This is a genomic window from Achromobacter sp. AONIH1, assembly GCF_002902905.1.
Lineage (GTDB): Bacteria > Pseudomonadota > Gammaproteobacteria > Burkholderiales > Burkholderiaceae_B > Achromobacter.
This window is the reverse complement of sequence record NZ_CP026124.1, coordinates 1352110-1409302: the sequence shown is the minus strand read 5'-3', so window position 1 is coordinate 1409302 and position 57193 is coordinate 1352110. Positions and strand designations below refer to the sequence as shown.

48 protein-coding genes (2 of these 48 running past the window's edge) are annotated in these 57193 nt (G+C 67.7%); 17 read left to right on the top strand and 31 right to left on the bottom strand.

Going from position 1 to position 57193, the window contains the following annotated elements:
- The 8 genes from C2U31_RS06490 to C2U31_RS06455 form a co-directional block, all read right to left on the bottom strand.
- Positions 1-699: the 5' portion of a spore coat U domain-containing protein gene (locus tag C2U31_RS06490; RefSeq protein WP_103272093.1), read on the bottom strand. The gene continues 276 nt to the left of window position 1, outside the view; the window shows 699 of its 975 coding nt (coding positions 1-699); its start codon is at positions 697-699; its stop codon lies off the left edge, out of view.
- Positions 696-3041, bottom strand: a complete 2346-nt coding sequence (locus C2U31_RS06485) for a fimbria/pilus outer membrane usher protein (protein ID WP_233772679.1) — start codon at positions 3039-3041, stop codon at positions 696-698. Before C2U31_RS06485 ends, C2U31_RS06490 begins: the two co-directional genes overlap by 4 nt.
- A 52-nt stretch (positions 3042-3093) precedes the next feature.
- A complete protein-coding gene (locus tag C2U31_RS06480) occupies positions 3094-3813 on the bottom strand; it encodes a molecular chaperone (protein WP_233772678.1) in 720 nt (239 codons plus the stop codon).
- A gap of 12 nt (positions 3814-3825) precedes the next feature.
- Positions 3826-4326 carry a spore coat protein U domain-containing protein gene (locus tag C2U31_RS06475; protein WP_103272091.1) on the bottom strand — a complete coding sequence of 167 codons (501 nt, stop codon included), beginning with the start codon at positions 4324-4326 and terminating at the stop codon, positions 3826-3828.
- Positions 4327-4749: 423 nt separating this feature from the next.
- Positions 4750-5724: a spore coat U domain-containing protein gene (locus tag C2U31_RS06470; protein WP_103272090.1), complete on the bottom strand. Its 975-nt coding sequence runs from the start codon at positions 5722-5724 to the stop codon at positions 4750-4752.
- Positions 5721-8120 carry a fimbria/pilus outer membrane usher protein gene (locus C2U31_RS06465; protein WP_233772676.1) on the bottom strand — a complete coding sequence of 800 codons (2400 nt, stop codon included), beginning with the start codon at positions 8118-8120 and terminating at the stop codon, positions 5721-5723. The genes C2U31_RS06470 and C2U31_RS06465 overlap by 4 nt, the downstream gene beginning before the upstream one ends.
- Positions 8083-8793: a molecular chaperone gene (locus tag C2U31_RS06460; protein ID WP_233772674.1), complete on the bottom strand. Its 711-nt coding sequence runs from the start codon at positions 8791-8793 to the stop codon at positions 8083-8085. Before C2U31_RS06460 ends, C2U31_RS06465 begins: the two co-directional genes overlap by 38 nt.
- 11 nt (positions 8794-8804) lie before the next feature.
- The gene (locus tag C2U31_RS06455; RefSeq protein ID WP_103272087.1) at positions 8805-9305 is read right to left on the bottom strand and encodes a spore coat U domain-containing protein; all 501 of its coding nucleotides are present in this window, start codon (positions 9303-9305) and stop codon (positions 8805-8807) included.
- 514 nt (positions 9306-9819) lie between these two features.
- Here C2U31_RS06455 and C2U31_RS06450 point away from each other — a divergent pair.
- Positions 9820-11415, top strand: a complete 1596-nt coding sequence (locus tag C2U31_RS06450; protein ID WP_103272086.1) for a methyl-accepting chemotaxis protein — start codon at positions 9820-9822, stop codon at positions 11413-11415.
- Positions 11416-11442: 27 nt separating this feature from the next.
- On the opposite strand, the gene hutI is transcribed toward C2U31_RS06450, so the two are convergent.
- The 7 genes from hutI to hutC all read right to left on the bottom strand — a co-directional run bounded on the left by hutI (position 11443) and on the right by hutC (position 20563).
- The gene (hutI, locus tag C2U31_RS06445) at positions 11443-12669 is read right to left on the bottom strand and encodes an imidazolonepropionase (RefSeq protein ID WP_103272085.1); all 1227 of its coding nucleotides are present in this window, start codon (positions 12667-12669) and stop codon (positions 11443-11445) included.
- Between the two features lie 29 nt (positions 12670-12698).
- Positions 12699-14141: an amino acid permease gene (locus tag C2U31_RS06440; RefSeq protein ID WP_103272084.1), complete on the bottom strand. Its 1443-nt coding sequence runs from the start codon at positions 14139-14141 to the stop codon at positions 12699-12701.
- Between the two features lie 122 nt (positions 14142-14263).
- On the bottom strand, positions 14264-15793 hold the full coding sequence (gene hutH, locus C2U31_RS06435) for a histidine ammonia-lyase (RefSeq protein WP_103272083.1): 1530 nt from the start codon (positions 15791-15793) through the stop codon (positions 14264-14266).
- A 32-nt stretch (positions 15794-15825) separates the two neighbouring features.
- Complete coding sequence (locus C2U31_RS06430) at positions 15826-17247, bottom strand: cytosine permease (RefSeq protein ID WP_103272082.1); 1422 nt, start codon at positions 17245-17247, stop codon at positions 15826-15828.
- Between the two features lie 84 nt (positions 17248-17331).
- Positions 17332-19008 (bottom strand): urocanate hydratase, encoded by a 1677-nt coding sequence (hutU, locus tag C2U31_RS06425; protein ID WP_103272081.1) that lies wholly within the window; start codon positions 19006-19008, stop codon positions 17332-17334.
- Between the two features lie 206 nt (positions 19009-19214).
- Complete coding sequence (locus C2U31_RS06420; RefSeq protein WP_103272080.1) at positions 19215-19823, bottom strand: HutD family protein; 609 nt, start codon at positions 19821-19823, stop codon at positions 19215-19217.
- The gene (gene hutC / locus C2U31_RS06415) at positions 19820-20563 is read right to left on the bottom strand and encodes a histidine utilization repressor (RefSeq protein ID WP_349291632.1); all 744 of its coding nucleotides are present in this window, start codon (positions 20561-20563) and stop codon (positions 19820-19822) included. The genes C2U31_RS06420 and hutC overlap by 4 nt, the downstream gene beginning before the upstream one ends.
- A 198-nt stretch (positions 20564-20761) precedes the next feature.
- Here hutC and C2U31_RS06410 point away from each other — a divergent pair, with 198 nt between their 5' ends.
- From C2U31_RS06410 to C2U31_RS06400, 3 genes are all read left to right on the top strand, one after another.
- Positions 20762-21046: a metal-sensing transcriptional repressor gene (locus tag C2U31_RS06410; RefSeq protein ID WP_103272078.1), complete on the top strand. Its 285-nt coding sequence runs from the start codon at positions 20762-20764 to the stop codon at positions 21044-21046.
- Between the two features lie 141 nt (positions 21047-21187).
- Positions 21188-22297, top strand: coding sequence for an S-(hydroxymethyl)glutathione dehydrogenase/class III alcohol dehydrogenase (locus C2U31_RS06405; protein WP_103272077.1), 1110 nt, complete (start codon positions 21188-21190; stop codon positions 22295-22297).
- A gap of 133 nt (positions 22298-22430) precedes the next feature.
- Positions 22431-24371 (top strand): bifunctional UDP-sugar hydrolase/5'-nucleotidase, encoded by a 1941-nt coding sequence (locus C2U31_RS06400; protein ID WP_233772672.1) that lies wholly within the window; start codon positions 22431-22433, stop codon positions 24369-24371.
- Positions 24372-24402: 31 nt separating this feature from the next.
- Here the strand turns inward: C2U31_RS06400 and C2U31_RS06395 are convergent, their stop codons facing one another.
- The 4 genes from C2U31_RS06395 to C2U31_RS06380 all read right to left on the bottom strand — a co-directional run bounded on the left by C2U31_RS06395 (position 24403) and on the right by C2U31_RS06380 (position 27488).
- Positions 24403-24750 (bottom strand): DUF4148 domain-containing protein, encoded by a 348-nt coding sequence (locus C2U31_RS06395; protein WP_103272076.1) that lies wholly within the window; start codon positions 24748-24750, stop codon positions 24403-24405.
- Positions 24751-24887: 137 nt separating this feature from the next.
- Positions 24888-26234 (bottom strand): heavy metal sensor histidine kinase, encoded by a 1347-nt coding sequence (locus tag C2U31_RS06390; RefSeq protein WP_103272075.1) that lies wholly within the window; start codon positions 26232-26234, stop codon positions 24888-24890.
- Complete coding sequence (locus C2U31_RS06385) at positions 26231-26920, bottom strand: heavy metal response regulator transcription factor (RefSeq protein ID WP_103272074.1); 690 nt, start codon at positions 26918-26920, stop codon at positions 26231-26233. The genes C2U31_RS06390 and C2U31_RS06385 overlap by 4 nt, the downstream gene beginning before the upstream one ends.
- A 229-nt stretch (positions 26921-27149) precedes the next feature.
- A complete protein-coding gene (locus tag C2U31_RS06380; protein WP_103272073.1) occupies positions 27150-27488 on the bottom strand; it encodes a DUF4148 domain-containing protein in 339 nt (112 codons plus the stop codon).
- 322 nt (positions 27489-27810) lie between these two features.
- Between C2U31_RS06380 and C2U31_RS06375 the strand changes: the two genes are divergently transcribed.
- From C2U31_RS06375 to C2U31_RS06355, 5 genes are all read left to right on the top strand, one after another.
- Positions 27811-29085: a TolC family protein gene (locus C2U31_RS06375; RefSeq protein ID WP_103272072.1), complete on the top strand. Its 1275-nt coding sequence runs from the start codon at positions 27811-27813 to the stop codon at positions 29083-29085.
- Between the two features lie 13 nt (positions 29086-29098).
- The gene (locus C2U31_RS06370; protein ID WP_233772670.1) at positions 29099-30595 is read left to right on the top strand and encodes an efflux RND transporter periplasmic adaptor subunit; all 1497 of its coding nucleotides are present in this window, start codon (positions 29099-29101) and stop codon (positions 30593-30595) included.
- Positions 30596-30611: 16 nt separating this feature from the next.
- A complete protein-coding gene (locus tag C2U31_RS06365) occupies positions 30612-33788 on the top strand; it encodes a CusA/CzcA family heavy metal efflux RND transporter (RefSeq protein WP_103272071.1) in 3177 nt (1058 codons plus the stop codon).
- 120 nt (positions 33789-33908) lie between these two features.
- Positions 33909-35030 carry a glycosyltransferase family 2 protein gene (locus C2U31_RS06360; RefSeq protein ID WP_103272070.1) on the top strand — a complete coding sequence of 374 codons (1122 nt, stop codon included), beginning with the start codon at positions 33909-33911 and terminating at the stop codon, positions 35028-35030.
- Entirely contained in the window at positions 35014-36552 is a 1539-nt protein-coding gene (locus C2U31_RS06355) for a glycosyltransferase family 39 protein (RefSeq protein WP_103272069.1), read from the top strand. Before C2U31_RS06360 ends, C2U31_RS06355 begins: the two co-directional genes overlap by 17 nt.
- Before the next feature lie 7 nt (positions 36553-36559).
- Here the strand turns inward: C2U31_RS06355 and speB are convergent, their stop codons facing one another.
- A complete protein-coding gene (gene speB, locus C2U31_RS06350; RefSeq protein WP_103272068.1) occupies positions 36560-37606 on the bottom strand; it encodes an agmatinase in 1047 nt (348 codons plus the stop codon).
- Between the two features lie 24 nt (positions 37607-37630).
- Positions 37631-39037, bottom strand: a complete 1407-nt coding sequence (locus C2U31_RS06345) for a sodium:solute symporter (protein ID WP_103272067.1) — start codon at positions 39035-39037, stop codon at positions 37631-37633.
- A gap of 275 nt (positions 39038-39312) precedes the next feature.
- On the opposite strand from C2U31_RS06345, the gene C2U31_RS06340 reads away from it, so the two are divergent.
- Both C2U31_RS06340 and panB read left to right on the top strand, forming a co-directional pair.
- Positions 39313-40221 (top strand): LysR family transcriptional regulator, encoded by a 909-nt coding sequence (locus C2U31_RS06340; protein WP_103272066.1) that lies wholly within the window; start codon positions 39313-39315, stop codon positions 40219-40221.
- 71 nt (positions 40222-40292) lie between these two features.
- The gene (gene panB / locus C2U31_RS06335; protein ID WP_103272065.1) at positions 40293-41135 is read left to right on the top strand and encodes a 3-methyl-2-oxobutanoate hydroxymethyltransferase; all 843 of its coding nucleotides are present in this window, start codon (positions 40293-40295) and stop codon (positions 41133-41135) included.
- A gap of 40 nt (positions 41136-41175) precedes the next feature.
- On the opposite strand, the gene C2U31_RS06330 is transcribed toward panB, so the two are convergent.
- Both C2U31_RS06330 and C2U31_RS06325 read right to left on the bottom strand, forming a co-directional pair.
- Positions 41176-41997: a phytanoyl-CoA dioxygenase family protein gene (locus C2U31_RS06330; protein ID WP_103272064.1), complete on the bottom strand. Its 822-nt coding sequence runs from the start codon at positions 41995-41997 to the stop codon at positions 41176-41178.
- A gap of 2 nt (positions 41998-41999) precedes the next feature.
- Complete coding sequence (locus tag C2U31_RS06325; protein ID WP_103272063.1) at positions 42000-43409, bottom strand: amino acid permease; 1410 nt, start codon at positions 43407-43409, stop codon at positions 42000-42002.
- A gap of 172 nt (positions 43410-43581) precedes the next feature.
- On the opposite strand from C2U31_RS06325, the gene C2U31_RS06320 reads away from it, so the two are divergent.
- From C2U31_RS06320 to C2U31_RS06310, 3 genes are all read left to right on the top strand, one after another.
- The gene (locus C2U31_RS06320) at positions 43582-44700 is read left to right on the top strand and encodes a GTPase family protein (protein WP_103272062.1); all 1119 of its coding nucleotides are present in this window, start codon (positions 43582-43584) and stop codon (positions 44698-44700) included.
- Positions 44701-44883: 183 nt separating this feature from the next.
- Positions 44884-46974 (top strand): EAL domain-containing protein, encoded by a 2091-nt coding sequence (locus C2U31_RS06315; RefSeq protein ID WP_103272061.1) that lies wholly within the window; start codon positions 44884-44886, stop codon positions 46972-46974.
- Between the two features lie 244 nt (positions 46975-47218).
- On the top strand, positions 47219-49096 hold the full coding sequence (locus tag C2U31_RS06310) for a methyl-accepting chemotaxis protein (RefSeq protein WP_103276280.1): 1878 nt from the start codon (positions 47219-47221) through the stop codon (positions 49094-49096).
- Positions 49097-49153: 57 nt separating this feature from the next.
- Here the strand turns inward: C2U31_RS06310 and C2U31_RS06305 are convergent, their stop codons facing one another.
- The 3 genes from C2U31_RS06305 to C2U31_RS06295 all read right to left on the bottom strand — a co-directional run bounded on the left by C2U31_RS06305 (position 49154) and on the right by C2U31_RS06295 (position 50819).
- Complete coding sequence (locus C2U31_RS06305) at positions 49154-49564, bottom strand: type II toxin-antitoxin system VapC family toxin (RefSeq protein WP_103272060.1); 411 nt, start codon at positions 49562-49564, stop codon at positions 49154-49156.
- A complete protein-coding gene (gene vapB, locus C2U31_RS06300; protein WP_103272059.1) occupies positions 49564-49797 on the bottom strand; it encodes a type II toxin-antitoxin system VapB family antitoxin in 234 nt (77 codons plus the stop codon). The genes C2U31_RS06305 and vapB overlap by 1 nt, the downstream gene beginning before the upstream one ends.
- A gap of 107 nt (positions 49798-49904) precedes the next feature.
- On the bottom strand, positions 49905-50819 hold the full coding sequence (locus C2U31_RS06295) for a LysR family transcriptional regulator (protein WP_103272058.1): 915 nt from the start codon (positions 50817-50819) through the stop codon (positions 49905-49907).
- Positions 50820-50940: 121 nt separating this feature from the next.
- Here C2U31_RS06295 and C2U31_RS06290 point away from each other — a divergent pair, with 121 nt between their 5' ends.
- A complete protein-coding gene (locus C2U31_RS06290) occupies positions 50941-51426 on the top strand; it encodes a GNAT family N-acetyltransferase (RefSeq protein WP_103272057.1) in 486 nt (161 codons plus the stop codon).
- Positions 51427-51560: 134 nt separating this feature from the next.
- On the opposite strand, the gene C2U31_RS06285 is transcribed toward C2U31_RS06290, so the two are convergent.
- A complete protein-coding gene (locus C2U31_RS06285; protein WP_103272056.1) occupies positions 51561-52109 on the bottom strand; it encodes an XRE family transcriptional regulator in 549 nt (182 codons plus the stop codon).
- Between the two features lie 72 nt (positions 52110-52181).
- Between C2U31_RS06285 and C2U31_RS06280 the strand changes: the two genes are divergently transcribed.
- Entirely contained in the window at positions 52182-53108 is a 927-nt protein-coding gene (locus C2U31_RS06280; protein ID WP_103272055.1) for a DMT family transporter, read from the top strand.
- A 143-nt stretch (positions 53109-53251) separates the two neighbouring features.
- Here the strand turns inward: C2U31_RS06280 and C2U31_RS06275 are convergent, their stop codons facing one another.
- The 4 genes from C2U31_RS06275 to C2U31_RS06260 all read right to left on the bottom strand — a co-directional run bounded on the left by C2U31_RS06275 (position 53252) and on the right by C2U31_RS06260 (position 56200).
- On the bottom strand, positions 53252-53902 hold the full coding sequence (locus tag C2U31_RS06275) for a DUF799 domain-containing protein (protein WP_103272054.1): 651 nt from the start codon (positions 53900-53902) through the stop codon (positions 53252-53254).
- 2 nt (positions 53903-53904) lie between these two features.
- Positions 53905-54420 carry a DUF4810 domain-containing protein gene (locus C2U31_RS06270; RefSeq protein WP_233772668.1) on the bottom strand — a complete coding sequence of 172 codons (516 nt, stop codon included), beginning with the start codon at positions 54418-54420 and terminating at the stop codon, positions 53905-53907.
- A 14-nt stretch (positions 54421-54434) separates the two neighbouring features.
- Positions 54435-55112: a CsgG/HfaB family protein gene (locus C2U31_RS06265; RefSeq protein ID WP_103272053.1), complete on the bottom strand. Its 678-nt coding sequence runs from the start codon at positions 55110-55112 to the stop codon at positions 54435-54437.
- Positions 55113-55426: 314 nt separating this feature from the next.
- Positions 55427-56200, bottom strand: a complete 774-nt coding sequence (locus C2U31_RS06260) for a spermidine synthase (protein WP_103272052.1) — start codon at positions 56198-56200, stop codon at positions 55427-55429.
- 177 nt (positions 56201-56377) lie between these two features.
- Here C2U31_RS06260 and C2U31_RS06255 point away from each other — a divergent pair, with 177 nt between their 5' ends.
- Positions 56378-57193: the 5' portion of an FAD-binding oxidoreductase gene (locus tag C2U31_RS06255; RefSeq protein WP_103272051.1), read on the top strand. It continues 321 nt past the right edge of the window; only the first 816 of its 1137 coding nucleotides appear in the window; it begins with the start codon at positions 56378-56380; its stop codon lies beyond the right edge, outside the window.

Genomic DNA, 57193 nt, shown 5'->3' with positions numbered 1-57193 from the left:
GTTGTTGGTGCATTGCACGCTGATCTGGCTGCTGCCAGGCACCGGGGCCGTCAACAGCCCCTGCGCCGGAAACACCAGGTTGGTGGCGGAAATGGTGCAGTTCTTCTGCACCAGCGCCTTGACCGTCAACGGGATCTGCAAGGTCAGGGAGGGCGAACTCAGCGGGCAGTTCAGGAGCAGCCCGATGAGCGGAAAGGTCTGCACGTCCACCTTGGCCTGCGTGGTCGTGGCGTAGCTTTCCATGTATTGCGTATCGGCATTGTTCACGATGGTCACGGTGTTCTGGCCGCCCGGCAGCTTGGCATAGACGGTCGCCGACACCGACCCCGCGCCGATGCCGGTCAGCAGCTGCGACGTAGGCGCCGAGGTGGTCGCGTTGCCCCAGATATTGGAATAGCCCGGATCCGTATACAGGTTGTAGTTCATGCGGTAGGAACCGTTGCCCATCGCGCGCGCCGCGATCGACGGGCTGGTATTTCCCGTTCCGAGGCTGATGCATACCCGCGTGAACAACGACAGGCCGGAGCAGTTCAGCTTGATCAGCCCGCCGCTGTTGAGCGTATCCGCCGGCAGCAGGGGATTGATCGTGCCAAAGTCGATGGTGGTCGAACTGCCGGTCAGGTCGCAACTCTGCGCCTGCGCCGCGCCGGACCAGGCCCAGCACCACGCAAGCACGATCAACACGATGGCGCGTCTCATTGCGCAGGTTCCTCCAAAGGATGGCAAACATAGGGGCCCAGCGTGGGCATCAGGCGTCCGGGCTCGGCGCCGTATTCGAATTGCGCGCGGCAGGACACGCCCTTGCCCCGCACCGTCAGGTGATTCAGCGCCTGCAGGTCCTCGACGAAGGTCATACCGTCGTAGCCCACCACCCCGCGCTTGCCGCTCTCGGCATGCAGCACCCCGGCCCCAGGCGGCAGGAACTGGCCGTCCGGCGTCTTCAGGATCACCGTGGCCGCCACATAGCGCTCCAGCTGGAAGTTCGCCACCACGCCCGAGCGCGACTGCGGCACCACCACCGCCTTGGTCGATTCCAGCCGCGTGTCCACCGGCAGGTTCTCGGCGTCGATCGACAGGCGATTGGCCTGATAGGGAACCAGGTCCGGCACCAGCAGGTGGCCCGAGCTGTCGGTCTTGCCCAGCTTGCGGTTCTCGTGCAGCACATCCACGTCCGGCGCGCCCGTCGACACCAGCGCGAAGCTGTCGTTGATCCGGCGCGAGGGCGTGACCACGCCGTCCATCAGCACCAGCGCTCCCGAGGCCTGGACCGCCGCCTGCGTGCGTCCGCCCAGGTCCTGCGCCAGACCGGTCAGCTGGCCGTAGCGGCCCAGGTACTGCGCCTGGCCCTGCGTGTAGGCCTGCCCGCCGCTGCGTCCGCGCTGCACCGACCAGCCCGCGCCGCCTTCATAGTCCACCGAACGCTGCGCGCCCACGCTGTAGCTGTCCTGGCGCTGCTGGCGGCTGACCGACGCGAAGGCCTGGGTCCGATCGCCCATCATCAGCGTCAGGCTCAAGTACACGCCGTTCGAGTCGGACTGGTTGAAGTCGTGGAACGCACTCAGGTTCATGGCCACGCGGCTGTGCAGGTTGACGGTATAGGTCGCCGAGCCCAGCTTGGCGGCCGGCGCGTCCGGCTGGCGATAGCCGATGTAGCTCAAGGCCATGCTCTGCGACCGGGTGATGGGAAACGACACGGTCGCGCGATCAGTCTGGCGGACCACCGGTGCGTCCTCGCGCGAGCCCAGGTCGCCGTAATCGCCGAGCGCCCGGGTGGACAACAGGTCCAGGCTGAACTCAGGCCGCACGTACTGGTAGCCCAGGCTGGTCTGGCCGCCCGCGTAACGGCCCGCGCTGCCGGCCAGCGAAGCGCTGACCACGCCCGCCTCGCCCAGCCTGACCAACGCGCCGCCCCCCAGGTTGTAGACGCCGGGCGCGCTCTCGGCATGCCCTTCCAGCGTCAGCGCGTCATCCAGCCCATAGCGGCCCGATGCGCTGACGGCCGGCGCGTGGTCGTAGTCGAACGAACGCACGCTGAACCGCCGCCGCACGAAGCCCGCCTCCACCGAATAGCTGGACAGGCCCCGCGCCAGCAGGCGCGTGTCCACGTACAACGGCACCGTCGTCGCGATGCTGCGCCCCAACGCGTCGCGCGTGACGATGGTGGCCTGGCCCGCGCCGGTGATGCCGGGGATCTGGTTGACCACGAAGGGGCCGGCCGGCACGTTGCTGGAGTACTGCTGCACCCCGTTGATGTACAGCGCGATCGACGACGGCACCACCGAGGACGCGCTGATCGCCGCCACCGGAAAAGTCACCAGGTCTGGCCGCAGCGAGAAGTTGCGGCCCCACTGCACGCCGGCGATGCGGATCGACCGCGACCAATCCAGCGACGACGTGATCGTGTCGCCCAGCCGCAGCGTGCGCATCGTGTCCTGGTCCGAGCGCGTCCAGTAGGTGTCATAGCGGATATAGCGGTCCGCCCGCCCGCCGGCATAGGTGATGCCGGTGTTGCTGAATACGCCGGACGGACTGAAATAGCGCTGCTCGGTATACAGCGACAACCGGGACAGGCCGCTGGTCTGCGCGTAGGCGTCGTAATTCAGCACCAGCCCGCGCCCGCTGGTGGCCGGAGGCGCCCTGGGGACGCCGCGCATGTCGAGTTGATAAGGCGTGCGCAAGGCGTCCGGCACCACCAGGTTCACCGACTGCGTCGCGGCGTTGTAGCTGTAGCGCAAGCCCGGAATCGCATCCAGCCGCAACGCCGGACTGCCAGCGGCGCCCTCCGCCTCCGGCACGTCGATGCCGACCGAGCGCAGCGCATCCGCGCTGGCCGACAAGCGGCCCTGCGCATCGCGGAACCGCAGCAGTTGCGAGGTATTGGCGCCGTTGATGCTCACTTCCAGGAATACGTCGCGCTCGGCGATATCGCCGAACGACACCAGTTGATCGGGCAGGTCCGCCGCCCGCGCCACCGCGCAAGACAGGGCCAGCGCGATGCTCCAGGCGCGTCGCCCGCGTGTACGGGAAGCGCATACCGCCATAGGCTGCATACCTCTGGCGCGCCGCCCTCCGCCCAGGCCGGCGCGCGGCCAGTCAGTCCATCCGGGGCGCCACCGAGATCGTGCCGCCATTGATCAGGGCCTTGATACGCACGGGGCCCGGCGCCTGCGGCCGGCCCGGGATACGCCACTGCCGTTGGCGCTGGGCCAGCGCATAACCCACCAGCCCGTCGACCTCGGCCACGGGCTTGCCGCCGCTGTCCAACACCTGCAGGCTGGCCACCTGCGCATAGCGGGTGCCGGTGTTGTTCAGGCTCAGCACCCATTCCTTGCCCTCGCGCGCCGCCCTCCAGCTCAGTTCCGGACGCGGCTCGGGCGTGGCCCCGGCCACGAACACCGGCACCGAATAGCGCAGCCGCAGCACCACGCCATTGACCGCCGGCGTGGACGGATCCGGAATCTCGTCGATGACCAGCCGATAGCTCTTCTCGATCGCCGCCGGTTCCCGCGACGCGCGCACCAGCCGCACCAGCTGTTCGCTGCGGGGCGGCACCTGGATGATGGGCGGGCTGACCTGGATCTCGTCGGTGGGCAACAGCACGTCGTCGCCGTCGCGCTGTTCCCAGGCGTAGACCCGCACCTGACCATAGACCGGCATCGCGTCCGGGTTGCGCAGCGTGATGCCGCTGGCGCCCTGTTGCGGCGCCATGTCGACCATGACCGGGGAAATCTGCAGCGTGGCCGCGCCCGCCGGACCCGTCGGGCCCAGCAGGACCGCCACCGCCGCCAGCACTGCAAGCATGGCTGTACGCACGGTGGCGGCTCCTCAGAAATAGACGGTGGCGGTGACGGTGGAGCTGTAGGTATCGGGCGCCGGCGTGGCCTGGGCCGGCACCGAGCCGTTGACGGTCAGCGTCTGCGCGGCCCCGGTACCCGTGCCGCTCACGCGCGCCGCCACGGTGGCGTCGCCCCAGACGGTGCTCAGGTCGGCCTTGTACAGTTGGTAGGCCACGGACGCCGTCGTGTTGACCGTGCCGAACATATGCCGGCTGGCCTCGGTATTGCCCGTGCCAGTGCCCGCGTTCAAGCCGACGGTATACGGCGTGGTGTTGGTGCACGTGACAGTCAGCGTCGAGGTGGATGTCACCGCCGTGCTCAGCACGCCCTGGGGGCCGAATGCCAGGTTGTTGGCGGCGATGGTGCAGTTGGCCTGGATGACGATGGTGACGTTGAAGTTCGCCGTGCTCTGTCCCGCGGCCAGGTTCGACGCGCACACCAGGGAGCTGAGCAAAGAAAATGTGGCCGAGCGATAGATCAGGCGTTTCATGAGCGCTACTCCACGAAATACTGCTGAATCAACCTACCCGCAATTGATGCATGTCATGTCAATTTTGAAATTTGACGAAACATACAGCTATTTTCCATTCTCTCTGGCTTTCTTCAAGACATTTTCGATATTTTCCCGCTATTTTTCTGTCTTCCCCTTCGAAGTAGCACCAATGTTCGGCAATAAAACTTGTTGTAATTCAGGGAATTGGCTGCCTTTTCGAAAAAGGGGACAAAATTCATACACAAAATGCCGCCTTGATTCGGCATTTTTCAGCGACTTTATGTACGAATTTTTTCGATTATTGGCAGCATTAATTAGGGCGAGGACCGAACGTGACCGAAGGGTCTCAAAAATCCTCTCACTCGCCGCATTGCGCGGCTAGCCGGTGTGCGACCGCTGTCGCCCCCGCCGTGTGCGGGTTCAGAATGTGATGGTGGCCGTGACGGTATCGCTATAGCTGCCCGGCCTGGGCGTGGTCTGCGCCGGCACCCGGCCATATACCGTATGGTTCTGCACCGTGCCCGACCCCAGACCGGTCTTGGGCGAGCCGCCGCTCGCATCGCCCCAGACGATGGCGTAGTTCGACCCCTGGTACAGCTGGTAGCTGACCGTGTCGGCGGCGGTCGAGTGCTTCATTTTGCGCGCCAGCACGTTGCCGCCCACCGTCCCGCCATTGAGCGCCAGCGAATACGCGTTGTTGTTGGTGCACTGCACGCTGATCTGGCTGCTACCCGGCACCGGGACCGTCAACACCCCCTGGGCCGGAAACACCAGATTGGTGGCGGAAATGGTGCAGTTCTTCTGCACCAGCGCCTTGACCGTCAGCGGCATAGTCATGACCCAGGTCGGAGAGGACAGCGGACAATTGACCGAATCAGGAAAAAACAAGGCCGTCTGCACCTCCACGTGGACGCTCGCGCCGGAGTAAATCTCCTGGTATTGCGTATCGGCATTGCCCACGGTCGACACCGAAGTCTGTCCTCCTGGCAACTTTGCGTAAATGGGCACCGACAGGGATGCATCGATAACGTCAGTGAGCACCTGGGATGTAGGCGGCGAGGTCGTCGCGGCGCCCCAGACACTGGAATAGCCCGGATCCGTATACAGGTTGTAATTCATGCGATAGGAACCGTTGCCCATCGCGCGCGCCGCGATCGACGGACTGGTGTTGCCCGTTCCCAGGCTGATGCACACGCGGGTTCCCAGAAATAAGAAAAGGCAGTTCACCTTGATCAGCCCCCCGCTGTTGAGCGTATCCCCGGGAAGCAAGGGATTGACGGCGCCGAAGTCAATGGTGGTCGAACTGCCCGACAAATTGCAGTTCGATTGGGCCTGCGCCGCGCCCGCCCAGGCCCAGGCAAACACGATGGCGACCAACAGGATGGCTCGTCTCATTGCTTGTGCTCCTCCAAAGGCTGGCAGACGAACGGGCCCAGCGTGGGCAATTGCCGGCCGGACTCGGCGCCATATTCGAATTGCGCGCGGCAGGACACGCCCTTGCCCTGCACCGTCAGGTGATTCAGCGCCTGCAGGTCCTCGACGAAGGTCATGCCGTCATAGCCCACCACCCCGCGCTTGCCGCTCTCGGCATGCAGCACCCCGGCCCCAGGCGGCAGGAACTGGCCGTCCGGCGTCTTCAGGATCACCGTGGCCGCCACATAGCGCTCCAGCTGGAAGTTCGCCACCACGCCCGAGCGCGACTGCGGCACCACCACCGCCTTGGTCGATTCCAGCCGCGTGTCCACCGGCAGGTTCTCCGCGTCGATCGACAGGCGATTGGCCTGATAGGGAACCAGGTCCGGCACCAGCAGGTGGCCCGAGCTGTCGGTCTTGCCCAGCTTGCGGTTCTCGTGCAGCACGTCCACGTCCGGCGCGCCCGTCGACACCAGCGCGAAGCTGTCGTTGATCCGGCGCGAGGGCGTGACCACGCCGTCCATCAGCACCAGCGCTCCCGAGGCCTGGACCGCCGCCTGCGTGCGTCCGCCCAGGTCCTGCGCCAGACCGGTCAGCTGGCCGTAGCGGCCCAGGTACTGCGCCTGGCCCTGCGTGTAGGCCTGCCCGCCGCTGCGTCCGCGCTGCACCGACCAGCCCGCGCCGCCTTCATAGTCCACCGAACGCTGCGCGCCCACGCTGTAGCTGTCCTGGCGCTGCTGGCGGCTGACCGACGCGAAGGCCTGCGTGCGCTCGCCCAGCATCAGCGTCAGGCTCACGTACATGCCATTCGAGCCGGACTGATTGAAGTCGTGAAATGCACTCAAGCTCATGACCGCGCGGCTGTGCAGGTTGACGGTATAAGTCGCCGAGCCCAGTCTGGCGGCCAGCGCGGCCGGCTGGCGATAGCCGATATAGCTCAAGGCCGCGCTCTGCGACTGGGCGACGGGAAACGACAGGGTGACGCGGTCGATCTGCCGCGCCACGGGCGCCTGCTCGCGGGATCCGAGATCACCATACCCCCCCAACGCGCGCGTGGCCTGCATGTCCAGGCTGAACCCCGGCCGCACGTACTGGTAGCCCAGGCTGGTCTGGCCGCCCGCGTAACGGCCCGCGCTGCCGGCCAGCGAAGCGCTGACCACGCCCGCCTCGCCCAGCCTGACCAGCGCGCCCGCTCCCAGGTTGTAGACGCCGGGCGCGCTCTCGGCATGCCCTTCCAGCGTCAACGCGTCATCCAGGCCATAGCGGCCCGATGCGCTGACGGCCAGCGCGTGGTCGTAGTCGAACGAACGCACGCTGAACCGCCGCCGCACGAAGCCCGCCTCCACCGAATAGCTGGACAGGCCCCGCGCCAGCAGGCGCGTGTCCACGTACAACGGCACCGTCGTCGCGATGCTGCGCCCCAACGCGTCGCGCGTGACGATGGTGGCCTGGCCCGCGCCGGTGATGCCGGGGATCTGGTTGACCACGAAGGGGCCGGCCGGCACGTTGCTGGAGTATTGCTGCACCCCGTTGATGTACAGCGCGATTGAGGACGGCACCACCGAGGACGCGCTGATCGCCGCCACCGGAAAAGTCACCAGGTCCGGCCGCAGCGAGAAGTTGCGACCCCACTGCACGCCGGCGATGCGGATCGAGCGCGACCAGTCCAGCGACGACGTGATCGTGTCGCCCAACCGCAGCGTGCGCATCGTGTCCTGGTCGGAATGCGTCCAGTACGTGTCGTAGCGGATGTAGCGCCCAGTGCCATCGGCAAGATTGGCGCGCCCGCCAAGATAGCTGATGCCGGTGTTGCTGAACACGCCGGACGGACTGAAATAGCGCTGTTCGGTGTACAGCGACAACCGGGACAGGCCGCTGGTCTGCGCGTAGGCGTCGTAGTTCAGCACCAGCCCGCGTCCGCTGGTGGCCGACGGCGCCCGGGACACGCCACGCATATCGAGCGCGTAAGGCGTGCGCAACGCATCCGGCACCACCAGGTTCACCGACTGCGTCGCGGCGTTGTAGCTGTAGCGCAGGCCAGGAATCGCGTCCAGCCGCAGCTCCGGGCTGCCCGCCGCGCCGTCCGGCCCCGGCACGCCGATGCCGACCGAGCGCAGCGCATCCGCGCTGGCCGACAAGCGGCCCTGCGCATCGCGGAACCGCAGCAGTTGCGAGGTATTGGCGCCGTTGATGCTCACTTCCAGGAACACGTCGCGCTCGGCGATATCGCCGAACGACACCAGCTGATCGGGCACGTCCGCCGCCTGCGCCGCCATGCACGACAAGGCCAGCGCGATGCCCCAGCCGCGCCATTCTCCGGCACGGATGGCGCGCGGCCCGTCAGTCCATCCTGGGAGTAGCCGAGATCGTGCCGCCATTGATCAAGGCCTTGATATGTACTGGCCCGGAGGCCTGCAACCGCGCCGGGATGCGCCACTGCCGCTGGCGCTGGGCCAGCGCATAGCCCAACAGCCCGTCGACCTCGGCCACGGGCTTGCCGCCGCTGTCCAACACCTGCAGGCTGGCCACCTGCGCATAGCGGGTGCCGGTGTTGCTCAGGCTCAGCACCCATTCCTTGCCCTCGCGCGCCGCCTTCCAGCTCAGTTCCGGACGCGGCTCGGGCGTGGCCCCGGCCACGAACACCGGCACCGAATAGCGCAGCCGCAGCACCACGCCATTGACCGCCGGCGTGGACGGATCCGGAATCTCGTCGATGACCAGCCGGTAGCTCTTCTCGATCGCCGCCGGTTCCCGCGATGCGCGCACCAGCCGCACCAGCTGTTCGCCGCCGGGCGGTACCTGGATGATGGGCGGGCTGACCTGGATCTCCTCGGTGGGCAATAGCACATCGTCGCCGTCGCGTTGTTCCCAGGCATAGACTCGCACCTGACCATAGACCGGCATCGCGTCCGGGTTGCGCAGCATGATGCCGCTGGCGCCCTGCTGCGGCGCCATCTCGACCATGACCGGGGAAATCTGCAGCGTCGCGGCGCCGGCCGGACAAATCCAGCCAAGCAGAACCACCAGCATGGCGGATATGCGCGCACACACGGCCACGCTCCTCAGAAATAGACGGTGGCGGTGACGGTCGAGCTATAGGTGTCGGGCGCCGGCGTGGCCTGGGCCGGCACCGTACCGTTGACAGTCAGCGTCTGCGCGGCGCCATTGCCCGTGCCGCCCTGGCGCGTGTTCGGCGACGCGATATCCCCCCACACCGATTGGTCGCTCTTGTATAGCTGGTAGGCGACGAAAGCGCTGGTGTTCACGGCCCCGAACATGCGCCGGTTGGTCTCGGTGTTGCCCGTGCCGGAGCCCGCGCTAAGACCAACGAAATATGGCGTGGTGTTGGTGCACGTGACGGTTAACGCCGAGGTAGCCGTCACCGCCGAGCTCAGCACTCCCTGGGGAGGGAACGTCAGGTTATTGGCGGCGATGGTGCAGTTGGCCTGGATGACGATGGTGACGTTGAAGTTCGCGGAATTCTGTCCCGCCGCCAGGCTCGATGCGGATGCCAGGGAAGTGAATAAAAGAAATGCGGTTTTGCGATAGATCAGGCGTTCCATGCGCGCCACTCCACAAAATACTGCTGATTCAACCTACCCCAACATGGGTGTGTCTTATCAGATCAGATACAAGATCTGGAGCAACACGAGCGTATTTTCCATACCCCGCTGGCTTATTCAAGTTATTTTCTTAACATCGGTGCTGGATTTTACTTTTCTTTTTACTACTCCCGAGTAATTTAGTTTTATTTTAAAAATAGTCTTAAGCCAATTGAAATATCACGAACATCGCTGATATTCGAAGAAATATAACCCCACATATTTAATCCAATACCTGCAGGACAGCGTCAAATTAATGACCCCACCACGCTTCATGCAGTTATGACACTCCAGACCAGACCGTGAGGAAAACATTCTCACCTGACATGAAAAACGCAACACTATTGCTTGAAATGTCGATTTGTTCCATGCCCAGCTGGCACATTTCGTCATGTTGTAACGCCAGCTAAATTCGCCTGTCTCCAAGCCGTTGTTGCCGATGTAGCACCCCCTAAGCACTCAAGAGCGTCGCGTCATGAAACAGCTACTGAAAGACATCACCATCCGCCGCATGATCCTGGGCACCCTGCTCACCATCAGCGTCCTGCTTGCCGGCATGTCGGCAATCACCATCAACGGTTTGCGCGGCTCGGCGGATGCGCTGACCGACAGCACCGAACTGCTGCACGAAGTCTCGGCGCTTTCGCGCGTCAACGACCAGATCATGCGTGCGCGCCTGCGCCTGTCGCGCCAGATGGAATATGCCGCCGCCGGCGACGCCACGCAGGCGGCCGAGGAAGGCCGCAGCATCGATGCCGCCCTGGCCGAAGCCCGCAAGCAGCAGGCCATATTCCTGGAACTGGCCGGCAACGATGCCCCGGCCGCCATCCTGGATCCCATGAAATCGGGCTTCGAGGCCCTGACCGTGGCGGGCATCGCGGTCCAGCGCGACCTGCTGACAGCCGGCGATGTGGCGCGCGCCCGCGTCCATGGCGCCGGCCCGGTCGTGAGCGCCAGCCGCGCCTTCGGCAAGAGCATCGAGCAATACGAGGCCTACGCCAAGGAACGCGAGACCCAACTCTGGGAGAACGCCGCCGCCAAGCGCCGCCACGCCTATATCGGCACGGGCGCGGTGCTGGCCGTCTGCCTGCTGCTGCTGGTGCTGGGCGACCTGTACGTGGTGCATTTCGTCAAGCGTCCGCTGGACGACTTGCGCGGCCATTTCCAGCGCATCGCCGCCGGCGACCTGACCGCGCCGATCGCGGCCTTCGGCCGCAACTGCGTGGGGCAGGTGATCCCCTATCTGCAGGACATGCAGGCCAGCCTGGTCCGCACCGTGCACGCGGTGCGCGCGGGCGTACATGAAATCCATACCGGATCCAGCGAAATCGCCGCGGGCAACCAGGACCTGTCCAGCCGCACCGAACAGCAGGCCGCCTCGCTGGAGGAAACCGCTGCCAGCATGGAGCAGCTGCTCTCCACCGTCAGCAGCAACGCGGAGAACGCGCGCCAGGCCAACCAGATGGCCTCGACCGCGTCCGAAGTGGCGCAACGCGGCGGACAGGCCGTGCGCGATGCCGTGAACACCATGCGCGAAATCGCCCAGGACTCCAGCCGCATCGAGGACATCGTCGGCGTGATCGACGGCATCGCGTTCCAGACCAACATCCTGGCGCTGAACGCGGCCGTGGAAGCGGCCCGCGCCGGCGAACAGGGCAAGGGCTTCGCGGTGGTGGCGGGCGAGGTGCGCTCACTGGCGCAGCGCAGCGCCACGGCGGCCAAGGAAATCAAGCAGCTGCTCAACACCTCCGGCGCCACGGTGCAGGCGGGGTCCACCCAGGTGGAGACGGCCGGGCGCACGATGGAGGAAATCGTGCGGACCATCGAACACCTGACCTCGCTGGTGGCCGATATCGCCGCCGCCTCGCAGGAACAGGTCACGGGCATCGACCAGGTCAACACGGCGGTCACGCAGATGGATCACGTGACCCAGCAGAACGCCGCGCTCGTCGAAGAGGCCGCCGCCGCCGCGTCGTCGCTGGAAACGCAGGCGCAGCGGCTGCAGGGCGCGGTCAGCGCCTTCCGCCTGCCGTCCCAGGCGGGCCTGCCAGCGCTGGCGATGGCGGCGTAGGCCGCATGCATCGCGGCCCGGCGGCTGTCAGGCCGCCGCGTCCGGCGCCGTCGCGTACACCTGCTGCCCATGCCGGACGACGCGCCTGGGCAATTCGCCGCCAATCCAGTAGGCCAGCTCCGACGGATGATCGATGCTCCAGGCCACGAAGTCCGCCGCCTTGCCCGCTTCCAGCGTGCCATGCGTGGTCTCCAATCCCAGCGCGCGGGCCCCATGGAGGGTGGCGCCGGCCAGCGCTTCCTCCGGCGTCAGGCGGAACAGCGTGCAGGCCATGCTCAGCATCAGGCGCAGCGACAGCGCCGGCGAGGTACCCGGATTGAGGTCGGTGGAAATGGCTATCGGCACGCCGTGGCGGCGCAGCAGATCCACCGGCGGCAGCCGGGTTTCGCGCAGCGCGTAAAACGCGCCCGGCAGCAGCACCGCCACGGTGCCTGCCTGCGCCATGGCCAGCACATCGCTCTCGGTCAGGTATTCAAGGTGATCGGCCGACAGCGCGCCGTGGCGCGCCGCCAGCGTGGCGCCGTGCAGTGAAGACAGCTGCTCGGCATGCAGCTTGACCGGCAGGCCCAGGTGCGCCGCGCTCTGGAACACCCGCTCGACCTGCGCCGGCGAGAACGCCAGGTGCTCACAGAAGGCGTCCACGGCGTCCACCAACCCTTCCGCCGCCAGCACGGGCAGCATGCGGCGGGCGACCTCGTCGATGTAGTCGTCCGGCCGGCCCGTGAACTCGGGCGGCAGCGCGTGCGCCGCCAGGCAGGTGGCGCGCACCGTCAGCGGCAGCGAGCGGCCCAGGCGGCGCGCCACGCGCAGCATCTTGCGCTCGTTGGGCAGGTCCAGGCCGTAGCCGGACTTGACCTCCAGCGTGGTCACGCCGTCGCGCAGCAGGTGCAGCGCGCGCCGGCTCGCATCCAGATACAGCTCGTCCTCGGTGGCGGCGCGCGTGGCGCGCACCGTGCTGGCGATGCCGCCGCCGCGCGCGGCGATCTCGGCATAGTCCACGCCCTGCAGGCGCTGCTCGAACTCCAGGCTGCGGTTGCCGCCGAACACCAGGTGGGTGTGGCAATCGACCAGGCCCGGCGTGACCCAGGCGCCGCCCAGGTCCTGCACGGCCGCCGAGCCATCCAGCGGCATCTCGGCCTCGGGGCCGATCCAGGCAATGCGCCCGTCCTCGGTGACGATGGCCGCGCGCTCGATGATCGAGTACGCGCCGCCTTGCATCGTGGCGGCATGGCAGTTGCGCCAGACCTGTTTCATTGCCGGTTCTCCTTGTTGCTTGCGTTGTTTCAGTCCGAGCCCTGCGTCAGCGGCCGAGACGGGTTTTGCGGCGCGCCCTGCTCCGGGACGCGCGCCTGCGCCGCCTTGCGCTGCGGCAGCACCCACAGGCGATAGGCGATGCACAGCAGCGCGATCCACACGGCTCCCACGATAAGCGCGGCCTGCGTGTTGGGGAAGTAGCCCAGCACCAGGATCACGAAGACCATGAAGGCGATCGCCAGGATCGGGCCGGCCGGCCACAGCGGCACCGGGAACTTGAGCTGCGCGGCCTCCCTAGGGTCCATCTTTCGGCGCATGTTGAATTGCGACAGCAGGATCATCAGCCAGACCCAGACCGTGGCGAAGGTGGCGATGGAAGCGATCAACAGGAACACATCCTTCGGGATCAGATAGTTCAGCACCACGCCGATCAGCAGCGCGGCCGACATCACCACCACCGTCATCCACGGCACGCCACGGCGCGACACGGCGGCGAAGCCGCGCGGCGCCTGGCCCTGCTGCGCCATGCCGTAGAGCATGCGTCCGGCGCCGAAGATGTCGCTGTTGATGGCCGACACGGCGGCCGATATCACCACGATGTTCAGGATGGTGGCGGCGGACGGGATGCCCAGCTGGTCGAAGATCTGCACGAAGGGGCTGCCCTGGCTGCCGATCTGCGACCAGGGGAAGATGGCCATCAGCACGAACAGCGTCAGCACGTAGAACAGCAGGATGCGCAGGGGCACAGCGTTGATGGCGCGCGGGATGGTGCGGCCCGGGTCCTTGGCCTCGCCGGCCGTGATGCCGATGATCTCGATGCCGCCAAAAGCGAACACCACCACCGCCAGCGATGCGATCAAGCCGCCGATGCCGTTGGGCATGAAGCCGCCGTTCTGCCAGAGATTGTGCACGCCGGTGGCCGGCGCGTCCGCGCTCAGGCCGATGCCGAACAGCATGATGCCCAGTCCGCCGGCGATCATGGCGACGATGGCGGCCACTTTCAGCAGCGACAGCCAGAATTCCAGTTCGCCGAACAGCTTGACGGTGCACAGGTTGAGCCCGCCGATCAGCAGCACGATGGCCAGCACCCAGATCCACTGCGGCACGTCCGGATACCAGAATCCCATGTACAGCCCGAACGCCGTGACGTCGGCCAGGCAGACGATGATCATCTCGAAAGTGTAGGTCCAGCCGGTGATGAAGCCGGCCAGCGGTCCCAGAGACTGGCTGGCGTACTGGCCGAAGGAGCCGGCCACCGGGTTGTGCACCGCCATTTCCCCGAGCGCGCGCATCACCATGTACACGGCGGCGCCGGCGATCAGGTAGGCGATCAGGACCGAGGGGCCCGCGGCCTGGATGGCCTTGGCCGAGCCGTAGAACAGGCCGGTGCCGATGGCCGACCCCAGCGCGATGAAGCGGATGTGCCGGGCGCTCAGCCCTCTCTTCAACTCACTGCTCTGCACTTCTTGCATGCTTGTCTCCATGTGGTGGGAATGCCGCGGGCAGGGCCGAGCGCCGCCCGCGCGCCCTCTGCGGGGCGCTGCAAGCGGCTGCGGCGGGAGGGCCCACGCCGCGCGCGCGGGCCGGTGTTGCGTTACAGACTGGGCAACAGGCCCGCCGGCATGAGCGCGTTCAGGCTGCGTCCGGCGATCAGCGCGCTGGCCTGTTCGATGTCGGGCGCGAAGAAGCGGTCCTTCTCGTAGTGCGCCACCTTCTGGCGCAGCAGCTGGCGCGCGCGCTCCAGCTTGGGCGAGGTCTTCAGGCCCTCGCGGAAATCCAGGCCCTGGCAGGCGCCCAGCCATTCGATGGCCAGGATGTCGCGCACGTTCTCGGCCATCGGCCACAGGCGCTTGCCCGCGTTCGGCGCCATCGACACGTGATCTTCCTGGTTGGCTGAGGTGGGCAGGCTGTCGACGCTGGCCGGATGCGCCAGCGCCTTGTTGTCGCTGGCCAGCGCGGCGGCCGTCACCTGGGCGATCATGAATCCGGAGTTCACACCGCCGTTGTTCACCAGGAAGGGCGGCAGCTGCGACATGTGCTTGTCCATCATCAGCGAGATGCGGCGTTCGGACAGCGCGCCTATCTCGGCCAGCGCCAGCGCCAGATTGTCGGCGGCCATGGCCACCGGCTCGGCATGGAAGTTGCCGCCCGAGATCACGTCGCCCTCGGCGGCGAACACCAGCGGGTTGTCCGACACGGCATTGGCCTCGACTGCCAGCACCTCGGCGGCCTGGCGGATCTGCGTCAGGCAGGCGCCCATGACCTGCGGCTGGCAGCGCAACGAATAGGGATCCTGCACCTTGCCGCAGTCGGCGTGCGAATGGCCAACCTCGCTGTCGTCGGTCAGCAAGTCGCGGTAGACGGCGGCCACGTCGATCTGGCCGCGCTGGCCGCGCGCCGCGTGGATGCGCGGATCGAAGGGCGCGCGCGAGCCCAGCATGGCTTCCACGCTCAGGCCGCCGCAGACCAGCGCCGCGGACATGAGGTCCTCGGCCTCGAACAGGCCGCGCAGCGCATAGGCGGTCGACACCTGGGTGCCGTTCAACAGCGCCAGGCCTTCCTTGGCCGCCAGCGTGAACGGCTGCAGGCCGGCGATTTCCAGCGCCTGGCGGGCCGGCAGCCACTCGCCGCGATGGCGCGCGCGGTTCTCGCCCAGCAGCAGCAGGGACATGTGCGCCAGCGGCGCCAGGTCGCCCGACGCGCCCACCGAGCCCTTGAGCGGAATGTGCGGATAGACCTCGGCGTTGACCAGCGCGATCAGCGCGTCGATGACCTTGCGGCGGATGCCGGAGTAGCCGCGCGCCAGGCTGTTGATCTTCAGCACCATGATCAGACGCACCATGGCGTCGTCCAACGGCTCGCCCACGCCGGCCGCGTGCGACAGCACCAGCGAGCTTTGCAGCGCTTCCAGGTCCTCGCGCGCGATGCGGGTGGACGCCAGCAGGCCGAAGCCGGTGTTGATGCCGTAGGCGGTGCGGTCCTCGGCGATGATGCGCTCCACGCAGGCCACGCTGGCGTCGATCGGGCCGGCCGCCGACGGATCCAGGGTCAGGCGCTGCGGCTGGTGGTAGACCTGGCGCAGGTCGGACAGCGTGAGTTGGCCGGGTTTCAAGTGCAAATCCATTGTCGATCTCCTATGCCGCCGTCAGGCGGTATTCATGCAATGTCGTGGCCGCCGCTCGTGGCGTGGCGGCGCGCAGCCGACGCGCCGTTGCGGGCCAGCAGGTAGTACAGGATGCCCGGCACGATCAGGCCGATGATCCAGGAAATATCCACGCCGCCCAGGTGCTGGACCAGGGGGCCGGTGTAGAGCTTGGTCGAGATGAAGGGCATCTGCACCAGCACGCCGACGGCGTAGGCGGTGAGGCCCGTCATGTTCCAGCGGCCGTAGCGTCCGTCGGGGTCGGCCAGCGCCGGCACGTCATAGCGCTCGCGGTTCACGAAGTAATAGTCCACCAGGTTGACCGCGCTCCAGGGCGTGAAGAAGGCCAGCAGGAACAGGATGAAGGACTTGAACGCGCCCAGGAAGCTGTGCTGCCCGATCAGCGCGACGGCCGTGGCCGCGCCCACGATCAGCAGCACGGCAACCACGCGCTGCCGGTGCGTGACTTCGATGCTTCCACGAAAGCCGCTGATGATGGTGGCGATGCACATGAAGCTGCCGTAGGAGTTCAGCGTCGAAATAGTGATCTTGCCGAAGGCGATGCTGAAATACAGCAGCGCGGCGATCTTGCCGGTGCCGCCCAGGCCCACGATATAGGCCACTTCACGGCCGGCGAACTGACCCGGCGCCATGGCCGCGGCCAGCACGCCCAGCACCATCGCGATCTGCGCGCCCGCCACCGAACCCAGGCCCACCGCCAGGAAAGTCCTGGCCGAAGACGTGCGGCTGGGCAGGTAGCGCGAGTAATCGGCCACATACGGCCCGAAAGCGATCTGCCAGGAGGCCGCCAGTGACACCGACAGCAGGAACGAGCCCCAGGTGAAATGGCGGTTGGCCAGCAGCTCGCCCACATCGGCCAGCGCCATAACGCGGCTGAACAGGTAGACGAAGGCGACGATGCCCAGCAGCGTCGCCACCCGGCCGATGATGTGGATGACGCGGTAGCCGAACACGGTGGCCAGCACGATGGCGGCGGCGAACATCAGGATGCCGGCGCTGTCGCTCACGCCCAGCAGCTGGCCGATGGCCTGGCCGGACAGCACGGTGCCGGTGGCGGTGAAGCCCAGGTACATGACGCAGACCAGCGCGATGGGAATCGCCGCGCCGTAGACGCCGAACTGCACCCGGCTGGAGATCATCTGCGGCAGGCCCAGTCGCGGCCCCTGCGCGGCGTGCAGCGCCATGATGGCGCCGCCGAACAGCTGGCCCACCAGCAGGCCCACCAGCGACCAGAACACGTCGCCGCCCAGCACCACCGCCAGGGCGCCGGTGACGATGGCCGTGATCTGCAGGTTGGCGCCCATCCACAGCGTGAACTGGCTGTAGAGCTTGCCGTGCCGCTCCGATTCCGGAATGTAGTCGATCGAACGCCGCTCGATGAGCGGCGCCCGTTCCGATCCGACTGGTGTCGCCATGCTTTCGTCTCCTGGCGCCTGTGCACAGGCCGGCGCCTTTTCCCCCATGTGCGGGAGCCGCGCCAGCGCGGCTCCCCGGACCGCTCAGCGGCCCGTGATCATCGGCAGGTTCAGACCCTGCTCGCGGGCGCAGTCGATCGCGATCTCGTAGCCCGCGTCGGCATGGCGCATGACGCCGGTGCCCGGGTCATTGGTCAGCACGCGGGCGATGCGCTCGGCGGCGGCGTCGGTGCCGTCGCAGACGATGACCATGCCCGAATGCTGCGAAAAGCCCATGCCCACGCCGCCGCCGTGATGCAGCGACACCCAGGTGGCGCCGCTGGCGGTGTTCAACAGCGCGTTGAGCAGCGGCCAGTCGGACACGGCGTCGGAACCGTCGCGCATGGCCTCGGTTTCACGGTTGGGGCTGGCCACCGAACCGGAGTCCAGATGATCGCGGCCGATCACGATGGGCGCGGACAGCTCGCCGCTGCGCACCATCTCGTTGAAGGCCAGGCCAAGCCTGGCGCGCTGGCCCAGGCCGACCCAGCAGATGCGCGCCGGCAGGCCCTGGAAGCTGATGCGTTCGCGCGCCATGTCCAGCCAGCGGTGCAGGTGCGCATCGTCGGGAATCAGTTCCTTGACCTTGGCGTCGGTCTTGTAGATGTCCTGCGGATCGCCGGACAGCGCGGCCCAGCGGAACGGGCCGACGCCACGGCAGAACAGCGGGCGGATATATGCGGGCACGAAGCCGGGGAAGTCGAAGGCATTGTCCACGCCTTCTTCCTTGGCCATCTGGCGGATGTTGTTGCCGTAGTCGAAGGTGGGCACGCCCTGCTTCTGGAATTCGAGCATGGCGCGCACGTGCCGGGCCATGGACTGCTTGGCCGCCTTGACCACGGCGGCCGGCTCGCTTTTCGCGCGTTCGCGGTATTCGGCCCAGGTCCAGCCGACGGGCAGATAGCCGTTGAGCGGATCATGGGCGCTGGTCTGGTCGGTGACCATGTCCGGACGCACGCCGCGCCGCACCAGTTCCGGCAGGATCTCGGCGGCATTGCCGCACAGCGCGATCGAGATCGCGCGACCTTCCTTGGTGTAGCGGGCGATGCGTGCCAGCGCGTCGTCCAGATCGGCGGCCTGCTCGTCGACATAGCGGGTACGCAGGCGGAAGTCGATGCTGCTCTGCTGGCATTCGATGTTCAGCGAGCAGGCGCCGGCCAGCGTGGCGGCCAGCGGCTGCGCGCCGCCCATGCCGCCCAGGCCGGCGGTCAGCACCCAGCGGCCCGCGAGCTTGCCGTCGTAATGCTGGCGACCGGCTTCGACGAAGGTCTCGTAAGTGCCCTGCACGATGCCCTGGCTGCCGATATAGATCCAGCTGCCGGCGGTCATCTGGCCGTACATGGCCAGGCCGCGCGCGTCCAGCTCGTTGAAGTGTTCCCAGGTGGCCCAATGCGGCACCAGGTTGGAGTTGGCGATCAGCACGCGCGGCGCGTTCGCGTGGGTCTTGAACACGCCCACCGGCTTGCCGGACTGCACCAGCAGGGTTTCGTCCTCGTTCAGGTTCTTCAGCGACTCGACGATGCGGTCGTAGCAGTCCCAGTCGCGCGCGGCGCGGCCGATGCCGCCATAGACCACCAGCTCCCTGGGGTTCTCGGCCACGTCCGGATCGAGGTTGTTCATCAGCATGCGCAACGGCGCCTCGGTCAGCCAGCTCTTGGCCGTCAGCTGCTTGCCGCGCGGGGCGCGGATCTCGACGTCGCGGTAGCGTTTCGATTTTTCCATCGTGGTCTCCATAGCCAGGTGCGCCGCGCCTTGGATCCGCGGCCATTGGCCGAATCATAGGATGCCTATGCTTGTATATACAAGATGGGACGAGCTATTTTTTTGTCAGGGATTACCCGCAGCAAAGACGAGCCACGGGCGCGCGACCGCGCCCCGCCCGCGGGGCGGACGGGGCGGAAAAACCGGGGTCGGAAACGCCGCCGCGCTCAGGCAGCGACGGGCAGCAGCTCGATCAGGCAGGCGTCCAGCGCGGCGGACGCCGTCGCCGGCTCGATGCGATATTCGGCCAGGCCACCGGCCGTTTCGATGTGCAGGCAGTCATGCCGCGACGGCAGCTCGTGGCGCGCGCCGTCAACGGCCAGCGCCAGCGGCGCGTCGGACGCGTTCAGCAGCAGCACGGCGCGGGCCGAGCTGTGGAACACGCAGGATGCGTTCAACCATTGCAGGCGGGCCTGCCAGCGCGCCGGCGCGTAAAACAGGTTGAAGTCGCGGATGGGGCCGTCCAGCAGGCGGCAGTCCACCTTGGCGTCGCCACGGAAGGCATAGGCGCGGCGCGGTCCCAGCGGCGGCTCGCGACGACCGTCGACAGTCAGCTCGATGCCCGCGCCTTCCAGCACGGTGATGATGCGCTGGAAGCCGTCGAAGGCCGAAAAGCCGCCATCCTGCCCCACGTCCGCGATGGACAGGCGCCATTCAAAGCCGGCCGTGCTGCCGCCGGGATTGCAGGCCACTTCCTGGGTGGTGCCGCCGCCGTTGCGCCACGGCATGCGCGGATAGTCCCGCGCCCGGTACAGGCGCGCGTCGAACTGGGTCATGTGGTGAATTTTCCTTCAAGACGATGGCGCGATCCGGGATGGATCAGGCGAGCCAGCGTGACCGCGCGCTCGCCCGACCAGGTGCGCCGGCGGATCAACAGACAGGGTTCGTCGCGCTCGATCTGCAGCAGCTGGCACTCGCGCGGCTTGGCGCGGATCGCCTCGACCACGTGCTCGCCCTCGGTCAGAGGGGCCACGCGCGTCAGATATTCATAGGGCGTGCCCTGCGTGAAATCCTGCTTGAGGTAGTCGGGCGCCAGCTTGACGTTGACGTAGCGGTCCTCGAGCTGGATGGGCAGGTCGTCCTCGTAGTGCACGATGACCGAATGGAACACCGGCTGGCCTTCGCGGATCTCCAGCATCAGGGCCTGCTCGTTGCCGGCGGGCTCCTCGGCCAGCCGGATCACGCGGCTGTGATGGCGATGATTGCGCGCCGCGATCTCGTCGGCGATATTGTTCACCGCGAACAGCGCCGAGCGGGCCTTGGGCTGCGCCACGAACGTGCCCACGCCCTGCATGCGCACCAGCAGCCCTTCGGCGGTCAGCTCGCGCAAGGCGCGGTTGATGGTCATGCGGCTGAAGCCCAGTTCCTCGACCAGCTCGCTTTCGGACGGCACGCGGTAGTGCGCGGGCCAGGCGCCGCTGCGGATCTGCTGGGCAATCATCTGCTTGACCCGCGCATACAGCGGGGCGGGCAGGGCGTCTGGCTGGACGGGCAATCGGGTAGGGTTGGAAGCCACGAAACAGTCCTGTGCTGGGCCGGCGGGCAGGATGCGAGCGCCTGGCCAGTTCTCATGTTTCGGGAATTATATAGAGGATGACTAGACACGTATAGACATCATTGCAGACGGCGCCGGCACGCCGAGATCCTGGACCGTCCTGGACGCCGGGCGGTGAATTTTTTATACTCCCCCCCTGTATCCAACGGAGTCCCGGCCGTGCCCCACAGCCCGCAAGAGAAAAAGCGCGTCACGACGCGCCTGCGCCGCATCCAGGGCCAGGCCCTGGCGCTGGAGCGCGCCGTCAACGACGGCACGGAATGCGGCGCGCTGCTGCAACAGCTGGCGGCCCTGCGCGGCGCGGCCACCGGGCTGATGGCCGAAGTGCTGGAAAGCCATCTGCGCGAAACCTTCGCGCAATCGGCCCAGGCGCCCGCCCCGACCGCCGACGCCGACGCCGAGATCGACCAGATCATGCGCATCGTCCGCACTTATCTCAAATGAACAAGGCCCACCGCCGAAGCGCTATCGCGCTCCCCCCTCAAAGGGACGCGGCAGCGGAGCGGCCAGGGCAACATCCGCGCACATGGCCCCGCGTCGTGTACGGCAGAAGCAACACCATCGTCAACGCTCTGGAGCATCATCATGAAATCACGCGCAGCAGTCGCATTCGGACCCGGCAAGCCGCTGGAAATCGTTGAAATCGACGTGGCGCCGCCGCGGCGCGGGGAAGTGCTGGTGCGCATCACGCACACCGGCGTCTGCCATACCGACGCCTTCACCCTGAGCGGCGACGATCCCGAGGGCCTGTTCCCCGCCGTGCTGGGCCACGAAGGCGCGGGCGTGGTGGTCGAAGTGGGCGAGGGCGTGACCTCGCTGCAACCCGGCGATCATGTCATCCCGCTCTACACGGCCGAATGCCGCGAATGCAAGTTCTGCCTGTCCGGCAAGACCAACCTGTGCCAGAAGGTCCGCGCCACGCAGGGCAAGGGCGTCATGCCCGACGGCAGCTCGCGCTTCAGCTATGAAGGCAAGCCGCTCTACCACTACATGGGCTGCTCGACCTTCAGCGAATACACCGTGGTCAACGAGATCTCGCTGGCCAAGATCAACCCGGCCGCGCCGCACGAAAAGGTCTGCCTGCTGGGCTGCGGCGTGACCACCGGCCTGGGCGCGGTCCACAACACCGCCAAGGTCAAGGAAGGCGACACCGTCGCCGTGTTCGGCCTGGGCGGCATCGGCCTGGCCGTGATCCAGGGCGCGGTGCAGGCCAAGGCCGGCCGCATCATCGCCATCGACACCAATCCCAACAAGTTCATCCTGGCCAGGGCCATGGGCGCGACCGACTGCGTCAACCCCAAGGACCACGACCGTCCCATCCAGGACGTGATCGTCGAGCTGACCGACGGCGGCGTGGACTTCTCGTTCGAATGCATCGGCAACGTCAACGTGATGCGCGCGGCGCTGGAATGCTGCCACAAGGGCTGGGGCGAGAGCATCATCATCGGCGTCGCCGGCGCCGGCCAAGAAATCAGCACGCGTCCGTTCCAGCTGGTCACGGGCCGCGTCTGGCGCGGCTCCGCCTTTGGCGGCGTCAAGGGCCGCACCCAGCTGCCCGGCATGGTCGAGGACGCCATGAGCGGCAAGATCGACCTGGATCCCTTCGTCACCCACACACTGCCGCTGGACCGCATCAACGAGGCCTTCGACCTGATGCACGAGGGCAAATCGATCCGCACCGTGATCCACTACTGATCCATCGCGTCACACCGGCATTCACGGGCGGTCCACGGGCCGCCCGTTGTTTTTTCTTCACGCCCGGTTCATCTGCACGTCATCTGCCGCCACGATCATTCGCCGTTCCAAGACCAACCACGCGGGAAGGAGAATGGACTGGAAGCAAGACTGGAAGCGGCATTGCGCGCGCGCGACGATGCTGGGAATGATGGCGCTGGTGGCCGCCTGCGGCGGCAGCGACGATGACGACGACAGCCCGGCGCCGACCCCGCCCACCACGCCGCCCGTGGCCGCCCGGCCGATGGAGCTGACGATCCTGCACATCAACGATCATCACTCCAATCTGGACAGCAAGAAGAAGGACTTCAAGCTCAAGAACGCCGCCGGCGCGACCGTGACGGTCAACGCCGACGCCGGTGGCTTCGCCCGCGTGACGGGCGCCATCAAGGCGCTCTCGGCCGCCTCGCCCAATGTGCTCAAGCTGCACGCCGGTGACGCCACCACCGGCACCCTGTACTTCAACCGCGCCGGCGATCCGGGCGAAGCCGACGCGGCCATGATGAACACGGTCTGCTTCGACGCCATGACGTTGGGCAACCACGAGTTCGACAAGGGCGACAGCGGCCTGAAGCGCTTCATCGACCTGCTGCACAAGGGCGCCTGCCAGACGCCGGTGCTCAGCGCCAACGTGACCTTCGGCGCCAATTCCGCGCTGAACCCCTCGCGCGCGCCCGGCCTGGTCAAGCCCTCCATCGTGCTGCAACGCGACGGCCAGTCCATCGGCCTGGTCGGCCTGACCATCGCCAACAAGACGCAGCAGTCGTCCAGCCCCGATCCCGGCACCGTGTTCGGCGACGAGACCGCCGCCGCGCAGCAGCAGATCGACGCGTTGCGCGCGCAAGGCGTGAACAAGATCATCGTGATGAGCCACATCGGCTACGACTACGACAAGCAGATCATCCCCAACCTGAGCGGCGTGGACGTGGTGGTGGGCGGCGATTCGCACACCCTGCTCGGGCCGGCTGGCATGGCGGGCTACGGCGTCGGCTCGCCGGCCGGCGCCTACCCCACCGAAGTCAAGAACAAGGATGGCAAGCGCGTCTGCCTGGTGCAGGCCTGGGAATACTCGCAGGTGGTGGGCGAGCTGAAGGTCAGCTTCGACGCCAATGGCGACGTGACGGCCTGCGCCGGCACGCCGCACGTGCTGATGGGCAGCGCCTACAAGATCGGCGGCGCGGCGGTCTCCCCGGCGGACCAGGCCGCCATCGCGGCCGACATCAAGGCCAGCGGCTTCCTGTATCCGCAGGAGCCGGACGCCGGCGCGCTGGCCGTACTGCAGCCCTTCAAGGCCAAGGTCGACACGTTCAGCGCCAGCCAGGTGGCGAAGGTGCCGCAGGAACTGTGCTCGCGCCGCGTGCCGGGCGGGCCCGGCTCGCGCGACTACAGCCGGTCCGGCGTGGATTGCAACACGCTGGGCAGCGTCAGCCTGCGCGGCGGCGACATCCAGCAGCTGGTAGCCCAGGCCTACCTGGAAGTGGGCAACGCCAGCTACGGCGGCGCCGACATCTCGCTGCAAAGCGGCGGCGGCGTGCGCGTGCCGCTCAAGGGCACCGTCACGGCGGCCAATGTGATCGAGGTGGTGCCCTTCGGCAACATGCTGTGGCGCCTGAACGTGACCGGCGCCGAGGTCAAGAGCATGCTGGAAGACGGCATGCAGGCGGTCTACGGCCCGGGCGGATCGACCGGTCCATACCCGTACACGGGCGGCCTGCGCTTCGACGTCAACGCCGCGCAGCCGCAAGGCAGCCGGGTATCCAACATCGAGGTCTACGACGCCGCCACGTCCTCATGGGGTCCGCTGGACGCCAGCCGCACGTACAAGCTCTTCGTGCTGAGCTTCAACGCCACCGGCGGCGACGGCTACAAGACCCTGGCCAATGTGCCGGCCGCGCGCCGGCAGGACATCGGCGTGCTGGATGCCGACGTGCTGCAGGCCTACATTGACAAGCAGGCCAAGGATCCGGCCACCGGCCTGCCGGTGCTGAATCTGCTGCCGATCAGCCAGTACAGCACCAAGTCCTATACCGAGTAGGACGGGCGGCCCGCCGCGCGCGGGAGCGGGCTCAGTTGCCCCGCTCCTGCTCGCGGCGCAGCGCGGCCTGGTACTCGGGGCCGTTGCGCAGGCGCAGGTACTCCGCATAGCGCTTGCGGTACTTGGCGCTGTAGACGTCGGGTTCCTGGTTGCCGCGATACAGATCGGACATGCCGGACTTCTTCCACACGGCCAGATCGGCCAGCACCTGAGCGCGCGTCAGCGGCGCCGACGCATCGCCCGGCGCGGACGCCATGGCGGCGGCCTGGCGCGGCGCGGCATAGGCTTGGGGGTTGCCGCCGGCCGGTCCCTGCGCGAGGGCGCTCGTGGACAGGACCAGGGCCAGCGTGCAGGACGACGCAGCAATGGAACGTTTCATGATTTCTCCATGACGGGTGACAGGCCGCCGCGAGGGACGGCCGGAATGCCGGGTAGCGGAATCGCCCTGTCGGGCGCGCACCGGGCGCATGGAGAAAAGTCTAGGGAAGCGGCCGCGACAGAAGCCCGACGCCAGGATTAGTTTTCGGTAATCTTGCGCGCCGACAGGCAGAAGCCGATGGTGATGTCGCGGCCCTCGGAAGCCGCGAAGGGCCGGCCGCCGTGCATGCGGGCGATGGCCGCGACGATGGCCAGTCCCAGCCCGTGATGGTTGGCGTCGAAGCCGCGCGCTTCGTCGCCGCGATAGAAGCGGTGGAACAGCCTGGGCAGGTGTTCCTTCGCTATCGGTTCGCCCGCATTGCTGACGGCGATCAGCGCGTGCTCATCGTCGTGCGAAACATGGATGCGTATCGTGCTTCCCGCATCCGCGTAGCGCACCGCGTTCGACACCAGATTTGACACCGCCCGCTGCAACAGCGGGCGGTCGATGCAGGCGGCGGCCTCGCCCGACACGGCCAGCGTCAGCCCGCGCTCCTGCGCCTCGGCCTCGTGGTAGTCGGCCACCTCGCCCAGCACCTCGGAAAGCCGGTCGACCCAGACGCCGCGCGCCTGCGCGCCACGGTCGGCCTGTGACAGGAACAACATGTCGTTGACCATGCCGGACAGCCGCTGCAGCTCTTCCAGGTTGGAGCCCATGACATCGCGCAGCACCGCCTCGGAACGGCGACCGCTCAGCGCCAGCTCGGTCTGGCCGATCAGCGTGGCCAACGGCGTGCGCATCTCGTGCGCCACGTCGGCGTTGAAGCCCTCCATCTGCACATAAGCCCGCTCCAGGCGCTGCAGCACGGCATTGAACTGCCGCACCAGCGGCTGGATTTCCTCGGACTGTCCGCTTTCGTCCAGCCGTTCGCCGATGCGGTCCGGCGCCAGCCGCGCCGCCTGCCGCCCCAGCTCGTCCACGGGGGCCATGGCGCGCCGCACCAGCAGCGCCGCGATGCCCGACACCGCGGCCGCGCCCACGAAGGCGCAGGCGATCAGGGTCCAGGCCAGCGCGGCGCGCAGATGCAGGTCGGACGTGATGTCCAGCACCAGCTCGGCGTGCATGGCATCGCCCGGTGTGCCCGGCGCTGGCAGCGAGAACATGATGCGCCGCTCGTGCGCGTGATCCTCATCCTCGGCGATGTCTGCGCCGAACGCGGTCTTGGCGCCATCGATCTCCAGCACCAGGGAAAAATCCGGGCGGCCATAGAAGAAATCGCTTAGCTTGTGCCGCAGGGTGGTCGAATCGCCGGTGGCGGCGTTCTCGTCGACCAGGTGGCGGATGACTTCCATCTTCTGTTGCAGCAGCGCTTCCTGGCGGGTCTGCAGGTTCAGGTTGGTGGCGTAGTACACCGCCAGGCATACCCCGCCCAGCCCCAGGAACGTCAGCATCGCCAGCCAGCGCGAGAGCCAGCGGCGCAGGGAGCCGGAGCGCGGCTGCATCAGTCTTCCCGCAGTTCCAGCACGTAGCCCATGCCGCGCACCGTGTGCAGCAGCTTCTGGTCAAAGGGGTCGTCGACCTTGCCGCGCAGGCGTCGCACCGCGACCTCGACCACATTGGTGTTGCTGTTGAAATTGATGTCCCATACCTGCTCGGCCAGCTCCAGCCTCGACAGCACCTCACCCTGCTTGCGCATCAGCAGCGCCAGCAGCGTGAATTCCTTGGCCGTCAGGTCCAGCCGGACGCCGCCGCGCGAGGCGCGCCGGCGCAACAGGTCCAGTTCCAGATCGCCCACGCGCAGCACGTTCTGCCCGCCGACCTCGGCCTGGTTCTGGCCGCTGCGCCGGCCCAGCGCCAGCACGCGCGCCAGCAGCTCCGACAGGGCGAAGGGCTTGACCAGATAGTCGTCGGCGCCGTCGCGCAACCCCTTGACTCGGTCCTCGATCTTGTCGCGCGCCGTCAGCATCAGCACCGGCACGCGGTCGCTCTTGCGCAATTCGCGCAGCACCGAGAAGCCGTCCATGCCGGGCAGCATCACATCGAGCAGGATGAGGTCGTACTGGCTTTCGCGAGCCAGATGCAGGCCGCTGATCCCGTCCATCGCGACGTCCACCACATAGTTGTGTTCCGTCAGCGCCAGGCGCAGGTATTCGGCCAGTTTCTTCTCGTCTTCGATTACCAGTACTTTCATGGGGCCCGTGGGTGAAAAAAGGGCTGAGCGGCGCCGCCGCTAGGCTGCGCCGGCCGGAAACGACCCAGCCATTCTATCGCTTGCGGATCTGGCGCGGATACGGCGCGCCGGTATGCGTGGCAGGGCGAACTCAGCGGAAAAGGGCGGGACGGCATAAGCCGCTCCGCCCGCAGGCGCGCGGCCGCCTTGGGCGGCCGCGCGGATTGGCAGGGCACGGGCGATGCCGCCCTCAGCCCGGGGTGTAGATGCTGTTCAGGCGGGCGCGCTCTTGCGCGCTCATGTTGCGCACCTCTGCCTGTACCTCGTCGCGGGTGAGCGCGGTGCCTTGCTTGTACCAGCCCGGCGTGCCCAGATTGCGATAGGCCAGGAACCACTTGCCCGGATCGGCCTTGGCGGCGGCCAGCTCGCTGTCCACCTGGGCCCGGCTCTTGCCGCCGGTTGCGTGTTCGGGCGCGATGGCGTAGCCGATCTCGGTATCGGTCTGGTGCCAGACGTTCGAGGCGCTGGCGGCGAAGGGCAGGGCGAGCGCGGCGCAGAGCGACAGGGCGGCGGCGTGACGGGTTTTCATCAGGATCTCCTTACGGCGGTTGACGTTGACGGACCGGCGAAGGCGCCAGCCCGGTACACGCTTCGTGTTAAGCGATGACGACAACTTTACGGATCTGATCGCGTCAATTCGCCAACGCGCCGATTACGAATTCGTAATCGGCGCGACTGTCCCGAAACCCGCGTGTTTCCTGGCTTCGCACCGACCCATGGCAGAGACGGAAACCTTACGGAAATGTCATTTTTCTGTCGAGGTTCTGACGAGGCGCGTTCGATACAGTGCCGCCAGATGCCTATCCCAGCCCGGCTGCGCGGGCCCGCCACTCCCTTCCCCTGACAGAATCATGCGCCCATCCCTGATACCGCTGGCCCTGGCGGCCGCCCTGCTGGCCGCGCCGGCCTGGAGCCAGCCGCCCGCTTCGTTCCTGGCGCCGCCTTCGACCGCCATTGCGCCCTCCGGCGATCCAGCCGCGCCCAACGCGCCGCTGACGCTGGAACAGGCCCTGTCCATCGCCTTCGAACGCAGTCCCCTGCTGGCCGCAGCGCGCAACGAAGCCGCCGCGACCGAAGGCGAATTGCAGCAGGCGGGCCTGCTGCCCAATCCCAGCATCGACGTCAGCATGGACGATCGGCGCAAGGCATCGCGCACGACCACCACCACGCTCAGCATGCCGATCGAGACCGGCGGCAAGCGCGGCGCGCGCGTCAAGGCCGCCGGACTGGCGCGCGACATCGCGCAGACCGACCTGGGCGCGGCCCGCGCCGATCTGCGCTCGACCGTGATCGCGGCCTTCTTCGACGTGGCCACCGCGCAGGAAACCGTGCGCGTCGCGCAGGAGAACGCAAGCATTGCCCAGAAGGCGCTGCAACTGGCCGACAAGCGCGTGGCCGCCGGCAAGGCGCCGCCGCTGGAAAGCAACGCGGCGCGCGTGGAGCTGGCCAATGCCCGCATCGACGCGCGCGCGGCCGAAGCCGCGCTGCAGGTCGCCCGGCGCGGCCTGGCCGTGCTGTGGGGCGAAGCGACGCCTGCGTTCGCCAGCGTGCGCGGCGACATCGGCCAGTTGCCGGCGCGCGGCACGCTGGATGAGCTGAACGCCGAGTTGGCGCGGTCACCGCGACTACAGGCCGGAAAGCTGGCGGTGGACCTGGGCGCCGCACGGTTGGAAGTCGAGAAAAGCAAGCGCTACCCGGACATCACGCTGAGCACCGGCGTGGCCCGCGACTATGAGGCGAAACGCAACAAGGTCCAGTTCGGCGTGGGCATTCCGCTGCCGCTGTTCGATCGCAATCAGGGCAATGTCTATGCCGCCACGATGCGCTCATACAAGGCGCGCGACCAGTACCGCGACCTGGAGGCGCGGCTGTCGGCCGAGCTGCTGCAATCGGTCTCCCAGTTCGACCTGGCGGCGGGCGCGGCCAATGACTACCGCGCCACGGTGCTGCCCAGCGCGCGCCGCGCTTACGACAGCGCGCTCAAGGGCTTCGAAGCCGGCAAGGTCGGCTATCTGCAGGTGCTGGACGCCCAACGCACCCGCTCGCAGGCCGAACTGGGCTACCTGTCCACCCTGACCAACGCCTACCAGGCCTGGGCCAATATCGACCGCCTCATCGGACGCTGACTCTCATTACGCCATGACCATGCAAATCCTGCGCTTTCCCCCTGGCCGCTCCCGCGCGCGGACCCTGACTGTCGCGCTGCTGGCGGCCGCGAGCCTGCTGGCCGCCACGGGCGCGGCCGCCGACGAAAAGCCCGGCGCCGCCGGCCACGCCGACCACGCGCCAACCGAAAAGGGCCCGCAAGGCGGCGCCCTGACCCGCGCCGGCGGCAACGGCGTCGAACTGCTGGTCAGCGAATCCGGCGGTTCCTCACGCCTGCGCCTGTGGGCCTACGCCGGCTCCAAGCCGGTCGCGACGGGCGAGATCAAGGCCCGCGTCCGCGTGCTGCGCCCGAATGGCGTCGTGGAAGAACTGCGCCTTGAGCCATCCGATGGCGCGCTGGTCAGCACCCAGGACATCGCCGAACCGCACTATTTCGAGATCGAAGCCGAGGTGAACTGGCCCGGCCAGGCCGAGCCGCTGAAGGCGTCGCTGGAAAAGGACGAAGGCCTGATCGCGCTCACCGCCGAGCAGGTTGCCGCGGCCGGCATCCGCAGCGCCGTCGCCGCGCCCGCCGCGCTGGAAGCCACCTCGCAGTTCCCCGGTGAAATCAAGTTCAACGCCGACCGCACCGCGCACATCGTGCCGCGCCTGGCCGGCGTCGCACAGGAGGCCCCCGTCGAGCTGGGCCAGATGGTCAAGAAGGGCGAGCTGCTGGCCGCGCTGTCCAGCACGGCCCTGTCCGACCTGCGCAGCGAATGGCTGGCCGCCGTCAAGCGGCGCGACCTGGCCGCCGCCACTCACCAGCGCGAGCTCAAGCTGTGGCGCGAGCAGGTCACCGCCGAACAGGATTACCAGCAGGCACGCACCGCCTTGCAGGAAGCGCAGATCGCGGTGCAGAACGCCGAGCAGAAGCTGGCCGCCGTGGGCGCCACGCCGCGCGCGAAGGACCTGAGCCGGCTGGAGATCCGCGCGCCGTTCGACGGCGTGATCGTCGAAAAGCACATCACGCTGGGCGAGGCGCTGGCCGACAACGTCAATATCTTCACGCTATCCGACCTGCGCACCGTCTGGGCGGAATTCTCGATCGCGGCCAAGGATCTGCAGGACGTGCGCGTGGGCGAGGCCGCCCGCGTCAGCTCGGCGTCGTTTACGGGCAGCGCGATGGGCAAGGTGTCCTATATCGGCTCGCTGCTGGGGCAGCAGACCCGCACGGCTACCGCGCGCGTCACGCTGGAGAATCCCGACATGGCCTGGCGGCCCGGCCTGTTCGTCTCGGTCAACGTGGTCACCAGCCAGCGCGACGTGCCGGTGGCGATCGCCGCCGACGCGGTGCAGACGGTGGAAGACCAGCCCTCGGTGTTCATCGAAGTGCCCGGCGGCTTCCTGGCGCAGCCGGTCAAGCTGGGCAAGGCCGCGGGCGACCAGGCGGAAGTGCTGTCCGGCCTGGCCCCGGGCGTGCGCTACGTGACGGACAACGCCTTCGTGCTGAAGTCCGAGCTGGGCAAGGCCAGCGCCGACCACGGTCACTGAAGCAGGGGCTAAATACATGTTTGAACGCCTGATCCGCTTTGCCATCGAACAGCGCTGGATGGTGCTGTTCGTCACGCTGGCCATGGCCGCCGTCGGCATCTACAACTACTCGCGGCTGTCCATCGACGCCGTGCCCGATATCACCAACGTGCAGGTGCAGATCAACACGGCCGCGCCTGGCTATTCGCCGCTGGAAACCGAGCAGCGCGTCACCTACCCGATCGAAACCGTGATGGCCGGCCTGCCCGGCCTGGAACAGACCCGCTCACTGTCGCGCTACGGGCTGTCGCAGGTCACGGTGATCTTCAACGACAGCACCAACATCTATTTCGCGCGCCAGCTGGTCAACGAACGACTGCAGCAAGCGCGCGAGAATCTTCCCGAAGGCATATCGGCCACGCTGGGGCCGATCTCGACCGGCCTGGGCGAGATCTACTTTTGGACGGTCGAGGCCGAGGACGGCGCGCGCAAGCCCGACGGCTCGCCCTATACCTCCACCGACCTGCGCGAGATCCAGGACTGGGTGGTCAAGCCGCAGGTGCGCAACATTCCCGGCGTGACGGAAATCAATTCCATCGGCGGCTACGCCAAGGAATACCTGGTGGCGCCGAACACCGAGCAGCTGGCGTCCTACGGTCTGTCGCTGACCGACATCATGACGGCGCTGGACCGCAACAACGCCAACATCGGCGCCGGCTACATCGAGCGCAAGGGCGAGCAGTACCTGATCCGGGCGCCGGGACAGGTCCAGTCTGTCGACGATATCGGCAACGTGCTGCTCACCGCCGTGAACGGCCAGGCCATCCGCGTGCGCGACGTGGCCGAGGTGTCCATCGGCCGCGAGCTGCGCACCGGCGCGGCCACCGACAATGGCAAGGAAGTGGTGCTGGGCACGGCCTTCATGCTGATCGGCGAGAACAGCCGGACCGTATCGCTGGCCGTGTCCGATCGCATCGCCGCCATCAACAAGACGCTGCCCGAGGGCGTGAAGCTGATCACGGCCTACGACCGCAGCAATCTGGTGGACAAGGCCATCGCCACCGTCAAGAAGAACCTGCTGGAAGGCGCCACGCTGGTCATCGTGATCCTGTTCCTGTTCCTGGGCAACATCCGGGCGGCGCTGATCACGGCCATGGTCATCCCGCTGTCCATGCTGTTCACCTTCACCGGCATGGTCACGTACAAGGTCAGCGCCAACCTCATGAGCCTGGGCGCGCTGGACTTCGGCATCATCATCGACGGCGCCGTCGTGATCGTGGAGAACTGCGTGCGGCGCTTGAGCCATGCCCAGGCCCATCACGGCCGGCCGCTGACCCGCAGCGAGCGCTTCCACGAGGTCTTCGCCGCCGCGCGCGAAGCGCGCCGGCCACTGCTGTTCGGCCAGCTCATCATCATGGTGGTGTACCTGCCCATCTTCGCGCTGACCGGCGTGGAAGGGCGCATGTTCCACCCCATGGCGCTGACCGTAGTGCTGGCGCTGCTGGGCGCGATGATCCTGTCGGTGACATTCGTGCCCGCCGCCGTGGCCATGTTCATGGGCAACAAGGTGGCCGAGAAGGAAAACCGCCTGATGAGCTGGGCCAAGCGCCGCTACGAGCCTTTGCTCGACATGGCGCTGCGCCGCACGCCGCGCGTGCTGATCGCGGCAACCGTATTCATGGTCGCCTGCGGCGTGCTGGCCTCGCGCATGGGCAGCGAGTTCATTCCCAGCCTGAACGAAGGCGACATGGCGATCCAGGCGCTGCGCATTCCCGGCACCAGCCTGAGCCAGTCGCTGGAGATGCAGAAACAGCTGGAAGTACGCCTGAAAGAGAAATTCCCCGAGATCGAACGGATCTTCGCGCGCACCGGCACGGCCGAGATCGCCTCGGACCCGATGCCGCCGAACATCTCCGACGGCTACATCATGCTCAAGCCCATGGATCAATGGCCCGCGCCGCGCAAGACCCATGCCGAGCTGCTGGCCGCGATCCAGGAAGAAGCAGGCAAGATGCCGGGCAACAACTATGAGTTCTCCCAGCCCATCCAGCTGCGCTTCAACGAGCTGATCTCCGGCGTGCGCAGCGACGTGGCCGTGAAGATCTTCGGCGACGACAACGACGTGCTCAACCGCACGGCCGCCGAAGTGGCCGAGTCGCTGAACAAGATTCCCGGCGCGTCCGAGGTCAAGGTCGAGCAGACCACCGGCCTGCCGGTGCTCACCGTGAACATCGACCGGGCCCGCGCGGCGCGCTACGGGCTGAGTCTGGCCGACGTGCAGGACACGCTGGCGATCGCCGTGGGCGGGCGCGCGGCCGGCACGTACTACCAGGGCGACCGGCGCTTCGACATCGTGGTGCGGCTGCCGGAATCGGTGCGCGAGAGCATTCCCGCCCTGCGCAAGCTGCCCATCGCCCTGCCCAAGGCTGACGGGCAGGCGCAGACGGCCTACATCCCGCTGTCCGAGGTCGCCAGCCTGGACCTGTCGCCCGGCCCCAACCAGGTCTCGCGCGAGGACGGCAAGCGCCGCATCGTGATCAGCGCCAACGTGCGCGGCCGCGACCTGGGCTCGTTCGTGTCCGAGGCGGCGGACGTGATCGAACGCGACGTCAAGATCCCGGCGGGCTACTGGACCACCTGGGGCGGCACGTTCGAGCAGCTGCAATCGGCGGCCCAGCGCCTGCAGATCGTGGTGCCGGCCGCGCTGGTGCTGGTGTTCGCGCTGCTGTTCGCCATGTTCGGCAATGTCAAGGACGGCCTGCTGGTCTTCACCGGCATTCCCTTCGCGCTGACAGGCGGCATCATCTCGCTGTGGCTGCGCGGCATGCCGCTGTCGATCACGGCGGCGGTGGGCTTCATCGCGCTGTGCGGCGTGGCGGTGCTCAACGGCCTGGTGATGCTGTCATTCATCAACGGATTGCGCCAGGAAGGCAAGCCGCTGGACGAAGCGGTGCGCGAAGGTGCGCTGACGCGGCTGCGGCCGGTGCTGATGACGGCGCTGGTGGCCTCGCTGGGCTTCGTGCCCATGGCCCTCGCCACCGGCACCGGCGCCGAGGTGCAGCGCCCGCTGGCCACCGTGGTGATCGGCGGCATCATCTCCTCGACCATCCTGACCCTGCTGGTGCTGCCCGCGCTGTACCGCCTGCTGCACCGCAAGGACGCCGAGGAGCTGGAACTGGCCGAATCAGCCCGCGTGGCCCGCGACAACGCATGAGGCCAGGCGCGGCGGCCCACCCGGGTCCGCCGCGCCTTACGGAAATGTAATCGGGCCGTCGGCTATTCGTCGGCGCTCGATCGCTACATTGCCTGAATTCTTCCCCGATCGGTTATCTCCATGCATCTTCCCCCTCCACCCACCGCCGCGCGCGCCCGCCGACCCGCCGTGCAGCTTTCGGTCATCGTGCCCTTCCTGAACGAGCGCGAGGTGCTGCCCGCCTGCCTGCAGCGCTTGAGGCGCGTGCTCGACGGCCTGAACGAGTCCTACGAAATCGTGTTCGTCGACGACGGCAGCCGCGACGGCAGCGCCGAGTTCCTGGCCGCGCGGATCCGCACGGAACCCGGCCTGAAGCTGCTGCGCCTGTCGCGCAACTTCGGCAAGGAGGCCGCCATGACCGCCGGCATCGAGCACGCCGTGGGCGCGGCCATCGTGATCCTGGACGCCGACCTGCAGGATCCGCCCGAGCTGATCCCCGACATGGTGCGCGCCTGGCGCGAGGGCGCGGACGTGGTCTGCATGCGACGCCGCAGCCGCGCCGGCGAGAGCTGGCTCAAGCGCGCCTCGGCCTATGCCTACTACCGGCTGCTGAACCGGCTCAGCAAAGCCGACATTCCCGCCGACACCGGCGACTTCCGGCTGATGAGCCGCAAGGCAGTGCAGGCCCTGCTGCAGCTGCCCGAGCGCTGCCGCTACATGAAGGGCATGTACGCGTGGATCGGCCTGCCCACCCGCATCCTCGACTACGACCGCGATCCGCGCGCCGCCGGCGCCACCAAGTGGAACTACCTGGGCCTGATGCGGCTGGCGATGGAGGGCATCACCTCGTTCTCCACCGCGCCGCTGCGCTGGGCCACCGGCCTGGGCGTGGCCGCCGCGCTGGCCGGCGTCGGGTTCGGCATCGTCATCACGATCAAGACCTTGCTGCTGGGCGAGGAAGTGCATGGCTATCCCTCGCTCATCGCCATCATCACCTTCCTGAGCGGCGTGCAGCTGATCACCATCGGCCTGCTGGGCGAGTACGTGGGCAAGACCTATATGGAATCCAAGCAACGGCCGGTCTACCTGCTGCGCGACGTGCAGCGCAGCCGCACGGCGGCATTGCGCCTGCCCGGATCCGAACCCGGCACGGCGGCGGCCCCGGCCTCCGGATACGCGCGCGACGACGCGGCCGGCCCGGCGCGCCAGGCCGCCGCATCCGCCGCCATGACCGGAGAGGGTCCGCATGCGGTCAACTTCTAAGGCCCTGCTGCTGGGCCTGGCGGCCATCCTCGCGGCGCGGCTGTTCGCCATGGCGGTCATGCCGCTGGCCGACACCTCGGAACCTCGCTACGCCGAGATCGCCCGCCTGATGGCCGTCACCGGCGACTGGGTCACGCCCTGGTTCGAGCCGGGCGTGCCCTTCTGGGGCAAGCCGCCGCTGGCGTTCTGGGCGCCGGCGCTGTCCATCAAGCTGCTGGGTCTGTCCGAGTTCAGCCTGCGCCTGCCGGCCTTCGCCGCCATGCTGGGCGTGCTGGCGCTGGTCCATGCCTTCGCCGCCCGCCGGTTCGGCGTCAGCGCCGCGCGCTGGGCCGCACTGGTGTTCGCCACCATGCTGCTGCCGCTGGCCAGCGCCGGCGCGGTGCTGACCGATCCCTACCTGGCGCTGGGCGTGACGCTGTCGATGACGTCTTTCCTGCTGGCGCGACGCGACGGCCCCCCGTGGTGGCGCTATGGCTTCTTCGTGGGTCTGGCGATCGGCCTGCTGTCCAAGGGGCCGTTGGCCCTGGTGCTGGTGGCGGCCGCCGTGCTGCCCTGGTCGCTGCTGCCCGCCGGACGCGCGCAGTGGCGCGCGCTGCCCTGGATCGGCGGCACGATCCTGATGCTGGCGCTGGCCCTGCCCTGGTACGTGATGGCCGAGATCCGCACGCCCGGCTTCCTCCAGTACTTCATCGTGGGCGAGCATTTCCTGCGCTTCGTCGACCCGGGCTGGCAAGGCGATCTGTACGGCACCGCGCACAAGCGGCCCTATGGCGGCATCTGGCTGGACTGGCTGCTGGCGACCATGCCCTGGGGACTGGCGGGCCTGTGGCTGTTCCTGCGGCCCGGCCAGGACGCGCCGCTGCGGACCCGGCTGGCGTCGCTGGCGCGCGATCCGCTGCGCGCCTACCTGCTGCTCTGGGGCCTGGCCGCGCCCGCGTTCTTCACGCTGTCCGGCAATATCCTCTGGACCTACGTGCTGCCTTCGCTACCGCCGCTGGCGCTGGCGCTGGGCGCCTGGATGGCGGACCATGCGCCGACGCAGGGCTGGCGCGCCCGGTTGCCGGCGGCGCTGATGCTGCTGACCCCGCTCGCGGCGCTGACACTGGGCGCGCTGTCGCTCGCGCAGCCCGAACGCTACAAGACCGAAAAGCAGCTGGTGGCCCAGGCCTTCGCGCGCATGCAGCCCGGCGAGCAGCTGGTCTTCGTGGGCAGCAGGCCGTTCTCGGCGCGCTTCTATTCGCAAGGCGCGGCCGGCCAGCTTCCCATGGATGCCGTGGCGGCGGCGCCGGCCCTGCCGGGGGCCGGCGCGCGCCTCTTCCTGGCGGTCGAAAAGAACCGCCTGCCGGCCTTGCGCGACACGCTGGCCGGCTGGCGGCTGCTGCCGCTCTACGCCAGCCGGCGCTACGTGCTGCTGCAAGTCGAAAGCGGCGCCGTCGCGGCGCGCGATGACGCCGCTCGGGAAGCGCCGGCCGCCACCGCCGCGACCGGCCTGGCGGCCAATCCGCCGTCCCCGGCGCCCTGACGCGCGCTCAGCGCCCGCGCGCCACGCACATCAGGCTCAGGATCTCGAACATGATCTGCGCGCCGGCGTGCGCGGTGTTGGCGGTGGCGTCGTAGGCCGGCGCCACCTCCACCAGATCGCCGCCGGCGATGTTCAGCCCCGCCAGCCCGCGCAGCATGGCCTGGGCCTCGCGCACCGTCACGCCGCCCACTTCCGGCGTGCCGGTGCCGGGCGCGAAGGCGGGATCCAGACAGTCGATGTCGAACGACACGTAGACCGGCGCGTCGCCCACCACCTCGCGCGCCTTGGCCACGATGGCGTCCACGCCCAGCCGGGGAATGTCCTCGGCATGGATCACGGTCATGCCCGAGGCGTAGGAAAACTCCCACAGATACTCGGCCGCGCCGCGGATGCCGATCTGGATGGTGCGCGTGGGATCGAGCACGCCGTCGAGCACGGCCTGGCGGAACGGGCCGCCGTGATGGAAGCGGCTGCCGTCGAACGGCCCGCCCGTGTCGCAATGCGCGTCGAAGTGGATCAGCGCCAGCGGCCGCTCGCGGCCCAGCGCCCGCAGGATGGGCAAGGTCACCGAATGATCGCCGCCCGCCGACAGCGGGATCACGCCGGCCTGCTGGATATGCCGGTAGATGGCCTCGATGTCTTCGTGCGACTGGTCCAGGCTGAAGCGGCTGCGCATCGGCACGTCGCCGATGTCGGCCACGCGCAGCTGGGTCACGGGCGTGCATTTCAGTACGTGGTTGTAAGGGCCGACGCGCTCGATCGCGCGCAGGGCGCGCGGCCCGAAGCGACAGCCGCTGCGGTTGCTGGCGCCCAGGTCCATCGGCACGCCCAGCAGCGCGACCTCCAGGTCGCCGAATTCGGGCCGGCTCCAGTCCATCGCCCGGGCCGGCGCGTCCAGCAGCGTGGGCATGCCGGCATAGGGCGCCATGCGCGTGCCGCTGTCGTTGATCACATTGGCCGCGATGGCGCGGAAATGCGGATCGTGGATCTCGGCCTCGTTGGCGCCGCCGAAGCGCTCGCGCAGCGCCTGCAATTTTTCGGGCGTGAAAGTCATGTCTTGCTCCTGCTTGATGAAAACTCAGTCGGCCCGGGCCGGGGCGCGCGCGCCATCCAGGCTCGCGGGCGCGTCGGCGCGGGTCGCCAGGCTGATCACGACCAGGCTGGCGAGGCTGACGGCCAGGCTGACGTAAATGGGCGTGTTGGCGTCCAGGCCGTCCTTGATCATGAAAACGATGGCCGCGCCGCAACCGAGCAACATGCTGGCGATGGCGGCCGGCGTGGTGGCGCGGCGCCAGTAGATCGCGCCCAGCAGGGGCACCAGCATGCCGCCCACCAGCAGGTTGTAGGCGCAGGTCAGCGCGCTGAGCACATCGTCCACCGCCAGCGCGATGCCGACGGCCGTGAAACCCGCGAGCAGCGTGATGAGGCGGTGCGAACTCACGTTCTCGAAGCGGCGGCCGCCGCGCAGCGCGGGCAGCAGGTCTTCCGCCAGCACGGTGGAGGTCGCCAGCATGGCGGCGCTGGCCGTGGACATCATGGCCGCGAGCGCGGCGGCGATGACCAGACCGCGGATGCCGTCGGGCAGGCTGGCCTGCACGATGGCGGCGAAGGCGTTGTTGGGATTGTCCAGATCGGGCAGCAGCACCTTGGCGGCCATGCCGATCAACGCGCCGGCCAGACCATAAAGCACACAGTACACCCCGGCCACGCTGCCGGCGACGCGCGCCACGCCCGTGGTGCGGGCGGTGAACACACGCTGCCAGATGTCCTGGCCGATCAGGATGCCGAAGAAATAGATGACGAAGTAGGTGGCGATGGTGCTCCAGCCGATGGTGGTGAAGTCGAAGCTGGCGGCCGGCAGGCGCGCGACCAGCTGGTCCCAGCCGCCCACGCGCATGATGCAGATCGGCAGCAGCACGAACATCAGGCCCACGGTCTTGATCACGAACTGCACGATGTCGGTCAGCGTCAGCGACCACATGCCGCCCACCGCCGAATAGATGACGACCACGCCGCCCCCCAGCAGCACCGCCGCCCAGAAGGGCAGGTCGAACAATACGTGCATCACCGTGCCGGTGGCGATGACGGACGTGGCGGCCAGCATCAGCGCGTAGGCCATCATCACCAGCGCGCTTACGCGGCGCGTGGCCGGGCTGTAGCGCCGCTCCAGCACCTGGGTCACGGTATAGATGCGCAGCTTGAGCAGCGGCTTGGCCAGGAACAGGTTCAGCACCACGATGCCCGCGCCCAGCGCCGCGCACAGCCAGAAGCCGGAAATGCCGTGGACATAGCCCAGGCGCACCGTGCCGACGGTGCTGGCCCCGCCCAGCACCGTGGCCGCCATGGTGCCCATGTAGAAGCCGGGCCCCAGGTTGCGCCCCGCCACCAGGAAGTCTTCCTGCGTCTTCGCGCGCCGCATGCCGTACCAGCCCAGCAACAGCATCGCGCCCATGTAGATCACGACTACGCCTATGTCCAAGTACATGTCCGCCCCTCGATTCGTTTCCGGCGCGCGTCCAGGGCGCGCCATGTGGTCTTGATGCCATTCACAGGCGTTGCACGAAACACCGATATGTATAAAAGTGAATTTCCGCAAAACCTGCTTTCCAGCCATTGCCGGCATGATTTCCGCGCTTTTCAACGTAGGACTTTCATGCCTGCAAGGCCCGATGGAATAATAGAAATCACGCAATTCACGATCCATATCTCGTTCGCTCAACAAGCATCGATCACTATCAATGTTTAATAGGTGATTACCCTATGCTGTCCACCGTTACCGATCTGGATCTCAGGCTGATCAGGGTGTTCCTGGCCATCGTCGACGCCGGCGGCGTATCGGCCGCGCAGGACGTGCTGGGCGTGGGCCAGTCCACCATCAGCAGCCAGCTCGCCACGCTGGAGACGCGGCTGGACTTCCGCCTGTGCGAGCGCGGCCGTGGCGGCTTCCGGCTGACGGCCAAGGGCCAGCGTTTCGCCCGGCTGGCGCGCGGCGCGCTGACCTCGCTGAACAACTTCACCGCCGAGGCCCGCAACATGCATCGCCAGCTGGTCGGCAGCCTGACGCTGGGCCTGATCGGCAACGCCACGCTGGAACAGAACGGGCTGATCGCACGCGCCATCGCCCGCTTCCGGCAACGCGACGAAGCGGTGCGGCTGTCGCTGCTGATCCGCGGCCCACGCGAACTGGAAGAGCTGATCCTGAAGGACGAAATGCAGGTGGCAGTGGGCTATTTCCTGCACCGCGTTCCGATGCTGGACTACGCCACGCTGTTCCAGGAGCGCCAGGTGGCCTATTGCGGCGCGGGCCACGCGCTGGCGGCCCGCGCCGGCAGCCTGGGCCCGGGCGACGTGGCCGAGTCGGACTGGACCTGGCGCACCTATCCGCTGCCCGAGGCCTCCTTCGCGGGCCTGCCGCGCCGCATTACCTCCGAGGCCGACAACATGGAGGCCGCCGCGGTGCTGATCCTTTCCGGCGCGCACCTGGGCTACCTGCCCGAGGCCTATGCCGCGCCCTATGTGCAGGCCGGCCTGCTGCGGCCTCTGAATCCGGCGCTGTTCCATTACGACGTGGACATCACGCTGGTGGCCAAGAAGCGCCCCCACCTGAACGAGATCACGGCGGCCTTCCTGGAGGACATGCGCGCCGCGCTTGCGCTGCCACAGCCATGAAGCGCCTGGGTTAAGCTCGGGACGCGGCGCTGCCTGCCAGGCCCGCCGCGCATCCCGAACACGAGGCCCGCATGTCGACCACCGCCACCCTGAATGCCAACGCTCCCGCCCCCCGCCGCATGACCGTGCCCGCCTTCCGCGCCCGCAAGGGCCAGGAACCGCTGGTCATGCTGACCGCGTACACGGCGCGCATGGCCGAGCTGCTGGATCCCTGCTGCGACGCGCTGCTGGTGGGCGACAGCCTGGCGCAGACCATCTACGGACTGCCATCCACCGTCCCCGTCACGCTGGACACCATGATCGCGCACGGCGCGGCCGTGGCGCGCGGCGCGCGCACCGCGCTGGTGGTGGTGGACATGCCTTTCGGCAGCTACGAAGCCAGTCCCGAGCAGGCCTTCGCGTCGGCCTCCCGCGTGCTGAAGGAAACCGGCGCGGCCGCCATCAAGCTGGAAGGCGGCGAGGCCATGGCCGCCACGGTCGCCTTCCTGTCGGCGCGCGGCATCCCCGTGATGGGACATGTGGGCCTGACGCCGCAGGCCGTGAACATCCTGGGCGGCTACGGCGCGCGCGGACGCGGCCATGCCGAGCAGGCCAAGATCGCGGCCGACGCCGAAGCCATCGCCGCCGCCGGCGCCTTCGCGGTGGTGGTCGAGGGCGTGGTGGAACCGCTGGCGGCATCGATCGCCGCCAGCCTGTCCTGCCCCGTGATCGGCATCGGCGCGTCCGCGTCATGCGACGGACAGGTGCTGGTGGTGGACGACATGCTGGGCATGTTCGAGCGCACCGCCCGTTTCGTGAAGCGCTACGACACGCTGTCCGAACGCATCCAGGCCGCGGCGCGGACCTATTCCGAGGAAGTGAAGGCCCGGCGCTTCCCGGGCCCCGAGAATCTGTACGAAGCGCCCAAGGCCTGAGCCGGGCCAACGCCGCGACTTGCCCGATCCGCCACCGGCATCAGGCGCGCGGCCACAGCAACGGAAACAGCGCGTGCTCCAGCGGCGCGCCCGCCGGCAGTTCCTGCTCCAGCCCCGGGAACGCCGGCGAGGTCCGCCAGGCGCGCGGCGCATGCCGCATGTCCTCGCCCAGGAAGCGCACCGAGAACGCGCGCCGGCGTCGGTCTCCGCCCACGCCGCCGGACGCGTGCAGCGTCAGCATGTGGAAGAACACGGCGTCGCCCGGCTCCAGCTCCCAGCCCAGGATGCGCCAGCGCGAGCGGTCGGCCTCGATGTCGGGCAGATCCGCCAGGCTGCCTTCCGGAAACCACCTGGCCTGGTTGTCCAGGAAGGTGCGCGGCATCAGCCAAGGCCCCAGGTGCGAGCCCGCCACGAACTCCAGCGTGGCCTCGCGCGCGACCGGATCCACCGGCATCCACATGCTGCAATTCATGCGCCCTTCGACGTTGTAATAGGGCTGGTCCTGGTGCCAGGGCGTGCGCTGGCGCGTGTTGGGTTCCTTGACGAGCAGATGGTCGTGATAGAGCCGCGCCGGCCCGCCGCCCATCAGCTGCGAGGCCACCGAGCCCACGCGGCTGTCGAAGATGAATCGCCGGTATTCGTCGTTGTCCCGCCAGTTGCAGAAGTCCTCGAAGAACCAGCCGGGATCGTCCGGCCGGCTGGCCACCTTGGCGCGCGGACTGGGCGCGTCCAGGTTCTTCTGGATGCCGCGCGTCAGCAGCTCGACTTCCGGCGCGGTGAACAGCTGCCGCACACAGAGCGCGCCGTCGCGCTGGAAGGCCGCGATGTCCTCGGCCGGCAGTTCGAATTCATGGCGATGCATGGTCACTCCTCCTTGTCATCATCATAGTCAGGCCGCGATGCGCCGCCCGCGCGCCGACGCATCGCGGACAGCCAGAGATAGGCCGCCGACAGCAGCGCGAGCCAGCCCAGGCCCACATACAGCGCGCCGCGCGTATCCTCGAACGCGGCCAGCACCGCGAACACGAACAGCATGAAGACGACGGCGCAGCGCTGACCCCAGGGCCACAGCGGCACGGGAAAGGCCAGCTCGGCGGCGGCCGGGCCCAGGCGGCGACGCATGGCCAGCTGCGACAGCAGGATCATCAGCCACACCCAGACCACGGAAAAGGTCACGATGGCCGCCAGCTTCATGAACAGGCCGTCGGGCAACAGGTAATTGAGCGCCACGCCCACGAGCAGGCCCGCGCCCATCACCGCCACCGTCATCCAGGGCACACCGAAGCGCGACACCCGCGCGAAGCCGGCCGGCGCCTGGCCGTTCAGCGCCATGCCGTAGAGCATGCGCCCGGTGCTGAAGATATCGCTGTTGACCGCCGAGATCACAGCCGAGATCACCACCAGGTTCAGCACGTCCGCGGCCGCCTTGATGCCCAGGCTGCTGAATATCTGCACGAAGGGGCTGCCTTGCGTGCCGATCTTGCTCCAGGGGAAGATCGCCATCAGCACCAGCAGAGTCAGCACGTAGAACAGCAGGATGCGCAGCGGCACCGAATTGATCGCCTTGGGAATGACGCGCCGGGGATCGCCGGCCTCGCCCGCGGCCATGCCGATGACCTCCACGCCGCCGAAGGCGAACATCACCACCGTGAAGGACGCGATCATGCCCTCGATGCCGTTGGGAAAGAAGCCGCCGTGCTGCCACAGGTTGGCCAGGGCCGGCGCCGTGGCGTCCGCGTCGCCGATGCGCATGCCGCTGAGCAGCACCGCCGCGCCGCCCGCGATCAGCGCCAGGATCGCCACGACCTTGAGCAGGGACAGCCAGAACTCCAGCTCGCCGAACACCTTCACACTGCACAGGTTCAAGCCGCCGATGCACAGCACGATGCCCAGCACCCAGATCCAGCGCGGCGTGTCCGGATACCAGAAACCCATGTACACGCCGAACACGGTGACATCGGCCAGACAGACCATCAGCATGGAAAAGGCATAGCTCCAGCCGGTCAGGAAACCCAGGTACGGCCCCAGGTAGCGCGTCGCGTAATGGCCGAAGGAGCCGGGCACCGGATGGCGCACCGCCATCTCTCCCAGCGCGCGCATGGTGAAGAAGATGGCCGCGCCGCCGATCAGGTAGGCCAGCAGCACCGACGGCCCCGCGCGCTGTATGGCGGCGGCGGAGCCATAGAACAGGCCGGTTCCGATCGCCGAGCCCAGCGCCATGAAGCGCACGTGCCGCGCGCTCAGGCCACGGCGCAAGCCTGTCTGCTCATCCATGGATATCCCCTCTCTTTTGGTATTGGTCTGATCGGCAATATCTATACTTGTATAGGCAAGCTTGGGACAACATGACGTAATCCCTAACCCGGCGTCCAATCCCGGGCTATCCGAGGCAAGCGTCCGAACTTCCACGGATTGAACCCATTAGAATCAGACGAATCCAATCCAGATGCCCGCCCCCATGCCCGATCCGCTGCCCCTGCAAGACGCCATCGCCGACGCGATCAGCACCGCGACGCGCGGGGCCGGCCGCGTCAACATCCTGGTGGCCGGCAAGACGGGCGTGGGCAAGAGCACGCTGATCAACGCCGTGTTCCGTGGCGAGCTGGCGCGCACCGGCGCGGGCAAGCCGGTGACCTCGACGACCCAGGAATTCACCCGGCCCGGCCATCCGCTCACCATCATCGACACGCGCGGCCTGGAAGTAGCCGACTACGAAGCCTCGCGCCGCGAGCTGGACGCGCTGATCCGCGAGCGCGGAGCCGCCGCCGATCAGGAACGCCACATCCACATCGCCTGGCTCTGCATCCAGGACAGCAGCCACCGCGTCGAGGACGCGGAGATCGCGCTGTGCAACATGCTGGCGGACGCCGGCATTCCCGTCATCACGGTGCTGACCAAGGCCCGCAAGAACAGCCCGTTCGCCGACACCGCGCGCGAGTTGCTGCCGCGCGCCCGGCAGGTGGTGCCGGTGCGCGCGCTGCCCGAGCGCATCGACGAGCTGGACGCGGATCTGCCGCCCATGGGGCTGGACGAGCTAATCGCCGCCACCGCCCAGGCCATCCCCGAGGCGCAGCAGCGCGCCTACGCCAATGCGCTGTCCACCCGCAACAAGCAGGCGCTGGAAGTAAAAAAAAAGCGGGCTGAGATCGAAGTGAACATCGCCGCCGGCCTGGCCGCGTCGGCCGCCGCCGCGCCCATCCCGTTTTCCGACGCCTTCGCGCTGGTGCCGATCCAGGTCGGCATGATCGCCAAGATCGGCATCACCTTCGGCATGGAGCTGGACACGGCGGCCATCACCACGCTGGTCACGTCCACGCTGGGCGCCTCGGCCGCCACGCTGATCGGCCGCTCGGTGGTGTCCAGCCTGCTCAAGCTGATCCCGGGCGCCGGCAGCGCGGCCGGCGGCACCATCGCCGCCACCACCGCCGCCACCCTCACCAAGCTGCTGGGCAACGCCTACGTGGCGGTGCTCTACGACTTCTGCCAGCGCCATCCGGGCAAGGACATCGACACCGCGATGATCGCGCAGGCGCTCAAGCAACGCGTGGGCTTCGGCCGAGGCTGAACACCGCGCCGGATAGGCGTACTTTTTCGCAACAGTTGGACGGCCTTCGCAATAATGCGCAGGCTTTTGGCATTTTCATATGCGGGATAAATATTTGGCTTCCGCAGACGTAAAGCCATATATCCCGTCATGTTTTCATGCCAGCCGCAGCGGCGGCCCATGCCGGAAGACCGGCCATAAGCTATGACCATCGCGAATTCGGACGTCATGTACAGGCACCTGGTGCAGGGTGTCGAGGACTACGCCATCTATATGCTGTCTCCGGACGGCACCGTCGCCAACTGGAACGCCGGCGCCGAACGCACCAAGGGCTATGCGGCCGACGAGATCGTCGGCCAGAATTTCTCCTGCTTCTATACCCCGGAAGACCGGGCCTCGGGCCTGCCGCAAGCCGGACTGGCGCGGGCCCGCGACCGGGGCAAGTTCGCCGCCGAGGGCTGGCGCGTGCGCAAGGACGGCACCCTGTTCTGGGCCAGCGTGGTGATCGACGCGATCCACGGCGACAGCGGCGAACTGCTCGGCTACGCCAAGATCACGCGCGACGAGACCGAGCGCCGCATGCAGGAACAGCAGCTGCTGCGCGCCAAGGAAATGACCGAGCGCTACAACGCCGAGCTGGGCTCGCTGTCGAGCTTCCTGGACGCGGTGATTTCGCAGATCCCTTCCTGCGTGCTGGTGATGGACGCGGTGTCGCGCCGGATCGTGCTGGCCAACCGCCAGGTGCAGGCCATGTTCGGCGTCGACCGCGCCGACATGCGCGGCCGGACCATGCAGGAATGCCTGCCGGAACAGGCCTGCGCCTTCTTCGAGCGGCTCTGCAATGATGCGCTGCGCTCGGACGGCGCCATGCGCGAAGAGGAAGAGGAGCTGTCCACCACGCTGGGCCCGCGCTCGCTGCGTACCAAGACGCTGGTGTTCCACAACAGCGATCCGCGCTCGCGCTATGTGCTGCTGATCGCCGATGACGTCACCGACGAGAACGCCGCCCATGCGCAGGTGCGCTACATGGCCCACCACGACACGCTGACCGGCATGCCAAACCGGCGCCTGTTCCGCGAACAGATGCTCAAGGCGCTGAACGCGGCCAGCGACGGCCGCGGCACCGCGGTGCTGTGCCTGGACCTGGACAACTTCAAGAGCGTCAACGACACGCTGGGCCACCAGTTCGGCGACGAGCTGCTGCGCCTCCTGGCCAAGCGCCTGCCCAAGGTCCTGCGCGAACAGGACACGCTGGCGCGGCTGGGCGGCGACGAATTCGCCGTGGTGCTGCCCAACATCGAGCAGACCGAGGACGTGCGCCGCATGGCGCAGCGCCTGGTGGACGCCGTGCGCGCGCCGTTCGAGATCGACGGCCACACCGTGCCGGTGACGGTCAGCATCGGCATCGCCGTGGCCGACACGCCGGAATGCACCGCCGACCACCTGCTGCGCTACGCCGACATGGCGTTGTACGAGGCCAAGCGCAACGGCCGCAACGGCATGGCCTTCTTCAAGCCCGAGATGGAGACCACCGCGCTCAAGCGCCACGAGATGGAAATGGACCTGCGCCAGGCCATCATCTCGCAGCAGCTGCGGCTGCACTACCAGCCCATCAAGGACGCCAGCCATGTACGCACCGTGGGCCGCGAGGCGCTGATGCGCTGGCAACATCCGACCAAGGGCCTGATCATGCCCAACGACTTCATTCCCGTGGCCGAGGAAACCGGGCTGATCCATGAGCTCAGCGCCTTCACGCTGCACGAGGCCTGCCGCGAGGCCATGCGCTGGGAGCCGCATGAAACCGTGGCCGTCAACCTGTCGGCCAGCCAGTTCGCCAACAGCGCGCTGGTGTCGCTGGTGGAATCGGCGCTGACCACGTCCGGCCTGCCGGCCGACCGGCTGGAGCTGGAGATCACCGAATCGGTGCTGCTGGCCAATTCGGCGGCCAACCTGTCCACCCTGACCCGGCTCAAGGACATGGGCGTGAAGGTGGCGCTGGACGATTTCGGCACCGGCTATTCCTCGCTGAGCTACCTGCGCAGCTTCGAGTTCGACAAGATCAAGATCGACAAGTCCTTCACCCAGGACGTGGAGTCCAGCCGCGAGGCGCTGGCCATCATCCGCGCCATCAACGGCATCGGACGCAGCCTGGACATCCCCACCACCGCCGAGGGCGTGGAAACCCCGGCCCAGCTGCGCCGGCTGACGGAGGAAGGCTGTACCCACTTCCAGGGCTACCTGCTGGGACGCCCGGTGTCGCACGAGCCCGGCGCCACGCCGCCGACGTCGACGTAATCCGCCGTAAACGCCTGTGTGACAGCACGCCTGCGGGACAACCCGCAGGCGCGCGCGGCAACGCCATACGGCGGCAATACGTCCCTGTTACAGTGGCCCCGGCAGGGTCTGGCCAAAATGACGAACTGGACGGCAGGCGCGCCCTTGATCCCAGGGTTGATTGCACCGCGCCGACCTTACGCTGCGCCTCATATGCGGCGGCTTTCCGTGCCGCCGCGATGTCGACAGCCATCGGGGCCGCACCATGTTCAAGTCCATACGCAACCGCCTCATCGCCCTCTGCGTGGCGATCACCATTCTTTCCATGCTGTCGCTTTCCCTGGCCACGGTGCTAGTGGCCCGCGACAATACCTTCGATCAGGTCGACCACAATATCGGCCAGATCACGCGCAATCACGCCAATGAACTGTCCGCCTGGGTGCGCGACAAGCAGCGCGTCACCAGCTCGCTGAAGAACGCCGTCGACCAGCCCGAAGCCATCGCGCACACCATGGCCGCGACCGCGCAGCAGGCCGGCGGCTTCGATGACGCCTATATCGTCTACGCCGACAAGCGCTACATCTTCAACCACGCCATGCCGGATGGCTTCGATGGCCCGGCGCGCGCCTGGTACCAGCAGGCCGCCCAGACCAACGGGCCGGCCATCACGCCGATCTATGTGGACGCCGCGTCGGGCAAGCTGTGCATGAGCTTCGTCGAGGCGGTGCGCAAGGACGGCCGCGTGGTCGCGGCCGTGGGCACCGACATGCTGCTCGACAGCATGGCCAAGATGGTCGCGGCCATCCAGGCCACGCCCAAGAGCTTCGCCTTCCTGCTGGACGGACAGGGCCAGATCCTGGCCCACCCGGACGTCAAGCTGGCGCTCAAGCCGGTCACCGCCATCGATCCCGGCCTGGACCTGGGCCAGCTGCAACAGCTGGCCAGGAACAGCGGCAGCTCGCTGACACAGGACATCGGCGGCGTCAGCCAGCTGCTGTACGCCAGCGCCGTGGAAGGCACGCCCTGGACGCTGGTGATCGCCATCGACCGCGCCCAGGCCAACGAGCCGGTCACCATGATGGTCAAGCTGGCCGCGTCCATCACCGCGCTGGCGCTGCTGCTGGCCGTGGCCTTCGTGACGATGGCGGTCAAGCGTCAGCTGCGCGGCCTGCCCCAGGTGCAATACGCGCTGCAGGACATCGCCAGCGGCGACGGCGACCTGACGCGCCGGCTGCCGGCCGAGGGCGGTGACGAGCTGGCCCGGATCGGCGCCGCATTCAATCAATTCGCCGACAAGATCGCCACGATCCTGCGCGAGATCCGCGTGGCGGCCGACTCCGTGCGCACCGCCAGCCTGGAGATCGCCAGCGGCAACCATGACCTGTCCGACCGCACCTCGCAGCAGGCCAGCTCGCTGGAGCAGACCGCCGCGGCCATGGAAGAGATCACCTCGACCGTGCAGCACAACGCCGACAACGCCAGCCAGGCGGCCAACCTGGCCAGCGACGCCTCGCGCGTGGCCGGCCAGGGCGGCGCGGTGATGCAGCAGGTGGTGCACACCATGGACGGCATCGACGCCTCGGCGCGCAAGATCGTCGACATCATCGGCGTGATCGACGGCATCGCCTTCCAGACCAACATCCTGGCGCTGAACGCGGCGGTGGAAGCCGCGCGCGCCGGCGAACAGGGCCGCGGCTTCGCCGTGGTGGCCGGCGAAGTGCGCACGCTGGCCCAACGCAGCGCCACCGCCGCGCGCGAGATCAAGACGCTGATCGAATCCTCGGTCGACCAGATCCGCACCGGCAACTCGCTGGTGCGCCAGGCCGGCGGCACCATGGATCAGGTGGTGGGCAGCGTCGAGCGCGTGACCAGCATCGTCGGCGAGATCGACCTGGCCAGCCAAGAACAGCGCACCGGCATCTCGGAGATCGGCAACGCCATCGGCCTGATGGACAACGCCACGCAGCAGAACGCCGCGCTGGTGGAACAGGCCGCCGCCGCCGCGCAGACGCTGCAGGAACAAGCCGCGCACCTGGCGCAGCTGGTGGGCGGCTTCAAGCTCGACAGCCATGAAGTCGCCAGCCACGCAACGACTCGCGGCGCGCCGCAGGTGGCGCCGGGAGCCATGTTGGCGTTGAACTGATAAGGTGCATGACGGGCCCGCGCTGATCGGCGTCGGGCCTTCTACCCCAAAAGCTGCTCAGAGGCTGGGACTGACCCAGTTCTCTACTTCAAGCCCGGGAACGCGGGCGAATTCCGATACGTTGTTCGATACCAGCACCAAGCCTTCACTACGTGCATGGCCTGCGATGTGCAGATCGTTTACCCCAATGGGCTGACCCAGCCGTTCCAGGGCGGAACGGATCGCCCCGTAGTGCTGCGCCGCTTTGAGGCCATAGGGCAAGACATCCAGGCGGCTGCAAAAATCCTCAACGGTGGACAGGTTCTCACTGACACGGTTGCTTTTCTCCGCGCCATGCAACAGCTCCGCCGCGGTAATCGAGGAGATCGCCATGCGGCCCGCATTGGCATTGAAAATGGACAGCACCTCGATGGGACGCCGCTTCAAGACATAGATAACGATGTTCGTGTCCAGCAGATAGCGCAGCATCAGAGCGACTCTCGCTCGGCTTGATCCTGGCTGGCACGTTCGGACATGAAATCATCGCTGACAGCGGGGCCGTTCAGAAAAAAGCTGTCCCAGATCTGTCCAACCGGCGCAATGATGCGCTCATTTCCCCTGACTCGTATTTCCACCTTGAGCACGCCCTCTGGCAGCCGGACTTCCAGCGGAAGCCGGACGGCCTGCGTGCGGTTGTTGATAAAGACCGTGCCAATTGCCATGTCGCAACTCCTGTGGACGGGAAATTGTATATAGCTTAAGTATATAGCACCTTATTTCGTCGTTCAAGCTGTCAAAACTGCCAGTGGCCCTAGCGGCAACCGCCCGATCAAAGCGGAATCGCGCGCAGCAGCTGTTCGCGCAGCCAGGCATGCGCCGCGCTGCGCTGGCGCACGTGGCTGTAGGCCTTCAGCGTGAAGGGCGGGATCTCGAAGGGCGGCGGATACTCAACGATCGACGCCACCGCGCCCAGCGTGCGCGCCGCCTGGCGCGGCGCCGTCATGATCAGCGCCGAGCCGGCCACGATGAAGGGCGCGACCAGCACCGAGGGCAGTTGCACCGCCACGTCGCGGCGCAGTCCGCGACGCTCCAGCAGCTTGTCGATATGGCCGCCGGCCTCGCCCCAGGGGCGCACCGCCACGTGGCGCTCGGCCAGGTAGGCGTCCAGGCTGGGCGCGGACCGGATCCGAGGATGATCCCGGCTGGCGATCACCACGTAGTGATCGGTCAGCCAGTCGAAGCTCTCGATGCCGGGAGCGGGCTCGGCCATGTCTTCCACATAACCCAGCGCGAAATCCAGCCGGCCCGAGGCCAGGTCCTCGGCGTAGTCCTGGTTTTGCGCGTGGACGATCTGGAAGCGCAGGCGCGGCGCCAGATCCTGCACTTGCGCGACCAGGGCCGGCAGCATGGCGAAGGTGGTGTAGTCGGTGGCCGCTAGGGTGAAGCAGCGGTCGCTGGTGGCCGGGTCGAAGCGGCCCGCCTGCGCCAGCCCGTTGGAAAGCAGCGCCAGCGCGGCGCTGACCGGCCCGGCCAGCCGCTCGGCATGGGCGGTGGGCTGCATGGCGTTGCCGATGCGCACGAACAGCTCGTCGTCCAGCGCGACGCGCAGACGCGCCAGCGCGTGGCTCAGCGCGGACGGACTCATGGCCAGTTCGTCGGCGGCGGCGCTCACCGAACGGCGACGCAGCAGGGCATCCAGCGCCACCAGCAGGTTCAGGTCCAGGCGTCTCAGATCAGAATGCATAACATGCATTATCTGCTGAAAATAATGCACTTGATGCACTGACACCCGCATCCCTATCATCGTCGGTTTGCCATTCCGCGCGGCCATGCGCCGCCCTTTCGATTTTCTCCGTAGCGCTCCCATGACGATTTCCATCCGCCCCGCCACCGAACAGGACTGCGCGCTGATCCTGCGATTCATCACCGAGCTGGCCGTCTATGAAAAGGCCGCCGACCAGGTCGAAGCCACCGTCGAGACCCTGGCCAGCAGCCTGTTCGGCGCCGGCACGCCCGCGCGCGCGCTGATCTGCGAAGCGGACGGGCAGCCGGTGGGCTACGCCATCTATTTCTTCAACTACTCGACCTGGCAGGCCAGGAAAGGGCTGTACCTGGAAGACCTGTACGTCTCGCCCGCCAGCCGCGGCATCGGCGCCGGCAAGCGCCTGCTGCGCCATCTGGCGCGGGTCGCGGTCGAGGAAGGCTGCGGCCGCTTCGAATGGAGCGTGCTGGACTGGAACCAGCCAGCCATCGACTTCTACCAGTCGATCGGCGCGCGGCCGCAGGCCGAGTGGGTGCGCTACCGCATGCACGGCGAGGCGCTTACGGGCTTCGCCGCCGGCTCGGACTGAAACGTCGGGCTGGGCTGTCGGACGGCGGCGGCATCACCGCCCACGGAATCGACAGCCCTCGGAGCGCCGGCCATGGAACGGCGGACCGCCTGCGGGAACGCTCCCGCCAGCGCCAGTCGCCCGGCTGGCGCGCCCTAAATCACCAGGTTGCGAATGAAGCGCAGCACGCCCGCCTGCCGGTTGGCGTAGGCATAGGACACCGAGCTGGCGAAAGACGTGGTCGCCCCCGCAGGTATGACCCGCTCCTGTCCGGCCAGCTCCAGCGTCAGCGCGCCCTCGATCACGTAGAGCATCTCGACGCAGCCTTCCGGGTCGGCCTCGGCCTGGTAGCGCTCGCCGGGCGCCAGGGTCCAGGACCATAGTTCCACCTGATGCGAGGCGGCCGCCGAGCAGTGCAGCACCGCCTGGCTGCCGGCAAGCTGGCCGCGCCAGGTCAGCACGTCGGGCGCCTGATCGGGCGCGCGGCCGGCCGGGCTGACCAGGGCGGTGAAGTTGGCGCCCAGCGCCGTGGCGATGAGGCTGAGCTTGGCCAGGCTGATGTTGGCGTCGCCGGCCTCCAGGCCGGCGATGGTGCGGCGGCTCACGCCCGCCGCATCGGCCAGCGCCTGCTGGCTCAGGCCTTGCCCATCGCGCAGGCGCCTGAGATTGGCGGCCACGTGTTCGAGCACCTGGTTCGACGGCATGGCGATTCTCCTTGCGCAAACGCATGAGCAATATATTGCGCAAAAATACCACATCCGATATTGTGCAATATCATGCACAACACCCCCACGCCCCCGTCTCCCTCCCTGCTTGCGCGCAGGGCGCCCGAAGCCGCGCTCGTCCTGATCACCGTGGTCTGGGGCGGCACCTTCCTGGCCGTGCAGCACGCGCTCACCGCGGGCACGCCCATGTTCTTCGTCGGCTGCCGCTTCGCCGCCGCGGCCCTGGCCGTGGGACTGGTGTCGCTGCGTTCGCTGCGCGGCATCACCTGGCGCGAAGTCCGGGCCGGCGGCGCGGTCGGCCTGGCCATCGTGGCCGGCTACGGCGGCCAGACCATCGGCCTGCAGCACATCACCAGCAGCGAATCGGCCTTCCTCACCGCCCTGTACGTGCCGGCGGTGCCGCTGCTGCAATGGCTGGTGCTGCGGCGCGCGCCGCGCGCCATGACCTGGGTCGGCGTGGCGCTGGCCTGCATGGGCCTGATGCTGCTGACCGGCAACAACCCCGCCTCGATCTCGTTCAGCTACGGCCAGCTCATCACCATCGCCGGCGCGGTGGCCATCGCCGCCGAGATCCTGCTCATCAGCCATTACGCGCGCAGCGTGGACCTGCGCCGCGTCACCGTGCTGCAACTGGCGGCCGCGTCGATCGCGGCCTTCGCGCTGATGCCGCTGGCCGGCGAGACCGAGATCCCGCCGTTCTCCTGGACGCTCACCGGCCTGGCCGTGGCGCTGGGCTGCGCCAGCGCGCTGATCCAGCTGACCATGAACTGGGCGCAGCGCACGGTCGATCCCGCGCGCGCCACGCTGATCTATGCCGGCGAGCCGGTATGGGCCGGCATCTTCGGCCGCATCGCCGGCGAGCGGCTGGCGCCGCTGGCGCTGGTCGGCGGCGCGCTGGTAGTGCTGGGCGTGATCGTCAGCGAATGGAAGCCGCGTCTGCGGCGCGCGCGGGCATCCGCGACGGCCGGACAGGCTTGAGCCACCACACCGGCAACCGCCGGATTCGCCACGCATGGCGGCGAGCCGGCAAAAGAAAACCCCGCGCGCCGATTCAAGACGGCGAACGGGGCCTGGTGTGCTGTCCCGCAAACGCCAGCGGCACGCGACCGCTGGCGAAGGGCCTACTGCCCGGCGTAGCGCGGCGAACGCGGACCATACAGGATGCCGCCTTGCGTGCCGGCGCTGAGCAGGGCGTTGCTGGTCATGCCGGCCACGCCATAGCTGCGGTCCGACAACGAGTTGACCACCTGATCCACCACCGCCTGCACCAGCATGCCGATCAGGCCGCCGCTGTTGCTGCTGCTGCCTTGCCTCAGGGTCTGGTGGCCGTCCCACAGCTTGGCGCCGCTGCGCAGGTCCAGCAGCGTCGCGTCGATGGACACGGTGACGTCGCTCGACACCACCTTGTAGCTCGCGCCGTATTCCTTGACGGTCATGTACAAGGCGGCGTCGGCCCCGAAGATCTCGCGCAGGCGCGCGGCGGGCACGGCGTGGATGTCATCCGGCGTGGTCAGGCCGTTCTGGCGGAAGGTCTCTTCCATGACGGCAACCGGCACCACGTAGTAGCCGGACTCGGCCAGCGGCAGCGTGGCTTGCGACAGCACGGCGGCGGACGCGGCCACGTCGACGGACGTGTTCAGCGGCGGCAGCACCAGGATGGAAGCCGGCTTGCTTTCACGGAACGCGGTGTAGTCCACGTTGCGCTGCGGGCCGGCGCAACCGGCGAGCAGGGCGACGATGGCCAGCATGGCCAGGCGCAGTGATTTCATCATGATCAGTTCCCCTTCTTCTTCGGCGCGGCCGGCTCGGTCTGGGCGGCGGGTTCGGACTTGGCGCCCGGCTCGTTCCTGGCGACGGATTCGGCGGCAGGCGTTGCGGCCTGCGCTTGCGGCGCGGCGGCGGACTTGCCCGCGTTGCGCATCAGGAAGTCCATGAACGGCGTGGATTCGGGAAAGGCCTGCTTTTCGCCCTGCAGCTGCTCGACGCCCTTTTCGCCGTCGCCCATCTTCAGGTACAGCATGCCCAGGTGCGCGCGAAAGCCGGGAGGCAGTTCGCGGTTGGTGGCGCGCGCCTTCTCGACGCTCTTTTCCAGCGTCTGCGCTTGCACGGCGTAATCGTTGCCGTCTTCCTTCAGGTAGGCGTACACGGTGGGTTGATAGCCTTCCCAGGTGTACAGGCTCTTGGGCTGCTGCGCGCAAGCGCCCAGCAGGCCGGCCAATGCCGTGATCGCCAGCGCGCGACCCGTACGGGCGAACGCCGTCCGGCGCGGCTGCGCCATCGTCTTCATCATGATGGATTCCCCTTTTAGTTGGCGGTGGGCGCCCAGGCGCCTTGCGTGATGCCGTCGACCAGGCGATCCACCGCTTCGCGGATGGCCAGGTCCAGCACCTTGCCGTTGAGCGTGGAGTCGTAGCCGGCCGAGCCGCCGAAGCCGATCACTTCACGGTTGGACAAGCTGTACTCGCCCGCGCCCGATGCGGAATAGACGACTTCGGAGCTGGTCACGTCGACGACGTTGAGATCGACCTTGGCGTAGGCCACCTGCTCCTTGCCGCGCCCCAGGATGCCGAACAGCTGCTGGTCGCCGGTCACCTTGCGGCCGAAGGCCGTGACGTCGCCGGTGACGACGTAACGCGCGCCCTTGATCTTGTTGGCCTGCTTGTTGAAAGCGGCTTCCTGGGCGATCTCGGACAGGTTCTGGCGATCCATGACCTGGAAGCGGCCGGTGCGCTGCAGATGGCTGGTCAGGATGGTCTTGGCCTGGCCGCCGAGGCGATCCACGCCGTCGGAGAACACGCCGCGCAGGAAGTCCGTGCGGTTGTCGAACTTGCCCACGGAAATCGGGCTGCGCGGGCCCTGGTAAGGCGTGCTTGCCGCCACCGTCGCGGGCACGGCGACGGACTTCGACCGCTCCGTTGCGCAACCCGCCATCAACACCGACACCAGGGCCAGCGTTCCTGCTTTCACTACCGTACCGAACATCAAGCTTCTCCTGAGAATTTCCCTAGGCCTCTAACCGGGCCGCTTGCGTGACATTTATCGAAGCCGCAATATATACAACTTTTAACAACTTAAATAATTTGAAGTGACGGACCCTTTGGCGTCATTTTTCAGGAATCAAGCCCTTGCCGGTTCGCGCCACGCGGAAACGCGCAACCGCTGGCGGCCACTCTAGCGACCGCCAGGGAATGCGGAAATGGGAATAGTCCGAAATCGCGACCGGCCGGGTCGCGGCCACGGCAAGCCGCAGACGCGCCGTCGGCCCAACTTCCCGCGCCGGCCGACGGTGGGCTCGTCTAGCGCAGCGTCAGCGTCGCGCCGATGACGCGCAAGGTCGGCATCAACTGACGCCATGCATCCTTGGACAGCGCCTCGGGCCGACGCAGCCGCGCCGACGCCGGATCGTCCAGCAGATCGCCCTTGCAGGCGAACACGATGCTGTTGGTCATGTCGTCGTCCACCACCTCGAACATCGCCGCGCCGAAGGACTCGCGCACGCGGGCCAGGTACTCATGGTAGAGCGGATGATTGACGTGGAAGTTGATCACCAGCAGGCCGTCGTCGCGCAAGGCGCGCAGGCAATCGGCATAGAACGCCTCCGAGCACAGCGCGTCGGGCATGCCCTGGTCGCCGAAGCCGTCGAGCAGGATCACGTCGGCGTGGTCCGACGCGCCGCCCAGGAATTCGGCCGCGTCGCAGGCGATGACGCGGAAACGTTCGTCGTCCGGCGGCACCATGAAATCGCCGCGCAGCGCAATGACCGCCGGATTGATCTCCAGCGCCTCGACCTGCGAACGCGGCAGGTGCCGATGGCAGAACTTCGCCAGCGAGCCGCCGCCCAGGCCCACCATCACGATGCGGTCGGGCTCCGGGTTGAACAGCAAGAAGCCCATCATCATGCGCGTGTACTCCAGCTCCAGCGCGTCCGGGTTCAGCAGCGACATGCTGCTCTGGATGACCTGCTCGGAAAAATGCAGCGAGCGCCGGTCGCCCACGTCGCGCACGAAGGGTCGCGACTCGCTGTCGGGAATGGAGGACGGCGGGGCGGAAGCGGCGGGATGGTCGGACATGAAGCGGCGCGGCGTTGCGGAAAGACGGGCGAACGATAGCACCGCGCGCGCCCGGGCGGTTGGCGGGGCGGCGAAGGCACGGCCGCGCCATCCGTACAACCCCCTATTACCTCCGTGCCACCATCTAATTATCGTATTCGAGAATTATCAAATAATAGAATTCTCTTCGACGCAGCGATGAACCCAGACCTCATTTCGGACTATGCAGTGATCGGCGCCGGCATCGCCGGCGCTTCCGTGGCCTATCGCCTGAGCGCGCATGCCAGCGTGATCGTGCTGGAGCGCGAGGCGCAGCCCGGCTACCACTCGACCGGCCGCTCGGCGGCCATGTTCATGGAAACCTATGGCACGCCGCAGATCCAGGCGCTGACCCGCGCCAGCCGCGCGTTCTACGAGAATCCGCCCGAGGGCTTCACCGAACATCCGCTGCTGCACCCGCGCGGCGTGCTGTACGTGGCCACCGCCGAACAGCGCGACCTGCTGCAACAGACCTATGACGAATTCCGCCGGCATTCCGACAACGTCCGCCTGATCGAACCGCAGGCCGCCGCCGCGCGCGTGCCCTGCCTGCGCGCCGAGCAGCTGTGCGGCGCGCTGGAGGAGCCGGACGCGCGCGACATCGACGTGCACGGCCTGCACCAGGGCTTCCTGCGCGGCATGCGGGCGCGCGGCGCCACCCTGCGCGCCAATGCCGAGCTGCGCGCGGCCAGCCATGCCGACGGCGTCTGGACGCTGACGCTGGCCGACGGCGCCACGCTGCGCGCGCGCGCCATCATCAACGCGGCCGGCGCCTGGGCCGATCACGTGGCCGCGCTGTGCGCCGCCGCGCCGGTCGGCCTGCAGCCCTGCCGCCGCACCGCCTTCACCTTCAACGGTCCGCCCGACGTGGATTTCTCCGCCTGGCCGGCGGTGGTGGGCGTCGACGAAAGCTATTACTTCAAGCCCGACGCCGGTCAGCTGCTGGGCTCGCCGGCCAACGCGGATCCGGTCGAG

Bases quoted from the DNA above. Each gene is read 5' to 3' on its own strand.
- C2U31_RS06330 (WP_103272064.1), bottom strand. From the start codon at position 41,997: ATGCATCGCCATGAATTCGAACTGCCGGCCGAGGACATCGCGGCCTTC.
- C2U31_RS06295 (WP_103272058.1), bottom strand. From the start codon at position 50,819: ATGCATTCTGATCTGAGACGCCTGGACCTGAACCTGCTGGTGGCGCTG.
- C2U31_RS06365 (WP_103272071.1), top strand. From the start codon at position 30,612: ATGTTTGAACGCCTGATCCGCTTTGCCATCGAACAGCGCTGGATGGTG.
- C2U31_RS06325 (WP_103272063.1), bottom strand. From the start codon at position 43,409: ATGGATGAGCAGACAGGCTTGCGCCGTGGCCTGAGCGCGCGGCACGTG.
- C2U31_RS06420 (WP_103272080.1), bottom strand. From the start codon at position 19,823: ATGACCCAGTTCGACGCGCGCCTGTACCGGGCGCGGGACTATCCGCGC.
- C2U31_RS06315 (WP_103272061.1), top strand. From the start codon at position 44,884: ATGACCATCGCGAATTCGGACGTCATGTACAGGCACCTGGTGCAGGGT.
- C2U31_RS06310 (WP_103276280.1), top strand. From the start codon at position 47,219: ATGTTCAAGTCCATACGCAACCGCCTCATCGCCCTCTGCGTGGCGATC.
- hutH (WP_103272083.1), bottom strand. From the start codon at position 15,793: ATGGATTTGCACTTGAAACCCGGCCAACTCACGCTGTCCGACCTGCGC.
- C2U31_RS06380 (WP_103272073.1), bottom strand. From the start codon at position 27,488: ATGAAAACCCGTCACGCCGCCGCCCTGTCGCTCTGCGCCGCGCTCGCC.
- C2U31_RS06430 (WP_103272082.1), bottom strand. From the start codon at position 17,247: ATGGCGACACCAGTCGGATCGGAACGGGCGCCGCTCATCGAGCGGCGT.
- C2U31_RS06340 (WP_103272066.1), top strand. From the start codon at position 39,313: ATGCTGTCCACCGTTACCGATCTGGATCTCAGGCTGATCAGGGTGTTC.
- C2U31_RS06275 (WP_103272054.1), bottom strand. From the start codon at position 53,902: ATGATGAAATCACTGCGCCTGGCCATGCTGGCCATCGTCGCCCTGCTC.
- C2U31_RS06465 (WP_233772676.1), bottom strand. From the start codon at position 8,120: ATGGCGGCACGATCTCGGCTACTCCCAGGATGGACTGACGGGCCGCGC.
- C2U31_RS06375 (WP_103272072.1), top strand. From the start codon at position 27,811: ATGCGCCCATCCCTGATACCGCTGGCCCTGGCGGCCGCCCTGCTGGCC.
- C2U31_RS06405 (WP_103272077.1), top strand. From the start codon at position 21,188: ATGAAATCACGCGCAGCAGTCGCATTCGGACCCGGCAAGCCGCTGGAA.
- C2U31_RS06290 (WP_103272057.1), top strand. From the start codon at position 50,941: ATGACGATTTCCATCCGCCCCGCCACCGAACAGGACTGCGCGCTGATC.
- C2U31_RS06455 (WP_103272087.1), bottom strand. From the start codon at position 9,305: ATGGAACGCCTGATCTATCGCAAAACCGCATTTCTTTTATTCACTTCC.
- C2U31_RS06265 (WP_103272053.1), bottom strand. From the start codon at position 55,112: ATGTTCGGTACGGTAGTGAAAGCAGGAACGCTGGCCCTGGTGTCGGTG.
- C2U31_RS06270 (WP_233772668.1), bottom strand. From the start codon at position 54,420: ATGATGAAGACGATGGCGCAGCCGCGCCGGACGGCGTTCGCCCGTACG.
- C2U31_RS06450 (WP_103272086.1), top strand. From the start codon at position 9,820: ATGAAACAGCTACTGAAAGACATCACCATCCGCCGCATGATCCTGGGC.
- speB (WP_103272068.1), bottom strand. From the start codon at position 37,606: ATGACTTTCACGCCCGAAAAATTGCAGGCGCTGCGCGAGCGCTTCGGC.
- C2U31_RS06475 (WP_103272091.1), bottom strand. From the start codon at position 4,326: ATGAAACGCCTGATCTATCGCTCGGCCACATTTTCTTTGCTCAGCTCC.
- C2U31_RS06485 (WP_233772679.1), bottom strand. From the start codon at position 3,041: ATGGCGGTATGCGCTTCCCGTACACGCGGGCGACGCGCCTGGAGCATC.
- C2U31_RS06305 (WP_103272060.1), bottom strand. From the start codon at position 49,564: ATGCTGCGCTATCTGCTGGACACGAACATCGTTATCTATGTCTTGAAG.
- C2U31_RS06320 (WP_103272062.1), top strand. From the start codon at position 43,582: ATGCCCGCCCCCATGCCCGATCCGCTGCCCCTGCAAGACGCCATCGCC.
- C2U31_RS06355 (WP_103272069.1), top strand. From the start codon at position 35,014: ATGCGGTCAACTTCTAAGGCCCTGCTGCTGGGCCTGGCGGCCATCCTC.
- C2U31_RS06395 (WP_103272076.1), bottom strand. From the start codon at position 24,750: ATGAAACGTTCCATTGCTGCGTCGTCCTGCACGCTGGCCCTGGTCCTG.
- C2U31_RS06370 (WP_233772670.1), top strand. From the start codon at position 29,099: ATGACCATGCAAATCCTGCGCTTTCCCCCTGGCCGCTCCCGCGCGCGG.
- C2U31_RS06260 (WP_103272052.1), bottom strand. From the start codon at position 56,200: ATGTCCGACCATCCCGCCGCTTCCGCCCCGCCGTCCTCCATTCCCGAC.
- vapB (WP_103272059.1), bottom strand. From the start codon at position 49,797: ATGGCAATTGGCACGGTCTTTATCAACAACCGCACGCAGGCCGTCCGG.
- C2U31_RS06385 (WP_103272074.1), bottom strand. From the start codon at position 26,920: ATGAAAGTACTGGTAATCGAAGACGAGAAGAAACTGGCCGAATACCTG.
- C2U31_RS06440 (WP_103272084.1), bottom strand. From the start codon at position 14,141: ATGCAAGAAGTGCAGAGCAGTGAGTTGAAGAGAGGGCTGAGCGCCCGG.
- C2U31_RS06345 (WP_103272067.1), bottom strand. From the start codon at position 39,037: ATGTACTTGGACATAGGCGTAGTCGTGATCTACATGGGCGCGATGCTG.
- C2U31_RS06360 (WP_103272070.1), top strand. From the start codon at position 33,909: ATGCATCTTCCCCCTCCACCCACCGCCGCGCGCGCCCGCCGACCCGCC.
- C2U31_RS06400 (WP_233772672.1), top strand. From the start codon at position 22,431: ATGGACTGGAAGCAAGACTGGAAGCGGCATTGCGCGCGCGCGACGATG.
- C2U31_RS06280 (WP_103272055.1), top strand. From the start codon at position 52,182: ATGCACAACACCCCCACGCCCCCGTCTCCCTCCCTGCTTGCGCGCAGG.
- panB (WP_103272065.1), top strand. From the start codon at position 40,293: ATGTCGACCACCGCCACCCTGAATGCCAACGCTCCCGCCCCCCGCCGC.
- C2U31_RS06470 (WP_103272090.1), bottom strand. From the start codon at position 5,724: ATGAGACGAGCCATCCTGTTGGTCGCCATCGTGTTTGCCTGGGCCTGG.
- hutI (WP_103272085.1), bottom strand. From the start codon at position 12,669: ATGAAACAGGTCTGGCGCAACTGCCATGCCGCCACGATGCAAGGCGGC.
- C2U31_RS06285 (WP_103272056.1), bottom strand. From the start codon at position 52,109: ATGCCGTCGAACCAGGTGCTCGAACACGTGGCCGCCAATCTCAGGCGC.
- hutU (WP_103272081.1), bottom strand. From the start codon at position 19,008: ATGGAAAAATCGAAACGCTACCGCGACGTCGAGATCCGCGCCCCGCGC.